Consider the following 57,671-nt stretch of genomic DNA (forward strand, 5'->3'; position numbering starts at 1 on the left):
CTTGAAAAGTATAATGTCTAATTTGAATACCCATTTTAAAATCAGTGTAAGTTTCAGGCATGTCGATAAATGTATTAAACATTGCCGTAACACCTTTACCTTCGAATAAATCAAATTTATCGTCAGTAGCACAAATAGCAATTGATGTTTTATTATGCTTTTCGGTTAAATCTGCAATACGTAATGTCGTAGTTTCCAACAATTGGTCTCGTTCATTTAACCCTTCACCGAAAATAATTAAATCTGCTTGTTGTACCAAATCTTCTAAATGTGTAATTTGATCTACAAGCTCATGACTAGTTAAAATTTCTGCTTGATATAATCCTTTTAATACTGCAGCAATACCGCCACCAGCACCACCACGCTCGATAGGTCCAATCGTCACTTTTAACTCACTTTTAAATAATTCACTAAAATACCATACTAAATTATCTATTTCTGCTGCTTCATTTTGAGTCATCCCTAGCGTAGAATACATTTGCATAATTTCACTTTGCTTACCATATAATCTACTAGAAAAATCTGACATCACTTGAATATTAGCTTCAGCTAATTTCGGATGAATTTCTGAAAAATCTAAGCGTCTAATATATTTAATGACATGGGCACCTTTTGTCACATCAACAATATTTGCTTCATCATCATAGAATTTAGCACCTAAGGCTTGTAACATCCCTGCTCCACCATCGAAACTGCCAATTCCACCTAATGAAATAATAATATGTTTAGCATCGTTGTCTAGTGCTGCGTTTAATATTTCTCCTAAACCATAACTAGTTCTTTGTTGAATTGGTTTTTGACCTTTTAAAAATAAATTACCTTCTATAATTGTCATTCCACTATCAGTTTGACCATATATTGCCTCTACTTCATTCATATCTGCATCGTGAGCGGCAACTCGATATTTACTACCAGACTGCCATAAAAATACAGAATCCATTAATTCATGGCGGCCATTAAATAATGGCACTTGCACAATATCTGCCTTTTCAATTTGACTAGCAACCGCTTCTTCTACATATCTATTTGCTTGATAACTAGAAATAATACCATTAAATTCATCCATGGCTACTAAAACTTTCATCGCCTTAACCACCTTGTTTTATATATAGTGTTACTTATTAAAATCATTTATATGATGTTTTAAATATAATTTATAGATTCATCGTATAATTAATATTTTACACTAACATATTATACATATGAATGCTGCGTATTTCACAATAAAAGCTATTACAAATTATATTAAAACAATTACATTTTGAATATTGATTTATTATATCCTATTCACTAGCAAACCATAAATGATAAACCATATTTCGTTTTAATAACTAAAAAAGCCATTTCACTACTACATCATAGTAATAAAATGACTTTTATCTTTTAAATGAACACAAAATTAGTTAAAATTTACGTTCATCACTCAATTATTTGTTCACTTATCTGAAAAAATTATTCTTCTGCTTGAGCTAATGATGAAACATTGATATCACTATGTGAAGCATTCCATTTCATTTCACCATTGACGAAGTAAAATGCTTGTGGTGATTCATGTTTTACATTTGTTTTTTCAGCAATATAGTCCGATAACTTACGCTCCTGCTGTACTATTAAATAGTAACCATCCATATCGCGTTCATATAAAAATTTATTAAACTGATCATACGCATTTGCAGAAATTGGACAAGTTTCGCTATGTTTTAAAACAAATAAATATTTATTTTCATTTAGCACTTGTTCAAACTGGTCAATTGAACTCAGCTTTATAGCCATTCTATTCACCTCTAAAAGTATTTATCACATTTTCTGAGCATATGCGTGATATTCATATCCCGAAAATAATATCAGTGGGTACAATTATACACATTTTACTTAGCAATGTTAACCATGGTTATTTAATTTATTTAATTCTAATCAAAATTAATTGTTTTTTTGTTTTACCTTTTTTAATTTCGAATTAAATTCCTTATCTTTCTTATCTATATCTTTACCCTCTTTTGGCAACTTATCGACATCTATTTTAGATATTTTTTCACCAACTTCTATAGTATCAATACGAGTATCATAATAATTCTCTAAACTATAGTACATTTCAATCGCGTTCTTACGGGCATTATCGACATTTGTATCAGAAATATTAGTTTGATTTATATCTTTAATTTGTTTCTCAATTAAAGGAAAAATATGATTTTCAATTGCTTTTTTGGCTGTTTTTGCATCACTTGTAGACGTATCTAAATATTTTTTGGCAGTTTGTTTTAAATCTTTATTATTACTTTCTAATTTTGATGTTAATTGATTTGCATCTTCTTTATTAGAAGCATTATTTATTTTCTTTTCAACTTGAGAGCGGTTCTTCTCAAATAATTTAGTATAATCTAAAATATCTTCATTATCTTTGATTGAATCGTTACACAAGTCTACAAAATCTTTCAAATCATATATTGAACTTTTTTTATCTTTAACAGTTTTAAGATACTCAGATTTTAACTCTTTAACCTCTTTTGTTTCAGCAGGCAATTGTTTTGCAGATTTTTCGTATTCTTTGAATGCGGGTATTAATTGTTGATCAATATCATCTTGAAGTTTAATAAACTCTTTTCTGTTTTTATCAGTAGTGTCTGTTTTACTTAAGTGATCTAATTCTTTAAGATTTATTTTTTTCATAACTTTTTTTAATTTATCTTGTTTATGATTCACTTCATCTAATTTGCTTTCAAAATGATTTAAATCTGAATTAGTTTTATTACTACATGCTGTTAACGAGATAATAATGAGGAAAATCACTGGGATAAGTATTATTTTTTTCATATTTGCACCCCTTACCATAGAACATTATACAGAAACGTATTTATTAAGAAAATAAATTATGTTATAGTATCTCAGACTTTATAGCTTACCAATTTATAACAAAGGAGTAAAACCATGTACGGGCATGTTCAACCTCTCATTAAATATCAAACAGATGACCATTACAACCATTTATATCAAGAAACAAGCGCTCTATTGTATAATTTACTAGATTCACCAATTAAATATACACAGCATATTGGTGGAACGAAGCATTTTAATTATGAGACTGAACCCATACTTGATTTGCTTATCGGTGTAGATAATTTACATGATATTACATCATTAGATGAAAAGCGTCTCAATTATGCTGGATTTTATCGATTACATCACGCTTATAAAAAGAAAGTAATGATGGCAAAGTTTAATAATCTTAGAGAATTAAAGCAAGAAATTCGTTTACACATCGTTCAATTAAACACTCAATTATTTGAACAATATCAAACTGTCGATCACATATTAAATAATAATATAGATATCGCAAATGAATTCGCTCAAAAAAAGAAACAATTATTAAACAATGTTGAATCAATAAGAACGTATGAAAACCAAAAGCAATCTATATTTGAAAATATATACAAACAATATGGTCCCTTAAAATAATGAGAAACATATAATCTACAATCATTATATAAATTTATATTTACGATATTAAAAATCTCATTATAAATGTTCAACATATCATAATTATATAGCATATAAATCAAAATAAAATAATAATGTATTATGCACATCTTAGTCGATTTACTTTGCGTATAATATCTTCTTATTTCGCAAATAGCAAATAAAATTGATATAATAATAATATTAGTATTGAATAAAGAAAGGACGTACGGATAGTGAATAAAAACGACATATTAAAAGGTTTGCAAGAAATTATTCCAAACGACATTATTGAAGTAGATGAACCTTTAAAAAAATACACTTACACTGAAACTGGCGGTAAAGCTGATTTTTATCTTTCACCTACTAAAAATGAGGAAGTACAAGCGATTGTTAAATATGCAAACCAAAATAATATTCCAGTCACTTATTTAGGAAATGGTTCGAATATTATTATCCGAGAAGGCGGCATTAGAGGTATTGTATTGAGCCTATTATCATTAAAGCATATTGATGTATCAGATGATGCAATTATCGCAGGTAGCGGTGCAGCCATTATTGATGTTTCACGTGTAGCAAGAGACTACGCACTAACTGGTTTAGAATTTGCATGCGGCATACCAGGATCAATTGGCGGTGCAGTATTTATGAATGCTGGCGCTTATGGTGGCGAAGTGAAAGATTGTATTGACTATGCACTATGTGTTAATGAAAATGGTGATTTACTTAAATTAACAACTCAAGAATTAGAACTAGACTACAGAAATAGTATCGTACAGAAAAAACATCTCGTAGTTTTAGAAGCTGCATTTACATTAGAACCTGGTAACTTAAAAGAAATTCAAGCCAAAATGGACGACTTAACTGAACGCCGTGAAACTAAACAACCACTCGAATATCCATCATGTGGAAGTGTCTTCCAAAGACCACCAGGCCATTTTGCTGGTAAATTAATTCAAGATTCTAATCTACAAGGTCATCGTATTGGTGGTGTTGAAGTTTCAACTAAACATGCTGGTTTTATGGTTAATGTAGATAAAGGTACGGCGACAGATTATGAAGATTTAATCCATCATGTTCAAAAAACAGTTAAAGATAAATTTGATGTTGAATTAAATACAGAGGTACGTATTATAGGAGAACATCCGGACGCAGATTAATTGGTTATAGGAGGTTTGTTTCTTTGCCGAAAGTTTACGGTTCAATTGTTGATAATGAAACAAGATGCATACATTATCAGTCATTTTTGGATATTATAGCAATTAAATTCAAATGCTGTAATAAATATTATCCTTGTTATCAATGTCACAACGACCATGAGACACATCCTATCAAACGCTGGAGTGAAGATGAATTTAACGAGTATGCCATTATGTGTGGTGTCTGTAAAAATGAAATGACAATCAACGAATACATGATGGTTGAATCTTGTCCGAAATGTCAATCTCACTTTAATCATAGATGTAAATTCCATTACCATCTTTATTTCGAAGTTTAATAATTTAAAATGATAAAAGCGCTAATGGCTCTCACAATGAGGCTATTAGCGCTTATTATTTATTATTTTACAACTTCTTCTAATTCATCAATTTGTTTCATAGTAGTAGTTGTTGAACCAGAAGCAAAATACCATAATTTAGGATCAAGTTCATAAATTTTATGATCTTTAACGGCTTTTACGTTTTTCAATACATCATTATTTAATGTTTTCTTAGCAGTCGCATTATTAGAAACAACTTGTCCTCTATCCATTGCTAAAATCACATCTGGATTTTCTTTATTAATATATTCGTTATTAACATTTTGACCATGTGGTCCTTTAGTTACATGTTTATCGACTGGTTTAAATCCAAGTGTATCAAATACTAAACCACCAAAACGAGATCCTGGACCAAATGTAGATAATTCACCTTCATTGACTAATAAATACATTACTTTTTTATCAAATTTAGATGTTTTATCTTTCATTGCATCAACTTTTTTATCTAGTTTCTTAGTTAATGATTTCGCTTTATCTTCTTTATCGTAAATTTTACCTAATTTTTCTGTATTTTCTTTCATAGATTTTAGATAATGTTTATCATCTGTACCCATGTAAACAATTTTAGCTTTAGGTGCTGCTTTTTTAAATTCATCTAAATTTTTCTGATTAGCTGTTCTACCTGAAATAAAAATCACTTCTGGTTTTGCTTCAGCAACTTTATCGAAATTAACTTGTTTTAGGTTACCAGTATTTAAATATTTATCAGATTTAAAATCATCTAAGAAATCTGGTAATGATTTACCGCCTTCACCTTTAGGTAAAGCTTTTACTTTGCTTGAAAGACCCATTTCTTTTAAATCGTTTAAAGCACCGTAATCTAATACGACAGCATTTTTAGGATTTTTAGGTACTTCCACTGTTTCTTTTACCTTTTTAGCATCGCTACCGTCTTTTTCTTTTCCTTGTGCTTCATAATTATTTTCGATTTTAACAGTGTCTTTTGAACCACTTTTTTCAGATTTAGAACCTGAATCATCGTTGTTAGAGTTGTTACCACACGCTGCTAAAACTAATACTAAAGATAATAATAAGACTAAAATAGATTTTTTCATTATGTAATAACTCCTTTTTAATTTTATCGGTTGGCTGAAAGGAACATGTTTGAATAGATTGATTTATCCATATACTATAAGCATCACTCCTTTAAAGGTCTAATAAAACTAGTGTTAATTCAATATCAATTCATCATAATATAGACAAATACGTTGACCATTTACATTTTCAACTTTGACATCCATTTCATATAATTCTCTTAATACATTGCTTTGAATAACAGTTTGATTACTACCAGAACGAACAAGTTCACTATTTTTTAAAGCAATAATATTATCTGAATAACAGGATGCAAAATTAATATCATGTAATACAATAACGATTGTTTTATTTAATGTTTTTGCTAATGTACGCAAAGTTTGCATAATTTGTACTGAATGTTTCATATCTAGATTATTTAGTGGTTCATCTAATAAAATGTATTCAGTATTTTGTGCGATCGTCATCGCTATATAAGCGCGTTGACGTTGTCCTCCTGACAGTGTTTTGATATTTCTATCCTTTATTTCATTTAACTGTAATAAATCTAAGGCATATTGTACTTGTTCTTTATCTTCTTGTTTTAAGTGTCCTTTGCAATAAGGAAATCTTCCAAAATTAACTAATTGTTCAACAGTAATATTCATTTCAGTATGATTAGTTTGTTTTAATATTGAAATTTTTTTAGCTAATTCATCTGTTTTGTAATCATCCATACACTTATCTTCAATTTTGACAGTGCCACTATCAATCTGAATCAACTTTGTGATTGTTGATAATAAAGTACTTTTTCCTGAACCGTTTGGACCAATAAGTGATGTGATTTTTCCTTTTTCAATATCAACATTAATATCTTTTAAAATTTTCTTCTTCTGAATGGATTTATTTAAACTTTGAATTTGGATCAATTGGCATTTCTCCCTCTAACTAATAAGTATATAAAGTAACTTCCACCTATAAGGTCAATAATTATACTTACTTCAGTAGTCGCTTCAAAAAGATGTTCAACAACCCATTGCGCTATAAATAAACTTATCCAACTAAAACATAATGTAGCAGGTAGTATATATTTATGCTCATAAGTCTTGATAAATTCATGTGCTAAATTGACAGTTAATAGTCCTAAAAATGTAATTGGACCTACTAAAGCTGTTGAAACAGATACTAAAATAGCAACAACAATGAGAAATAATCTTGTTACTTTTTCATAATTGACGCCTAAATTAATTGCTTGTTCTCTACCGAGCAATAAGACATCTAAATATGGAAGCGAGATAATAGTAATGACGATTAACACGGCTAATACGATAGCTGAAAATCCAACAAGTTTTGAATTAGAAGCGTCAAAGTTAGCAAACATTGTACTTTGAACAGCTAAAAATGATTCTGGATCCATAACTAATTGGATAAAACCTGTAATACTTCTAAAAAATGTTCCAAGTACGACGCCAACTAAAAGTATGAAATAAACAGAAAAATGGCCTATTTTAAATAAAACTTGGAATAAGAAAAGCGCAAATAATACCATTGCTAATAATGTAATGACAAAATTAATATAAACATTAGTAACTAATGTGGATTGAGTTCCTAATATAAACACAGGTAAAATTTTCACAAATAAGTATACGGAATCAAGACCAATGATTGATGGTGTCAGTAACCGATTTGTCGTAATAGCTTGGAAAATAACAACGGAAGTACCTATAGCACCGCCAACTAAAATAATTAATATGAATTTTCTTAAACGACTTTGGATTTGATAATCAAATATTTCAAAATCAATACCTAACAATAAATATAAAACACCTATAATTAGTGTGATTAAGGTTAGTAACAATACTTTCTTATTGTGTTTAGTTAGCATAATTACCCCTACCTTTCATCAATAAGATAAGGAATATAATAGTTCCAAACACACCTATAGTTAAACCGATGTTAATTTCGTATGGGTACACGATTAGTCGACCTATAATGTCTGAAAACAGCACAAAGACCGCACCTAACATCATTGTATGAGGTAAAGCATGTTTTAAATGGTCTCCTCTATAAATTGAAATGATATTAGGAACAATTAACCCTAGAAATGGTAATGTACCAACAGTGACAACAACAAGCGCAGTAATTGTTGCAGTTATAAATAAAGCGATGTTAATTATTTTTTCATAGTTAACTCCTAAGTTATGGCTGAAGTCTTTGCCCATACCCGCAATCGTAAAATGGTTCGCAAATATATATGTAATTATTAAAAACGGAATACTTAAATATAATACTTCGTAACGACCACTAGTAATAATGGCAAAATTACCATTCAACCAATTACCTATGCTTTGAACTGCATTTGTACGTAACGCAATAAATGTCGTAAAACTAGAAACTATGCCACCAAGCATAATACCTAACAACGGAATAAAGATAACATCTTTTACCTTAATAAGTTGAACTAATTTAACAAAGAAATAAGTTCCAACTACACTGCATATAACAGCAAAAATTAATTTGATAAGTATATGTCCTTTTGGAAAGAAAATTAAAGATAATAAAATACCTAATTTTGCCCATTCCATCGTACCTGCTGTCGTTGGACTTACAAATTTATTTTGCATCATTTGTTGCATAATTAAACCAGCGATACCCAATGTACTACCTGATATGAGAATACTAACTGTTCGAGGAATACGACTCGATAAAATAATATTTAATTGGTCGCTGTTAAGATGGAAAATATCAGTAATCGATATTTGGCTAACACCAACAAATAAAGAAAGAACCGTAAACGCAACGAGAAAGATGAGTAAAACATATCCCTTAAGTAAAAACTTCATAACACTTTCTCCTTGAATAGTAATTCTTATTATTTCTGACGATAATGATAATCGTTATCATTTAAAATGTTACAGAATTTATTGGTAATATTCAATAGGTTTTCGAAAAATATTGCTGTAAATTTGATTAATTTTAATATTTAAGTTAAAAACATAAAAAAAGTCTTAATTTTAATCTCATAGCGATTAAAATTAAGACTTTTTATTATTTATTTCTCGTCATCGAATATAAAATCTTCATCTCTTAAAGCTTCAACATTTAGAGCCAGTGTATAACCGTCACCTTTTACAGAGAAGAAATCATGATTTTTAGTTGTAGTGTCTAAGGCATTTTCAATAATAGGGTTGAATTCACGTTCTTCAAAATAAGGTTCAAAACCAAGATTTGATAATGCTTTATTACCATTATATTTAACGTAATTCAGTACATCTTCTGCTAATCCAATGTCATCATATAACAGATGTGTATATGATACTTCATTATCATATAACTCTTTTAATAATTTATACATTTCTTGATCAGCTCGTTGCTTTTCACTTTCAGATAGTTCATTTCTTAAGCTTTGTGCATCTAATCCAGTAAAGACACCATGAATAGATTCATCCAATAATATTTTACGAATAATTTCTCCAGATGTTGTCATCTTTCCTTGACCAGCTAGATATAGTGGATAGTAAAAACCTGAATAGAATAAAAATGTTTCTAAGAAAACACTTGATACTCTAGCAATGTACTGGTCGAAAATGGAAGCTTCTTTACCCCATAATTTATGATAGTTTTCGATGATTTTATCTGATTTATATTTTAAATGAGATTCTTCAATAACCCACGTATCTAATAAATAGTTTGTTTCACTAGAAGGTAATAATGTAGTGAAAATATGAGAATAACTTTTAGCATGAATTTGTTCCATCATTGCCATAAATGAATATACTGCTTTTTTTCTTAAATCAGTAGTATGAAGCATTATTAATGGCATACCATCGTCTGCTTGGTGTGTGTCTAAACCTGTTAAACCTGCTAACGCTTTTTTAAATGTATTCTTTTCAGCTTCAGATAACGTTTTCCAACTTGCGATATCCTTTGATACTTTAAATTCTGTTTCTACCCACATTTGAGATATATTTTGACGCCAAAACATATTAGTCATATCTTCTTGGGTATTCCAATTGACGGCCTTCATGAATAATAATCCTCCTATCCTTTAATTAAGGTGACAGATAACCACTAACTTTCAATTAAACTACCTAATCCCTTATTAAGGTTATGTATTAACAGAGGTCGGGACAAAAGCGCTTAGGATTTGAGCAGAACCGGACGATGAGCAAAATTGTTTCTCAAATTTTGTCGAATCGTGTGAGTTTGCCCAACTTGCATTACTTGTAGAATTTCTTTGTGAAATTCTCTGTGTTGGGTCCCTTCTGCCGAAAATCCTGCTTTTGGGACGCCGTTAATCAGTTTCCCAGAGCACAAAGACTTTATGTCTCAACCACTTTTCTTTATTCTTTTAGATACTCTAAATCATAAATTCAATTAGATTAAGCTTAATGTTCTATTATGTTTGTTTATGATTTTAGATAGCGCAACTTGTACATTCTTCTACACTTAATAATTTATTACGAGTATAGTATAGAGATTTCAAACCTTTATGATGCGCATATACATATAATCTAGAAAGTTCTCGAGTAGAAATTTCTGAATTAACATATAGTATTGTTGAAATACCTTGGTCAACATGAGTTTGAATAGTTGATACCAAATCAATTAATTTCATTTGATCAGTGTTAAATGCTGATTTGTAATACCACATTGTTTCTGGTGATAAAAATGGCATTGGATAAAACGTTTCTGCATTACCATAAGTACGTCTTTCAATTTGGTCAACAATAGGCATCACTGAACTTGTAGCATTTTGCACATATGAAATACTTTGAGTTGGTGCAATAGCTAATCGATATGCGTGATATAAACCATATTGTTCAACGTCTTTTTGTAGTGCTTTCCAATCTTCAGCAGTTGGGATATCTAATCCTTCGAATAATTCACGTACCTTTTCAAATTGTGGTTCAAATTCTTGAGATGTGTAGAATTCGAAATATTTTCCATTTGCATAGTCAGATTTATCAAAATCAAGATATTTTTCTCCACGTTCTTTAGCAATTTGCATAGAACGTTCAATAGAATAATAATTCATCATCATAAAGAAGATGTTAGCAAAATCTTTAGCTTCTTCTGATTCATAACTTATTTTATTTTTAGCTAAGTAACCGTGTAAATTCATAACTCCTAGACCAACAGAATGTAACTCACTGTTTGCTTTTTTAACACCAGGTGCGTTTTGAATATTAGCTTCATCACTAACCACAGTCAATGCATCCATACCAGTATGAACTGAGTCTCTGAATTTTCCAGATTCCATTACATTAACAATATTTAATGATCCTAGGTTACATGAAATATCTCTTTTAATGTCATCTTCAGTGCCGTAATCATTTATTACAGATGTTTCTTGTAATTGGAAAATTTCAGTACATAAGTTACTCATTTTAATTTGACCAATATTAGAATTAGCATGTACTTTATTCGCATTATCTTTAAACATTAAGTAAGGATAACCTGATTGTAATTGTGTTTGTGCAATCGTATTTAACATTTCACGAGCATCTTTTTTCTTTTTCTCAACGTTTGGATTTGTAACCATGTCGTCATAATATTTATCTAAATCGATGTCATCTAAAGTCACACCATATTCCTGTTTTACAGTATGTGGCGCAAACATATAGAAGTCTTTACCTTCTTTAGCTAAATCAAAGAATTTAGAAGGGACAATTAAACCAGTTGAAATAGTAGATAAGCGTAAATCTTCATCAGCATTTACCTTTTTAGTATCTAAAAATTCTTCAACATCATAATGGAAGATGTTTAAATAAACTGCGCCTGCACCAGGTCTTTGTCCTAATTGGTCAGCATAACTAAATCCACCTTCTAAAGATTTAGCAACAGGTAATACACCTTTAGCTACACCTTTAATACCTTTGATTGCTTCACCACGTGCACGTAATTTTGATAAATTGATAGCAACGCCGCCACCAATTTTACTTAGTTGTTTCGCAGTTGAATCAATAAAGTTAATAGAATTTAAACTATCATCTACTTCTAATAAGAAACATGACACTAATTCTCCACGTCGTGCTCTACCAGCATTTAAAAACGTTGGTGTTGCTGGTTGGTAACGTTGTTCAACCATGGATGAAATAAATTGTTTCGCTTGGTTTTTATCACCATTAGCTAAGTACATTGATACGATAGCAACGTGTTGATTATAATCTTCTAAAAATTGTTGTTTATCATTGGTTTTAAGTGCATAGTCTTTATAAAATTTACTTGCTGACATATAACTTGCGAATTGGAAATTAATTGATTTTGCATATTCTGTAATTTCAATTAAATCTGCCTCATTATATTTTTCAAAGACATTGAAATAAAAGTTATTGTCTACAAGATAATGTAATCTTTCGATTTCGCTATCGAAATAAATTGTTTTATCGTGGATTTCTTCCAAGTATACTTTAAGTGCCTCTTGGTCTTTTTCTAAATTAAAAAAACCATTATCTTTTCTTTTTGTAACTTCGTTATTTAATTCAATATGATTGTACTTCTTCTCGTCCATAGTTTTCATTAAAATTACCCACCTTGTTTTTAAATTCGATAACGTCTTTGTTTGTTCCCTGCACTTCAAACTTCATTAACAACGGAATATCATATTTTTCAGATATAGTACGCCCTGCTTTAGCAAAGTTCTGACCCCAGTTTCTATTTCCACTTGCAGCCACGGCCTTAATATTTGAATGATTAACATCTAAAAAAGCCTGAACCTGTTGAGGAACCTCACCAAACCCTATGGTTCCTGTAACTAAAATGTAGGGTTCATTAATAGTTTCTGTACAGTTGTCAGATGTAATTTCCATCGCATTTTCGATTTCAGCACGTTTAATGAATCGACGTACATTGCCTGAAAATGAAAAATATACTACTTTCATTGGATCGCCTTCTTTCACCAATTTAAAAAAATTAAAAAAGAAGTTCTCCTTTATTGTTAAGGAAAGCTTCCTACAAAACATTGTGTTGTAGAATGAAATGAGTCACTAAACGAAACGTTTATAAAAACTATATGACCTTATATTAATATGTGATTTTATTTTTCAAACCACAAGATATAGTGGTTAGTTTCGAATTTAGATCTATATAGTATAATTAAACATTTTGTGCCTAAACACTGTTAATAAGAGTTTTTTCTTAAATTATCAGTGTCATTTTGCATTTATAATAAAATTATTCATTTTATTAGTACCGTTTCAAAACACAATATATTGTGTCTGTTTATTAATATCGGTACTATATTCTGTGTTTCATTATACATAATAGCTATACTTATTTAAAGTTAAAGTTTTATGTCTAATGTTCGTCTTTTCTTTTGAACATGCACCACTACACCATTAGTCTTACCTCAATAAAAATAAAAAAATTTTTCAGTTAAAATCACTTGCTTTTTTAAAGAAAATATACATAACCATCATTCCAATACATTAACGAAAATCCTATCATTACAACGTATACAACCTATAAAGCAATAGAATTGAATTGCAATCGTTTTCAGTTATATACAATTTTTTAGAGATATTAAAAATATCTAATGCTATCAATCAAAGTAAACTTCATAGAACGTATGTTCGTATTGATATTGTATAATCTTTGTTCCAAAATATCAAGTCTTTTATGCATAACCCTATCATTTATGCTACTATAGTAACGTTAAATTTTTATAAATGAGGCGATAGTATTGAATCCTAAAATTAAAGGTATTATTGCAATCCTAATTTCTGCAGTAGGCTTCAGCTTTATGTCTGTATTTTTCAGATTAGCAGGTGATTTACCTGTTTTTCAAAAGTCTTTAGCTAGAAATTTAGTTGCTATGTTTATACCATTATTCTTCATATATAAATATAAGCAGCCTATGTTCGGAAAGTTAAGTAGTCAACCATTACTTATTTCAAGATCCGCACTTGGATTAATAGGCGTATTGTTCAATATTTACGCAATTGATCATATGGTGCTCAGTGATGCTGATACTTTAATGAAGCTCAATCCTTTTTGGACAATCTTATTCAGTTTGATTTTCTTAAATGAAAAAATTCGTAAATATCAAATTACAGCGATGGTTGTAGCAATATTAGGAATGCTATTAATAGTAAAACCAGAATTTTCTTCTTCAATCATACCATCACTAGTTGGACTATTCTCAGGTATCTTTGCCGCTTCAGCCTACACTTGTGTACGTGCTTTAAGTACTAGAGAAGCACCTTATACTATTGTTTTTTACTTTTCTTTATTTTCTGTAATAGTACTTATACCATTTACAATATTTACTTATGAGCCTATGAGTAATTTACAATTACTATATTTATTTGGAGCTGGATTATCAGCTGCAGTAGGTCAAATTGGTATCACATTAGCTTATAGTTTTGCAGCAGCTAAAGATATTTCTATATTTACTTATGCTTCTATTATATTTACGGCATTGTTCGGATTCATATTATTCGGAGAATCACCTGATGTATTAGCTACACTTGGATATGTCGTAATTATTGGCGCAAGTTATTATATGTTTGAAAAAGCTAGACGAGAATCAAACGCAACTCAACAACAATCTAAATCTTAATTAAAGGAGTGATTCTTTTGGCACAAGGACGTCAAAAAGATGAATTACAAGATATTACATTACTAGGCAATCAAAATAATACTTACGATTTTGATTATAGACCTGATGTTTTAGAAACTTTTGAGAATAAACATCAAGGCAGAGATTACTTTGTTAAATTTAATTGTCCAGAATTCACATCTCTTTGCCCTATTACTGGTCAACCTGACTTTGCTACAATTTATATTTCATATATTCCTAACGTTAAAATGGTAGAATCTAAATCATTAAAATTATATTTATTTAGTTTTAGAAACCACGGAGACTTTCATGAGGATTGTATGAATATTATTATGAATGATTTAATTGATTTGATGGATCCCCATTACATTGAAGTATGGGGTAAATTCACACCTCGTGGCGGTATTTCAATTGATCCATATACAAATTATGGTCGTCCAAATTCAAAATATGAACAAATGGCTGAACATAGAATGATGAACCATGATATGTATCCAGAAAATGTAGACAATCGTTAATACCTTAATTATTTTATTGTTAAAACTTTAGTACTTTGAAATGTCGTCGCAAGATGTTTCATTTAGTGCTAAAGTTTTTTATTTAATTTTCAAAAAACTCTTGCACTTTATTGAGTTAAAGCGTATTTTATATAGTACTAGTACTAAATCTTAAGAAGTTAATGATTAATTACTTTGTATGAATTATACATAAAATAATCACAAGTAAATTGACTGAATTTTCTTTTTTATAATTTTTTGAATATTATTGCAACTTCTTAATTTCAATAGTACAATTTTTAAAAACGACTTAACGTTAGCGTTACGGGAAAAGAAAGGATGGGATAAATATATGAAAGCCAATAATTCCCATGAACAAGCAATACAAGAAATACCACAAACAGGATTCTTCGGGCATCCAAGAGGATTGGGTGTATTATTTTTCGTAGAATTTTGGGAGAGATTTAGTTATTACGGCATGCGTGCAATGCTCTTATTCTATATGTACTATTCAGTTGCTAACAATGGATTAGGCATTGATAGAACGACTGCTATGTCTATTATGTCTGTTTACGGTGCTTTAATTTACATGTCTTGTATTCCAGGTGGTTGGATTTCTGACAGAATTACAGGTACTAGAGGTGCCACACTAATTGGTGCTGTGCTCATTATTATCGGACACATTTGCTTAAGCTTACCATTTTCAATGGTTGGTTTATTCGCATCAATGTTCTTCATCATTATAGGTTCAGGTATGATGAAACCAAATATCTCTAATATTGTTGGTAGATTATATACCAAAGATGACACTCGTATGGATGCTGGGTTTGTAATTTTCTATATGTCAGTTAACTTCGGTGCTTTAATTTCACCAATTATCTTGCAACAATTTTTAGATGTTAAAAACTTCCACGGTGGTTTCTTAATTGCAGCTATCGGTATGGCACTTGGATTAGTATGGTATATATTATTTAATCGCAAAAATTTAGGTCGTGTTGGTATGTCTCCAACAAACCCACTTTCACCTTCAGAAAAGAAAAAATATTCAGCTATTGTTGGTGCTATCGTAGCAATTATCATCATTGTATTAATCGTTACATATATGACTAATACATTATCATTCGATTTAGTAAGTAATACTGTTTTAGTATTAGGTATTGTATTACCAATTTCTTATTTCACAGTTATGATTCGTAGTAAAGATGTCACTGAGGTCGAACGTTCAAGAACTAAAGCATTTATACCATTATTTATTTTAGGTATGGTGTTCTGGGCAATCCAAGAACAAGGATCAAACGTATTAAATATTTATGGTATTGAACATTCAGATATGAAATTGAATCTTTTAGGATGGAAAACAAACTTTGGAGAAACTATTTTCCAATCTATTAATCCATTATTCATCTTATTATTTGCACCAGTCATTTCAATGATTTGGCAAAAATTAGGTAAACGTCAACCAAGTCTACCTATTAAATTTGTCATTGGTGCTGGATTAGCTGGTTTTTCATATATCTTAATGGGATTAATCGGTAACTTATATGGAAGTGCGCATTTCTCAGTAAACTGGGTTATTCTGTCTTACATCATTTGTGTAATCGGTGAATTATGTTTATCACCAACTGGTAACAGTGCGGCAGTTAAGTTAGCACCAAAAGCATTCAATGCTCAAATGATGAGTTTATGGTTATTAACTAATGCTTCTGCTCAAGCATTTAATGGTACTTTGGTAAAACTCATTGATCCATTAGGTCAAACGAACTACTTCATTTTCCTAGGTACTTCAGCTATAGTCATTACTTTAATTATTTTAGCCTTCTCACCAAAAATTGTTAAAGCAATGAGAGGTATTAGATAATTTAAACAATATTTGCTATAAGTCGAAATAATTCGGCTTATAGCTTTTTTAGTTTATAATGAAAAATGCTATAAATTTACCATTATTGCCCATCAATTTAGGGTATTGAAATATATTAATAAGAACTTAAGGAAAGTAGGTATGTATAATGACAAATAAATATAATCATGGTGTGTTATTTTATCATGAACATAGCGGCTTAAAAGATATCTACCAAGGTTTAGGTGAAGTAACAAAGTCTTTAAGTTCTATGTGTAAACATTTTTCAATTCAATTAAGCGAAAATGAAGGTGACATTAAACGTTACTGCCAATCAATTAAAGATGGTCATTATGGAAACCAAATAGATGTACTGTTTATTTTAGGTGGCGATGGTACTGTAAATGAATTAATCAATGGTGTTATGGAAAATGATTTAGATTTACCTATTGGTATCATCCCTGGAGGAACATTCAATGATTTCACTAAAACACTAAATCTTAACCCAAATCATACGCTAGCTAGTCAACAGTTGTTATCTTCACATATTCAAACTTACGATGTTATTAAAGTAAATGATATGTATGCTCTAAATTTTGTTGGTTTAGGCTTAATTGTTCAAAATGCTGTAAATGTTCAAGATGGTTCTAAAGATATCTTCGGAAAACTAAGTTATATTGGTTCAACAGTAAAAACTTTAATGGATCCTAGCAAATTTGATTTTAATTTAAATATAGATGGCAAAGAAAAAACTGGAAATACATCAATGATTTTAGTAGCAAATGGTCCAAATATTGGTGGTAGTAGAATTCCTTTAACTGACCTATCTCCTCAAGATGGCAAACTCAATACATTTATCTTTGATGATCAAAGTTTTAGCATACTTAATGATATTTTCAAAAAACGTGACAGTATGAACTGGAATGAAATTACACAAGGGATCGATCATATTTCAGGTCAGAAAATCAAACTATCAACTGAACCTACTATGAAAATTGATATCGATGGTGAAATTGCCTTAGAAACACCTATTGAACTTGAAGTATTACCTGATGCAATCAAATTACTCACATTCCCTAACCAAAATAATAATCAATAATATGCTTTCTAATATAAAATAAAACAGGAAATGGCTCCCATTCATTAAAAAATTGAATATATGCCACTTCCTGTTTTTTATTTTTCATTTAAGAATAAATCTTCTACTTCTTTCCAACCATTTACACGACGATAATCATCATTATTAACATTGTGAACTGCAGTATACATAATTGATTCACCTTCGAATATAGCAAGTTGTCTAGGATTGTCATCGATTAAATAATCTGCATTTATAATATTTTTACGTCCACAAAATACAAAATGTTGAGGGTCTAAGAATGGAAAATGTTCTAATAACCATTCATATTTATCATGAAATGATGTCGGTACATCCATAGCTGCAGTTGCTATATAAACATCATATTGTTGGTTTAATTTTTCAACTACTTCTTGTGCATTTGGCATCACTTTTAAATGTCGGAAGAATCCTGGTTCTCTAAGTATTTCAGTCACTAAACCATCATGCTCTGGAATAACATGTTTTAATTTTTGACCATTTAAAGATTCTACAGTAATACCTAGGTTAGCTCTTTCATTAACTGCATCAATAATCGCACCTAACGTATCAGCCAACACTTCATCCATATCTATTGCAATTTTCTTACGAGACATTAAATCTACTCCTCAAATGTAATGTATTTCTAAAGTATAGCAAATGCATGTTCCAGACAAAAGGTTTTACTGTTATGACATTTCATCTTTTTAGTAATCAAATTGCTGTAAAACTTCAATCATTTTATCATTTTGTTCTGGGAATCCTATCGTAATTCTAACACCGTTAGGAAACAGTCTGGTGATACAACCAACATTTAATAAAGCTTCATATAGTTCTTTACTTTTAGATGTTTTAACAAACACAAAGTTAGTTTGACTCGGTAAAAAATGTTCACTTTGAGGTATTTGATAGAACTTTTGACGTTCAAAGGCATTTTTTTGAGTTATATCTTTTAAATAAGCTTGATCATTTAAAGCCGCTACAGCTGCATATTCAGATAAACGTGTCACATTAAATGGTGGTCTAATTATATTCCATTTTTCAATAGCTTCATTAGTGGCTACTACGTAACCTACGCGTAATCCTGCTAAACCATATGCTTTTGAAAATGTTCTTAATAAAAATGCATTATCAAACTTTTCCTGTAATTTTAACGTATCAGGAAAATCATCCGCAGTGACAAATTCAAAATAAGCTTCATCAATAAGTACTGGTACATGGCTAGGTATTCTTGCTAAAAAGTTATAAAGTTCATCGTGAGTGAAATATGTACCTGTGGGGTTATTAGGATTACATAGCCATACAAGTGATGTATCATCGTCTACTTCATCTAAAATCCCTTCTAAATCAAAGGAGCCATTTTTTAAAGGTACTTGTACTACTGATGCAGCTTCTACAATTGCATTATGATAGTATTGACCAAATGTTGCTTCACTAGTAACAATTTTATCTCCTGGTGTTAGGATTGCTCTTGAAATCATTAATATCACTTCGTCTAAACCAGCACCAAATAATACTCGTGATTCATCTACACCAAGATGCTTACTAATTGCTTCTCTAAGTATTGGTGAACCAGTTTCAGGATAATAATGCAATTCATCTAAATGTTTGGTTATAGCATCTTTAACACTCGGAGAAGGACCATATAAACTTTCATTTGAGGCTAATTTAAATAGATCTCCTTTAATTCCATAGGTTTCTTTAAGTGCCCTAGGAGATAAACCTGGTTGGTATGCAGATAGTTGATCAAGTTGTTTTTTCATAATCTCGTTGCCTCCTTGAATTGACTGAAATTTCAAAATCTTAATGTTAATTATATACAAATCGAATGTCATAAATCAAACTATGTACGATTGTTTGCCCTTTTCAATTCAAAAAACGTATCTTGATCATTAATTAAAAAACCTTAACGTCAACATGTATTACATGTTAGCGTTAAGGTTATACTTAAGTTATGCTTATTTTTTCAAAAGCCCTTCTTTTTCTAAATAATCTTTAGCTACTTGATAAGGATCTTTTTTCTTCACTGTTACTTTATAGTTCATTTCTTGCATATCTTCATCAGAAATTTTTCCAGCTAGTTTGTTAAGTGGTTTTTTCACTTCTGGATGATCTTTTAAGAATTTTTCTTTAAACATTGGTGCACCTTGGTATGGTGGGAATACATGTTTATCATCTTTTAACACGACCATATCATATTGTTTTAATTCGGCATCTGTAGAATATGCATCAATTAAATTGATGTCTCCTTTATTCACTGCTGTATAACGTAGTTTAGGTTCCATTGTTTTCACATTAGATATGTTTAGTCCATAAGATTTTTTAACAGCTTTAAAACCATCTGGTCTATCATTAAATTCTAAAGTAAATCCTGGCTTCAATTGATCTTCTACTTTAGATAAGTCACCAATTGTTTTAATGTTATGTTTCTTAGCAAAATCACGTTTGACTGCTAAGGCATAAGTATTATTATATTTCATTGGTTTCAGCATAGTCATATCAAATTTTTTCTCAAGACTTTGTTTAGCTTGTTGATATACTTGTGGTTCTTTTTTAGATTTTAAATCCTCTTTAGTCAATTCACCTAAAACAGTACCTGTAAATTCTAAATAACCATCGATATCATCTGATTTCAAAGCATTAAATAAGAAGGCTGTCTTGCCCATGCCGTCTTTTACTTCAACTGTATCATCCGTATCTTGTTCAATTAAAATTTTATACATGTTTGTAATAACAGAAGGTTCTGAACCTAATTTTCCTGCAAGGGTAATTTTATCGCCTTTTTGAGCAAATAGCGGTACTATAATTGCAATCATAATAATAACAACCATTGTACCTAAAACAATCATTAGCTTTTTGTACGATAACTTTTCCATAAATCTTAATACAACATCAAATAAAATGGCTAATAATGCTGCCGGAATCGCACCTATTAAAATTAATGACGCATCATTACGGTCTATCCCTAGTAAAATTAAGTCACCTAGGCCACCAGCACCTATTAATGCTGCTAACGTTGCTGTACCGATAATTAATACCATAGCTGTTCTAATCCCTGCCATAATCACTGGCATTGCAATGGGAAGTTCCACCTTCGTTAAGCGTCTTATAGGTTTCATACCAATACCTTTAGCCGCTTCAACTAATGATGGGTCTACTTCATTTATACCAGTATATGTATTACGTAAAATTGGTAGAAGCGCATATACAACAAGTGCGATAATAGCTGGTACTCTTCCTATTCCGAATAATGGAATCATTAAACCTAATAATGCGAGTGAAGGAATAGTTTGCAATACAGCAGCAATATTCATTACTATCTCTGATGTCTTTTTAGTTTTAGTTAATAAAATACCTAATGGTACTGCTATAATAGTAGCAATTAATAATGCAATAAACGAAATTTGAATATGTTCAATAATCGTTGAGAGTAACTGTCCTTTACGTTCACCTAAAGTTTGCCAAAATTCATGCATTATCGTTACCCTCCTTTGTTACAGACAAATACTCAAACACGTCTTCTCTCTTTAACAAGTTTTTTTGTTGTGAATGTTCATCAACAACTATAACAGCTTCATTAGCTATCAATGTTTGATAAATATCCTCTAAATATTGTTGATTACTTATTTCAGGATAATTATTCATTACTGAAACTTCATCTAGTGGACGATCAATAATCAATTCTTTTAATTGCACTTTGGATTTATGTCTATTTAAATGGTTACCCATAAATTGTTTTACAAATTCACTTTGTGGTTGTTGCTGAAAACCTAAAGGTGTATCAATTTGTTCAACATGACCATCATTTAGTAAGCAAATACGATCTCCCAATTTCATTGCTTCTTGAATGTCATGTGTTACAAATACAATCGTCTTTTTGATTTTTGTTTGTAACTCAATTAAGTCATCTTGGAGCTTTTCTCTACTAATTGGATCTAACGCACTAAATGGTTCATCCATAATAATAACCGGTGGATCTGCTGCTAACGCACGTACTACACCAACACGTTGTCGTTGTCCACCTGACAGTTCATCTGGCATTCTATTTTTATAAGTTTCCGGTTCTAATCCAACCATTTTTAATAATTCATCAACTCTTGCATCGATATCTTTATCTTTCCATTTCTTCATTTGAGGTACTTGAGCTATATTCTCTTTAATAGTCATATGTGGAAATAATGCAATTTGTTGTAACACATACCCAATATCCCATCTCATTTCATATACAGGATAATCACTGATGGGTTTATTATTAAAATAAATATATCCTTCACTTAACGGTATTAATCGGTTAATCATTTTTAAAGTCGTCGTTTTCCCACATCCTGAAGGTCCAATTAATATGAAAAATTCTCCTTCTTTTATATTAAAACTCACATCATCTATAGCTACATGATTGCCGTATCGTTTCGTTACGTTCTTAAATTCAATCACAACTTCACCTTCTTTAATCTAACTAAATAGACATTTTCGTTTACTATACCCTTTTTCTATACTTAAACACAATTAAAAATAATTAACTTTTTTGTATTTTGTAAATCAAATAAATCTATAACATAAATTCTTATTTCGTTAGTTTTTTAAATAAATATAAAAACTCGATAAATTTTATGTATATTCCTTAAAATTTATCGAGTGGATTGATTATATTCAATTTTATTCAGTATAGATTCTGTTAAATACTTGTTTTATAAGACTGTATTCTTTCCAAAAATTGAGGACAATAATGTTTTAGTTTATAACTTCCTACTCCATCAATATTAATCATATCTTGTTTTGATTCTGGCTTTCGTTTAGCAAATTCTTCTAATGTATAGTCTGAGAAAATACTTACCGGCGCTATACCTAGTTTATCACTTAATTGCTTTCTAACTTTAACTAATTCACTAAATAATGCTCTATCTACACCCTCTACTGTATTGATATAAACTTTTTCTTTAGATTTTTGTTTAAACGGTGTAGTAAAGACTTTTGTATCATTATTTAATAACTTTTTAACTGATTTATCGCAAATAAGTATTTCATCATTTTCATTTAAAAATCCTTTAAATCTTAATTCATCAATTAAATGACTTAATTCAGATGTTGTGTACGATTTCATGATACCGTGAGTTGTTAATTGATTATAATCATTATATTTAATGTAATCTGTTATTTCCCCACGTAGGACTTGGATAATAACACTATAACTTTCTTGTTGTCGCATACGTGCCACACAACTAATAATCATCTTTGCTTCTCTTGTCATATCATATGTTTTATTTTCTTGAATACAATTACTACATTGTTTGCATTCTTCTAACTTTTCATTACGTTCAAAATAATGCACAATTGTTGCTTCTAAACATTTTTTCGTTTTGGTATATTGGATCATTTTAGTTAATTTTTCGCCCATTTTTTCTTTATAATCATCATCTGCTTGAGATACTGTTATAAAGTATTCATGTAGCCCTCTATCGCGTTCACTGAATAATAAAATACATTCACTTTTCAATCCGTCACGTCCAGCACGACCTGCTTCTTGATAATATGATTCCAAATCTCCTGGCATATTATAGTGAATGACGAACCTAACGTTAGATTTATCAATACCCATACCAAATGCATTTGTAGCAATAACAACATTTACACGATCGTATAGAAAGTCATTTTGTGCCGCTTCTCTCTCCTTATTCGTTAAACCAGCATGATAAATAGTACATTTTACTTTATGACTATCAAGCACCTCTTGTAATTCTTCTACTTGTTTTCGTGTTGAACAATAAATAATACCCGCTTCTTCATCGTGATCTGTTACATAATCTACGACAAATTTTTGGCGTTGATAAGTTGGATTAACTTTGAAAATTAAATTACGACGTTTCGTACTTGTTTTGACTTCATCTTGACTGTTAATGTTTAACTTTTCCATGATGTCTTGTTGTACTTCTGCTGTTGCTGTAGCTGTTAATGCAACAATTGCAAAATCTTGAGGGAGAGTGAACACTTTCTGAATAACGCTTTGGTAACTAGGTCTAAAATCATGTCCCCACTTAGAGATACAGTGTGCTTCATCAAAAGCTACTAAATGAATATTTACTTTTCGTAATTGACTCAAGAAATATTGATTTTCAAAACGTTCTGGTGCTACATATAAAAATTGAATTTGCCCATTGATTAACTTTTGTTCAATTTCTTTTTGCTGCTTTTGAGTCAAACTACTGTTAATAAATGCTGCATTAATCCCCATTGCTTTTAATTGGTCTACTTGGTCTTTCATTAAAGATATTAATGGACTAATAACAATTGTAGTCCCACCTAACATCAATCCAGGCACTTGATAACATATAGATTTACCACCACCTGTTGGTAATACACCTAATACATTTCTATGATCCATAATTTTCGATATAATTTCTTCTTGTCCGGGTCGAAATGTATCGTAGCCAAAATAATGCGATAAAGTTTCTTGCATGATTAAATTCCCCTTATTGTTCTTTTAATTCTTCGAGTTCACTCCATCTATTGATGTCAGCATCATACGTTGTTTCTAATTGTTCTTTTTCTTCGTTTAATTCTTTAATTTTTGCATAATCAGCACTAGCTTCTACCATTTCTTCATCAATTTCAACTAACCTAGTTTCAGTTTGATCAATTCGTTTCAACAGTGCTTCATATTCACGTTGTTCTTTATATGATAGACCTGATTTTTTACGTGTTTGTGGCTTAGTCTTTGATTGATTTGTAGCTTGTTTCTCGATTGCTACTTGTTTATCTTGAGATTTTTTATAGGCTTCGTAATCTTCAAATGAGCCAATAATTTTTTCCATTATTCCATCATGGATATACCAATATTCCTGCGCGACTTTATTAAGGAAATATCTATCATGGCTAACAGTTATAACTGATCCACCAAATTCATCTATATAATCTTCTAATATTGTTAATGTCTCAGTATCTAAATCATTAGTAGGTTCATCTAATAATAAAACATTAGGCTTATGTACTAGTAATCGTAATAGATAAAGACGCTTTTGTTCTCCACCTGATAATTTATATACTTTTTTACCATGTGTTGAACTAGGGAAAAGAAATCGTTCGAGTAATTGTGTTACCGAAACGGAAGTGCCATCTTTTTCCATTGCAACTTCACTTTCTTCTCGAAGATAATCAATCATTCTAATATCTCTGTCTAAAGTTTCTTCAGTTTGTTTAAAATAGGCAACTTTAACTGTTTGCCCTACCTTTAAAGTACCTTCGAACGATTGTTCTTCAGAAGCTAGAATATTTAATAGTGTCGTTTTACCTGCACCATTAGGTCCTACAATTCCAATTTTCTGCCCATTTTGTATTATTTCAGTAATATCTTTGAATAGCATCTTGCCATTGATAGATTTAGACACATGCTCTAATTCATAAACCTGTTTACCAAGTCTAGAGTAAGCCAAATTTAACTGTGCTTTATCTTGTTTAGTTTGTTGTTTTACTTCAGATTCTAAATCGCTAAATCGATTAATACGAGCTTGTTGTTTCGTTGTTCTTGCTTTAGCCCCTGCTCTCATCCATGCTAACTCTTGTTTATATAGTGCCTTTTGCTTTGCTTGTTGTTTTTGTTCAATTTCTTCATTTTCAGCTCGCATTGCGATGTAATCTTCATAATTACCTGGATAAGTTTTTAATTTACCTCTGTCTAATTCAATAATTCTAGATGATACTTCATTTAAAAAGTATCTATCATGAGTTACGAATAATACTGTATAGGGATATTGTTTCACGTAATTGATAAGCCAATTAATTGATTCAAAATCCAAATGGTTTGTAGGTTCATCTAACAATAATAAATCAGGTTGTTCAATTAAAGTCTTAGCTAATACAACACGTTTTTGTTGACCACCTGATAATTCTTTAACGAGTTTATTCGTCTCATTGATTCCTAGTTTAGATAGGATGGTTTTAATTTCTGCATTATAATCCCATGCATCTTTGCGATCCATCATTTCTTGTGCATTCATCATGACTTGAAATTGTTTGTCAGTTTGATCTTTTGAATATTGATTTACAGCTTGTTCATACTCTTTAATAATTTTTAAAGTTGGTGTATCAGAACTTAGTACTGCTTCAAAAACAGTCATTTCACCATCTAAATCTTGTTTTTGAGATGAATAGCGAATTCGATAATTATTAGGATGAGTGATATCGGCTGTAAAATCTTCGTCTAGATTACCTATAACTTTTAGCAAAGTACTTTTACCTGTACCATTAATCCCAACGAGACCAATCTTTTCATGCTCAGATATTGATAAATTTAAATCATCGAATATCACTTTATCTGCATAGGATTTATTTAAATGTTCAATTTTATATGCTTCCATGCTTATCTTCCTTTTACTATCGAATTTTCAATATAAATTTGTTAAGATTAAATCAGTTCTATATATTATACACCTTTTTAAGCTTAAATGATATAAGGAGACCTAGTTATGGCAGAATTCTTCGAAAATTTGCCTCCTCATTTTCAAGCTTTAATTGCAGGAATCATTACATGGTTATTAACAGCACTTGGTGCAGCTTCTGTTTTTATTTTTAAATCTGTAAATGACAAAGTGTTGAACTCTATGCAAGGGTTCGCCGCAGGTATTATGATTGCTGCGAGTTTTTGGTCTCTATTACAACCCTCAATTGAATTTAGTAAAGATTCAGCCGTACCTTGGCTACCAGCCGCAATTGGTTTCTTATTCGGTGGTTTCTTTATTCGTGGTTTAGATTTTGTCATACCACATATTCACAGAAATGCTAAAGATAAAAATCAACAACAAGAAGGTATTCAAACATCATTGAGTAAAAATGCGCTTCTCGTTTTAGCCATTACATTACACAATATTCCTGAAGGTTTATCAATCGGGGTAGCATTTGGTGGTGTCGTATCAGGTAATGGTACTGCTACATTTTTAGGAGCAATTGGCTTAGCTATTGGAATTGGTATCCAAAACATTCCTGAAGGTGCAGCGCTATCAATGCCAATTAAAGCAGCGGGTTCTTCAAGTTGGCGAGCGTTCAACTACGGACAAGCTTCAGCAATTGTAGAACCAATATTTGCTATGATTGGTGCAGGTGCGGTACTAATTATCACACCAATGCTTCCTTATGCGCTTGCTTTTGCTGCAGGTGCAATGATATTTGTTGTCGTTGAAGAGCTTATTCCTGACTCTCAATCAGGTAATAACACAGATTTAGCTACATTAAGTTTAATGCTTGGATTTGCCATTATGATGATATTAGACGTTGCATTAGGCTAATCATCATTTGTTCTTTTCTAATCATTAAATATGCAATTTCCATATAAAAATTCCTATAAATAGAGTTTTAAAACGAAGGCAAATAGAACAAAAAATCCGAATTGAGCAAATACGCTCAATTCGGATTTTAATTTATATCAATTACTTTTTCTCATTACCTTTAGGTCCTGTTTTATATTCATACTTCGATGGATTTACTTTTTTGAAATCTGGATTTTTATAGAATCTGAATAAATCTCCATTAAGTAAACTATCATTCATTTCTAAGTCTTTTTCAACTTGTTTTTTATTCTTCTCGAAGTCTTTTGGTTTTTTAGTTAATAATTCATTATCCTTATTAGAATATAACTTACCATTTACATATTTGTAGTCTTTAGTAATGAAATCACCATTTCTGAATGGTACTACATCGTTATGTTGTTTAGAGAATAAATCAGTACCAAACATAATATAGTTCTTAGTATCGATACCAGCAAGATGTAAAATTGTTGGCATTACATCTGTTTGACCTGCATATTCTTTATTAATGCCGCCAGATTTACCTGGAATTTTCAACCAGAAACCAGTACGGTTTAAATCAGTAAATTTAGCTGGTGTAATCTTCTCACCTAATAATTTTTCCATAGCATTATTATGATTTTCAGAAATACCATAGTGGTCACCATAAATCATAATTACTGAATCATCATATAGACCTTTTTTCTTCAGATCAGTTACATATTCTTCTAATGCTTGGTCTAAATAGTGTGCTGTTTGAATATAACCATCTACAGTTGAATCACCTGTATTAGGTTTATCAATTGAAGCGTCTTTCTCATCTAATGTGAATGGATAATGGTTAGTCAATGTAATTAGATGTGAATAGAATGGTTTTTTCATTTTAGCTTGATAATTCGCTGAATCATGGAAGAATACTTTATCTTTTAAACCTAAGTTAACAACATTGTCATCTGACATATCATAATATGTTGCATCATAGAACTTATCTATACCAAAATGTTTATAAATTTGATCACGGTTCCAGAATGTTTTGTAGTCACCATGCATAACATTTGAAGTATAACCTTGCTTTTGATCTAAAATAGCAGGTAATGATTGATAAGTATTGTCACCTTTTAATGAATATGCTGAACCTTGTGGTAACCCATATATACTATTATCCATTGTCAACTCTGCGTCAGATGTTTTACCTTGACCAGTTTGATGGAAGAAGTTAGGGAAGTATGTGAAATCTTGTTTACCACTTGATAACTTATTCAAGAATGGTGTTACTTCTTTACCATTTACTTTCTTATTAATTAAGAAAGTTTGGAAACTTTCCAAATGAATTTTGATGATATTTTTCTTTTTAGCTGCACCATAATATTCTTGGTTTGGCTCTGTTCGTTTTTGTTTCGTGTAATTCAACACTTTAGTTAAGTCATCTTCTGATGCTAATGCCTTTTGCTGATTGTTTTCAATCGTTTTGACACCATCGTATACAGTGAAGTTAAATGGTCCTAAATACTTAACTAAGTATTTATGGTCGAATGTACGAGTTAATAGTTCTGGACGATCTGTTTCCGCAAAAGCTAAGTTTAAAAAGAATAGTGCGACTGATACAGCCATAACAACTGGCACAAACTTTTTGCTAAACGCTTTTGTACTTAACCATTGACGTTTAAAAATCAGAATAAATAGGTAAATAATTGTATCAATGAAGTATACAAAGTCATACCATTTAAATGAAGCACCTAATGCACCGCCCATTGATTCAACGTTACCTGCTTGATTCAATGTACTAAATGTTAAAAAGTCAGAGAAAAATCTGAAATATACAACATTAGCATATAGTAAAAACGTTAATAAGAATCCTCCAACAAAAATGAACCAGAAAGCCTTTTTACCTTTGAAGAATAGGAACACACTTAGTACTAGTGCGACTAAACTGTATGGATTCATCAGTAATATTAAGTTTTGTACTAACCCTTTAACACCTAAAGAAAAATCAACATAATAGGAAAAATACGTCTTCAAGGTGATAGTAAATACCATCATCAGGAAAAACGCAAAAAGACTTATCTTCTTTTTGTGAGAACTCATGTTTGTTTCCTCCGTTAATTGTTAATAAATCATCAATATCAGAAACTCTAAACAATGCCATTTCCAACTTATTTACAAGTTATCTTCAATGATTTAAAACAATCTATAATTTTAAAAATTCACTAAACATTTTATTTTGACGTTAAAAATAGCTAGTAGATTAATTTATTAACTAGCTACTATATAATTGATGTTAATTTTTTATTAAGATTAATATGACGAATGTAATCATATTGTAACAAAATACATAGCTCAATATATTAATATAAAGGAAGTCAACCCAAATATCAAGTAAAAACACACTTTTAGAAATGTTTACTCTCATTATCATACTCATCAATTCGTTTATTCATATATTTTAATTATTGATTATATTTATAGACATCAGTCTTAAGCATGAACTTTTTTACTATATAATTTATTTTAGCATTTCCAATTGCATTCGATATTCTATACCATGGAACAGTTGATTTAACCAATTACTGTATTTTATTAAATTTTTCTCTGCTGTTTCAATATCAATAAATTGAAATTTCAGTTTAGAACCTGTTGGTTTCTGTGCTAGTTTTGTTAAATGGTAGCTCGCAATTGTCCCAATTTGAGGATAGCTACCTAATGTATAGTGATCATTTAATAAAATGATTGGTGTTCCATCCCTTTTAACTTGGATTGTTCCTCGTTTAACAGATTGATGCGCTGGCATATCTTCATAATAAGCTTTCACTTTTTGTCCTTCTAATATCATTCCCATTCTATTAGCTTTGCTTGATACTTTGTAATTATTCAAAGTAAAGCGTTGCAATACATTCTCTTTAAAATCTTCTGAACCTTTGTTTCTAATAACATGAAATACATCTGACATATAATTAAAAGATAGCGCGTAACCGTCAACGCCCCAATCTGTTTGTCGTTTGTCTGAGAGATTCTCAAATAGTTTTTGATGACGATCGCTATATTGTCGTTTCATTTCGATTTGATCACCATCTTTTAATTGTCTACCTTCATATCCTCCCATTTTCACATTAAAATCTGTAGAAGTTGAACCTAACCATTCTTCTAAATCAAAACCTCCACCAACAGCTAAATATACACGTGATGTTCGACTCGTTTCTTCAAATCTCAAAACATCATCTTTTTTCATTAAATAAAGCTTATATGGGTAAATTTTCATATTTTTCGTTTCAGCTTTAAAATTTCCACCTGCCAAAGCAATTAAAGTAGGTTCAGTAAATCTTATCTTCGGCATTTTTTGAGTCATTTCTAATGTTGCTTCATTTTTATCATTAGCAACTAAGCGATTAGCGATTTCATGCGATAAACTATCTAGCGCACCACCAGGAATTACTCCATTATGTTCATAGCCGTGTCTCCCAAAATCATGAAAACTACTAAAAAGACCACTATTTTCTATTATGATTGACATGTCTTCAAGTCTCCTATATTCAAATCGTTTTTCTCTTTTGCAATAAATTGAACATTGTCGCCTAATTTTAAAATGGCAAAATTCGTTTTATTAGGGAAGAAAAGTTGTAATGGTGTGTAGCCTATAACTAACCAATCATTGTAGGTATCAGTTGTAACGATGCCACATTTCTTTCCTTCTATAACAACAGAACCTGCTGGGATAAATTTCTTTTTAGTACTAGTATGATTTACATATAATTTTTTATTCATACCTGTTAAATATGGAAATCCTGGTGAGTAGCCCATCATTGATACAAAATATTCGCTTCCTGAATGAAGTTGTATAAATTGAGATTTATCGATTTTAAAATGTTTTAACAAAGCGTCTAAATCTGGTCCGTACTCATCTCCGTATACTATAGGGATTTGAATAGGCTCTTTATTTTGAACATTATGTGATATTTCTAATTGAATCGATTCTATTAGTGCTTTCATATATAAGAAAGGTGATTGTATATGGTGATGTTTAATCATATCTCGTGCATCATATATAATCATCATATCCGATTCTGTTGGAACTATTTCTGTGATGAACGGATAGTTTCTTTCATTTAAATATGTTCTCAAGGCTAATAAATCTTCTGTAAGATCCTTAGACACCTTTTTCTCTATAGATACTACGATGGCTTGATCGCCTTGACTATAAATTTTCATACCTTCACCTCAAAAAGTCTTTATTGATGATAAAATACGTTCATACGTTCAATAACAATAGGCATAAGTGATTTAATCAAAAAATAAACTAATATAATGGCACATATTGTAGTAATCGTTGCAACAATACGTGCTAATATATATGAATTTTTGTGTATTAATCGATCAATAATCACTTTATTAACAACCGTTACAACTACTAATATTACTATCCATACTAATGCCATTATTTTCTCCGTTTATTATGATTTACTATTCTTAAAATTAATTTTAAAGATAAATTGTTACATCGGCAACCTCTCGAAGGCTATTCAACAAAAATACTTCTATTTCGTTACCTTTTACTTTCTTTATAAAATCATCAATATAATAATTTTTCTCTTTCAATTTACCATGGTCAATTAAATACTGACGCATACATCCTAATAAAAAATCTTCATTATATTGCGGTGTATAATAGTTACCATTTTCCTTAATCATTATATTGCCGATATCAAATTCTAAAATCTTTCCATTTTTATTATATATAAGAGCTAAGTCTGTATCTAAACGATACGTTACATGATTACGATTAGATGTCTTATTGATTTTAGTTAAATGAGAACTACCATTATGTTCAGGTACTATTGTTGCAGTAAATTGAGACTTAGAAGATAAAGGGGCTACTACATATTCTAATTCTCCATTTTCTTCTAACATTACTTTTAAGCGATAAATACCTTGATTATATTGATGTTGAATAGTTTGAATCAAGTCATCCCATTTAGATTGATCAAATGGGATATTAAGCATTTTACTAGATCGTTGTATTCTGTCTTCATGATATATTAAACGTGAGATTTGGCCTTTTTCCAATTTCATCGTTTCAAACAAATACATTATAATCTCTCCAATATTTTAGTTTTATCTTGGAATTCTTGAACTTCTGAATCAGGATTGGAGTTAATTGTAATTCCAGCACCAACACCATAAATAGCTTGTTGATGTCGGTATTCAATTGTACGAATTGGTATATTAAAAATCATTTTGTCATTTGGCATTAACAATCCTATTGTTCCACAGTATATATACCTTGGTCTTTGTTCTAATTCTTTAATAAATCGCATTGTATTAATTTTGGGTGCACCAGTAATAGAGCCACAAGGGAAAATAGCTCCTAATATTGATTTAAGTGTCACATTAGTAGATAACTTTCCAGCTACCATACTCGTCATTTGATATACAGTTTGATAAGTTTCTATAAAAAATAATTTATAAACTATAATAGAACCTGTTTCTGCAATTCGAGATATATCATTCCTTAGTAAATCGACAATCATCACATTTTCCGCTTTATCCTTATCTGATTGTTGTAATTGAAGATAGTTATTATAATCCTCTTTATCATTATCTCCTCTTGGTATAGTCCCTTTCATGGGCTTACTAACAATGATATTATCTTCATTTTTAAAATGACCTTTTTGAAAGAATAATTCCGGAGAAATGGATGCGACACTGACTTCATCCGTATCTAGTAGCACCGTATAATTACCATTTCCTGTTGCTGTTAATTGTTCGTATAACTTTTCAATAGGATAATAAATATTGTCAGTTAAACGTGACGTATAATTAACTTGATATGTATCGCCTTCAACAATAGCTTGTTGGATATGTCGAATTTTCTCTTTCATTTGATGTTTAGATTCTACAAATTGAAAATCATGTTGATTATCGTATGGTGTACTATTGGGTGATTTATATTGTAATTCTTTTGCTGAATTGAAACTATAGGCAACCGCTAATATATCTTTATCTTCTATTTCACATACAGCCATTTGAGGATTAAAATAACGTGCCGTTTCATATGTTAAATATAAAGCCACAAAATAACCTTGTTGCTGTTGTGTTTCAGCAAATTGTACAACTTTGCCAACTTCACTTAACTGAGTAGCAATACATTTCTTGTGATAATCATTTAATTGAATGTGATAGGTTTCATATTTGTCTTCATCTATATAATAGCGATAATTAAATTCTATATTCACTGTTCTCACCTACGATTTCAAGGAAATTTTGAATTTGATTATAACCATGCTCACTTAAAATTGATTCAGGATGATACTGTACTGCAAAGATTGAATACTGTTGATGTTGCAAGCCCATAATAACACCATCTTCGCCTATTGCTGTGACTTTTAATTCATTTGGTAACGTTTCTTTATCTGCCATAAGAGAATGGTACAGCATAACATTGAACGAATGAGGTATACCCTTGAAAATACCTAATTGTTGATGACTGAGTTTTGTAGTATGACCATGTATCGGATTATTGCGATGTACAATCTTACCACCAAAATATTCATAAACAACTTGAAAACCTAGACACACTCCTAATATAGGAACTTGTTGATAAAATGTTTCAATCACCTTAAACAATTTGGGGTAATCACTTGGTCTTCCAGGGCCTGGTGAAATAACAATGGCATTGGGGTTAAATGCAACTAACTCTTCTAATATTAAATCATCTATGTCAATGACTTTAATTGGTTCCTTAGTAGCTATTTTAAAATAGTTTATTAAATTATATGTAAATGAATCTTTATTATCTATCACTACTATCATAATTTCGCTCCATTTAATTAATATTATTCAATCATTTCATTAAATCACAGTTAGGTGCATGACTTATTGTAAAAACATGTCATGCTTGCTATTAAACTACTTATTGTAACTGACTTATATATATCTTTAACACTATTATCACAAAAATTCTCTTGATTTTACATATGAATTAGTTTATTCTATGGTGCGTACAAAATATATTTATCAGAGGTTCCTAGCCGAAACCCTCTATAAAAAACTAGACACTGAATTTAATTTCAAATTATAAATAGACATATCTTTTTAACTTTTTATATTAAAATTATATGTGTATTCATAATCTTTCGTCTATCTTTTTTATAGAGATAGGCTTTTTTTATGCTTAAAATTTCGGATCTAATAACCAAAGATAAACTGGGGGAAATATGAATGGTTCAAGATAAATTAGATAATAACAAAGCTATCGTCGTTTTCAGTGGTGGTCAAGACAGTACGACGTGTTTATTCTACGCAAAAAAACATTTCAAGGAAGTTGTACTTGTTACATTCAATTATGGTCAAAGACATGATACTGAAATTGAAGTGGCTAAAAAAATTGCACAAGAGCAAAATGTAGAACATCACATTTTAGATATGTCACTTTTATCTCAGCTAACACCTAATGCCTTAACACAACATGATTTAAAAATCGAAGAGACAGAAGATGGTATTCCAAACACCTTTGTACCAGCACGTAATTTACTATTCTTATCATTTGCTGGCGCATTAGCTTATCAAATTAAAGCTAAGCATATTATTACCGGAGTTTGTGAAACTGACTTCTCTGGTTATCCTGATTGTCGTGATAGTTTTATTAAATCAATGAATGTGACTTTAAGTTTATCAATGGATCGTGATTTCGTTATTCACACGCCTTTAATGTGGTTAGATAAAGCACAAACATGGGAACTTGCTGATAACCTTGGTGTGTTAGATTACATTCGTGAAAATACATTAACATGTTATAACGGTATTATTGGAGATGGCTGTGGCGAATGTCCTGCCTGTCAACTTAGATCACGAGGGCTTGAACAATATCTTGAACAAAAAGGAGTAAAATAAGTATGCTACAACAAATTTATCCTAGTGTTAGTCACCCATATCAATTCGAACTTAATAAAGATTTTAACTTTTCAGCAGCTCATTATATTCCAAGCGAAGATGCTGGAAAATGTATGCGTACCCATGGTCATACGTATTTTGTAAATATTACTATCGTTGGAGATGAATTAGATCACAATGGCTTTTTAGTGAATTTCAGCGATTTAAAACAATTGATTCATGGACAGTTCGACCATTATTTACTTAATGATTTAGTAGAGTTCAAAGGCAAAAGTCCTTCTACTGAAATTGTCGCTCAAACAATTTATCAAATGGTTCAATCATACCTTAATGAACAAGATAATAATCCTAAGTGCGTTCAAGTATACTTGCGCGAGACGCCTACAAGTTATGTCGTATTTCGTCCTAAGGATGAGCAATAATGGCTAAAATACCTGTATTAGAAGTCTTTGGTCCAACCATTCAAGGAGAGGGTCGTGTTATAGGTAGAAAAACAATGTTTGTACGCACTGCAGGTTGTGATTATCGTTGTAGTTGGTGTGATTCAGCCTTTACTTGGGATGGAAGCGCAAAAGAAGATATTCAATTAATGACTGCTGAAGAAATATATGCCAAATTACGTGAAGTTGGTGGAGATAACTTTAACCATGTAACGATTTCTGGTGGTAATCCCGCTCTTATAAAAGGAATTCAAGAATTGGTTGATCTATTCGAAACACATCATATTCAAACTGCTCTAGAAACTCAAGGTAGTAAATTCCAACCTTGGATGACTCAAATCAATGATTTAACTATCAGCCCTAAACCACCAAGTTCAAAAATGAAACCTAATTTAGATATTTTAGATAGCGTTATTGAGCAATGCGTACCTGAATCATTAAATTTAAAAGTGGTCATCTTTGAGGAAGATGATTTTGATTTTGCTAAAATGATTCATCATCGTTACCCTACTATTCCTTTCTATTTACAAGTAGGCAACCCATATTTAGATGATAATGTTGATAACCATACTGCCAAATTACTACAACGCTATGAAAGTTTAGTAGACCGTGTAATGACAAGTAGTGATATGAACAATGTTTACGTATTACCTCAATTGCATACTTTATTATGGAGTAATATGAAGGGAGTTTAAAATTTAGTTAATATAACTTTAACATTTTCGAGTGTTATATAATGATTAACTTTATATTAATTGATATAATAATTGAATGAAATATTGCGGATAGGAGCACATCATGATTTTATATTTATTAATTAATATTGCCGTAGTATTGCTCATAGTCGGACTTGATTTATATTTTCACCAATTTAAACAACTTAGATTTAGCTCCATATTAATAGCTATTTCTCTTAATGCCATTATTGATTTGTTTATCGTGTCAAAATATAATTTCATATCAATCTATACGATGATTTTGTTAATTGCATGGGCATTATTACAACTCTATTTAAACAAAAAAATTCATCCTTTTATCATAAAAGATCAAAAATTTATCGCAATGATATTTGCAATTGTAGTGAGTTTATCTCAGTTTATTACAAATATATCAAGTGAACAGTCACTCTACATGTCATTACCATATTTAGCACCTGCAATTTTTCTTATTGGTGCCATTTTATTATTTGTAGGTACGTTCGAATCATCAGAACTTGAATATTTACCATTTTTAAAATCTATTAAATACCCACTTACAATTGGTACAATTATAATTATGATTGCGTTTATTGCTATGATGATACTTACACCATTTTGGTATGTATTTACTATTATATATGTACTATTCATGTTGTTTATCATCTGGCAACATATATTTAAGTAACATTTATCAACTTATAAATGTTACTTTTTTTATTTATTCAATTATAAAATCATTAAAGTCTCAACCACAATATTAAAAACTCACAAGTATAAGTGATATCCCTATACTTGTGAGTTTATTTAATGTACATGCTCTTTATATTTTTCGTTATTTTGTGAAGATTGGTATGACGTTTGTTGTCTATTTAAATCTAATCTTTTAATTTGATTATAGTGATGTGTTTGTTCTTTTTTAGCTTCAGTAGTTTTTAAATTATCATTTGTGTTATGTGCTTCTGATTCTTGATCAGGTTCTATATTCGTAGCTTGAACTATATATTTAGGTCGGCGTTTCACTTCATAGTAGATACGTCCTATATATTCACCAATGACACCAATCGACATCAACTGAATACCACCTAATAGTAAAATCGCTGCAATAGTAGTGAAGTAACCAGGTATATTAACACCAGAAATTATTATATTGATTAGTAAATATACGATATAAAGAACACTTAAAGAAAATGTGAACATTCCAAGATAAATCATCATTCTCAATGGTTTATTATTAAATGAAATTAAACCATCAATTCCGTAGTTAAGTAATTTAGCAAATGACCATTTTGATTCACCTGCTTCACGTTCTACATTTTGATATGTGAACACTTTCGTATTATAACCAATCCATTCAAATAACCCTTTTGAAAAACGATTATATTCATCCATAGATGTAAGTGACTGTACTGCACGTTTACTTAATAGCCTAAAGTCTCCTACACCGTCTTCAAATTGGATATCTTCTACAAAGGCGTTAATTAACTTATAGTACATGCGAGTCATTGATTTTCTCGCAAAATTTTCACCTTTACGATCACGCTTAGCAATTACTTGATCATAACCTTCGTTATATCCTTCAATCATTTGTGGAATAAATTGAGGTGGATGTTGAAGGTCTGCATCTATCATTATAACTGCGTCACAACTATGACTGTGTTGATAACCAGCAATCATAGCAGCTTCCTTACCAAAATTTCTACTAAACGAAATATATTTTACTTGATGATCTTCAAGTGCCAGACTTTGTAGATGATCAATAGTTGAATCTTTACTGCCATCATCTATGAATAGCAAATCGTATTCGTATTGCTTATCCACGCTGTCTTGTTTCATTATTTCAGTCAATTTTTCATATGTCTTTAATACGACTTCTCCTTCGTTAAAACAAGGAATGATGACCCTTATCTTCATTCAACGACATCCTTTTCTACAAAATGGTTTAGTATAAGTTTATCAAGTAGTAAATAAGATAATCTAGTTAAAGCCCTTGTATTTACAAAATCTTAATATCGCCTTAATGTTACTCATACTCTCTTTCTATCATTAAATTTTTACTTAAAACTCAATACATTTATTTTAAATCTCCTATAGCTACTTCATCTGGATCTTTATCTTGTCTAGCATTTTGGTTTAAGCTATCGATTTGAGCTACATCTGTAAGTTCAAGATTAAAATCTAAGATATCATAGTTTTCTTTAATACGACTTGGCGTCTTAGACTTAGGAATAATCATTCGATTATGTGCTAAATGCCAACGTAGCACAATTTGTGCAGGTGTTTTCTTATATCTTTTAGCCATATCTAAAATTACTGGATCATCTAATAAACCTCTATTTCTCATTAATGGCATCCACGCAGTGACTTTAATATCGTGATCATCACAATATTGTTGTAATTCATGTTGGTTAAAATACGGATGTAATTCGATTTGATTAATTTGAGGTGTAATATCAGTTTCCTGCATTAATTTTTCTAAATGATGTTGTTTAAAATTACAAACACCAATTGCTTTGACTTTTCCTTCATGGTATAACGTTTCTAATGCTTTATAAGATTCAATGAACAAGCCATTGTCTTCGCAAGGCCAATGAATTAAAAACAAATCTAAATAATCTAATCCTAAATTTTCTAACGATTTGTTAAAATATTGAATCGTACTGTCATAACCTTGGTAATCATTCCATAATTTAGAGGTAATAAATAAATCTTCTCTGTCAACATCAGTTTGTCTAAGTGCACGGCCGAGCGCTTGCTCGTTACCGTAGAAATATGCCGTATCAAAAGCACGATAGCCCGCTTCAATTGCTGAATTGACCACTTCATTCATTTCGTCATCAGTTATTTTATACACACCTAATCCAATTGAAGGCATAGGATAACCATTATTTAAGTATTGCGTATCATTAATTGTCATTAATATCCCACTCTTTCTCTTAATCTAGTTGTTCACGTTAGTAAGAATTTGTATACCATAATATATTACACGTAAGTAAAGACGCTTAAACATTGAAGTTTAAGCGTCTTTTGATTATTTATATTATTATTCAGATTGTTCATCTTCTGAATTGATATCGTAAGTTGGACGTTCTTGGTTATATTCATACTTTAAAGTTACCCAAATAATTTGGTGATTTTCAATTTCAGAAATAATCCAACGATCATACTCTGTATCAACAAAGTCATCTTTTTGTAAGTTTGTATTTTCAGATTGTAACCATCCGCCTATAGTATCAATATCTTCAGAGTCTTCGAATTCTATACCAAATTTTTCATTTAGGTCATCTAGTAGTACACGACCATTAATTTGATATTTATTATCCTCTAATTTAACAATATCATTTACTTCATCATCGTCAAATTCATCTCTGATTTCACCGACGATTTCTTCTAAAATATCTTCCATAGTTAAAATACCTGCCGTACCACCATATTCATCAATAATTAAACTAATATGAACATGTTCACGTTGCATTCTTACTAGTGCATCACTGATGCGCGTCGTCTCTGAGATCATAGGTAATTCATGGATATAGTTAGCAATCTTAATCGTTTTACCTGAAGCATATTCAGTTAAAAATTCTTTAACGTTTATAAACCCTTTGACATGGTCTTTATCGCCATCTTCAGTGATAGGGTAACGTGTAAATTGATATTCTTTAATCGTTTCTAAAAGCTCATCTACATTAAATGGTTCGTTCAATGTAATCATTTGAGTTCGGGGTACCATAATATCTTTAGCTTGTCTTTCATCAAAAGAAAAGATATTTTGCATATATGCAAGCTCTGTTTGGTTGATTTCTCCACCATTATAACTGTTATTAATTATAATCTTAATTTCTTCTTCTGACATTGCATCAGTTTGAGCATCAGGATCTACGCCAAACATTCTAATGATAACTCTCGCTGAACCATTCATTAACCAAATTAATGGTTTCATAACATTACCGAAATAATATAATGGTCTAGCATAAAGTAAAGCCATTTTCTCAGTATGCTGAATGGCAAATGACTTAGGCGCAAGTTCACCCAGTACAACGTGTAAATATGTTACTACTATAAACGCAATAACAAATGAAACTGTTGTTGTTAAAGCACTAGGTAAGTGCATTAATTCAAATAATGGATGTAATAATTTATCAAATGTTGGTTCACCTAACCAACCTAATCCTAATGAAGTTACTGTTATACCTAATTGACAAGCAGATAAATAATAATCTAAGTTGCTAATCATCTTTTTAACGACTTTAGCACCACTATTACCTTCCTCTGCCAATTGTTCAATACGCGTCGATCTTACTTTAACTAATGCAAATTCAGATCCGACAAATACTGTAGTTAATGCAATTAAAAGAAAAAATACTATTAAACTAATTATGGTCGTAGTTTCCAATTATTTCCCTATTTCTAGGGATTCACCTCCGTATTATATGTGTCACACATGGTTAACACGTAATTAAAATTTTCGAATTGACTTGAATTATATTTACATGCTAAGGCCTTCCCATTGCGACACCCCCTAAAAAAATGTAATTGATTTAATTCTATCATAGAATTTTTATATATTGTTGATTTATGTTTATAGATTTACAACATAACATTTAAAACTAATATCCCCTTTTAGTCAAGTTATTCATTATGACTAAAAGGTATGTGGTTGTCCATTTTTAATTGTTGTCTTTACATTGATATTATCGTCAACGATAACTATATCTGCATCTTTTCCTTCTTTAATACTACCTTTTGTTCGATCTATTCCTAATGCCTTTGCTTGGTTCCAACTTGTTACTCGCCATAAATCTTTGATTGAAGCGCCAGTGTATGACATTATGTTACGTAAACCATCATTCATTTTTAAAATACTACCTGCAAGTGCACCTGTATCTAGTCGTGCTTCACTATTACGTACAATGACGTTTTGACCACCTAAATCGTATTCACCTTCTGGCATACCTTTTGCTCTCATAGCATCTGTAATGAGATATAAATGTTCATTACCTTTATTTTTATATGCCAATGCTACTGCAGCAGGATGAGAATGAATACCATCTACAATAATTTCAGTATTTAAATTTTGATTTAACCAAGCTGCACCAAAAACACCTGGATCTCTATGACCAAAACCAGTTGCAGCATTATATAAATGTGTAATGTGTTTAGCACCATAATCTACAGCATTGTTTGCTTCTTCAAAGGTCGCCACAGTATGTCCCATTGAAAATATAATGTCATTATTGAGCGATTTTAAAGTGTCTATTGCACCTTCAACTTCTGGTGCAAAGGTTATAATTTTAATTAATTGATTTGCAGTTTGTTGAAACTGGTTTATTTTATCAGCCGTTGGTCTTTGAACATATTTGGGATGCTGAGCGCCAACTTTATGTTCAGATATAAATGGTCCTTCAAGATGTATGCCTACGATTTCAGCGGCTTGTTGTACGTCTTGAATTTGATGATAATTAGATATATTTTGTAGTGCTTGTTTAATACTTTCATCTGATTGTGTCATCGTTGTCGCTAAAAATGACGTCGTTCCTTCTGATAATAACTGTTCGGCTAGATGTTTCAAGCCCTCTTGTGACGCATCCATAGCATCTTCACCATATCCACCATGAATGTGTATATCGATAAATCCTGGAATAACATGATGTCCTTTAGCGTCTATTGTTAGGTATTTTCCTTTAAGTTCATTTAATCTCTCTATATTAAAATTCGAACCAATTTCTAATATTTTTCCATCTTTAATATGTATATAACCTTGTTCAATTTTTTGGCTTTCAGTATATATTTGCCCATTCACAATGATATATTCTTCCACTACTAATACCTTCTTTTCTAATTCATTTAATACGATTGTTATTTTACTATAACCTTTAAATTTATTCATATCATACAGTTCAATAAAGTTATTAAAAATAAAATACCCTTGTCGAATTAACGACAAGGGCTTGAATCTATTATTCATCCATAGCTTTTGAAGCTTCAATTTCATTTTCAGTTAATTTTGGTTTTAAGAAACCGTAGATTAGAGCAGAAATGATTGTACCAATCACAATAGCTAATAATGTTTGTAAAATATGACTGAAATCAGTTGTTGCAATAACAAAGATACCACCATGTGGGGCATTAATTCTTGAACCTAAAGCTAATGCTATAGCACCACTTATGCCTGAACCAATCATCATAGATGGAATAACTCGAATTGGGTCAGCTGCTGCAAATGGTATAGCGCCTTCAGTAATGAATGATGCGCCCATTACATAGTTAGGAACAATTGAACCTCTTTGTTCTTTAGTAAATTTCTTTCTAAATAATAGCATAGCAGTTGCAATTGCTAATGGTGGAATCATACCACCTATCATAGCTGCTGTAATCGGTGCTGCATTTCCTTCAGTAAGTGCAGCAGTTGCGAATACATATGCTGCTTTATTGAAAGGTCCACCCATATCGATGGCCATCATTGCACCAATAACTAAACCAAGTAACATAATGTTTGAACCTGAAAGACCATTTAATCCGTTTAATAATAAATTGTTCAACCATGAAGCTGGTGGATTAAATACATAAATCATTAGCAATCCAGTTACAAGTACAGATAGTAACGGATAAATTAACGTTGGTTTTAAACCTTCTAATGCTTGAGGTAAATTACGTGTAATATATTTAATACCTTGTGTTAAGTAACCTGCTAAGAAACCTGCAATAATACCGCCAATAAAGCCTGAATCACCTGAAATAGCTAACATACCACCGACTAAACCAGCTGCAAATCCTGGCTTATCTGCAATACTACGAGCAATGAAACCTGCTAATACTGGAATAATTAAGGCAAAAGCACTGTTTTTACCAATATTCCATAGTTGTTCTGCAAAAGCATTGTGTTCAGCGCTCTTTGGATCAAATGAGTTAGGTCCAATAATAAACACGATAGCCATGATGATACCACCAGCAATAACTAATGGTAGCATGTTAGAAACACCATTCATTAAGTGTTTATAAAACGCTTTTCCTGGACTTAATTTTTCTTCATTATCATCTTTGTTACTTGATGATCTATCTCCGCGGGCAACAAATGGTTTACGACTAGTATCTAATGCTGTGTTAATTAATTCTTCTGGACGTTTAATACCATCTGCTACTGGTACTTCTACTACATTTTTACCATCGAAACGGTCAGTTTCAACATGTACATCTGCTGCTACAATAATACCAGAAGCTTTTTCAATATCTTTTTCAGTTAAATGGTTTTTAATACCACTAGAACCATTCGTTTCAACTTTAATTTTTATGCCCATTTTCTCAGCTTGTTTTTTCAATGCGTCACGAGCCATATAAGTGTGAGCGATACCTGTTGGACAAGCTGTTACTGCAAGTACATATGGTTCATTATCTTCTGTTGAACCATCAGCTGCTGCAGCCGCTTCAGCTTCATTTTGTTGTGCTTCTGCTTCTTCTTCTTTTGTAGCTTCATCATCAGCATTATCGATAATTTGTAATACTTCTTCTGGTGAAGAGGCATTGATTAATTTTTCACGTACGTTTTCATCCATTAAAATACCAGATAATTTAGCTAAAGCATCTAAATGCGTTTGTGCCCCACCTTCAGGAGCGGCAATCATAAAGAATAGGTGTGCAGGTTGCATATCTAAGCTTTGATAATCCACGCCTTCCTTAGATTTACCAAATGCGATTGCTGGCGATTTAACCGCTGCAACTTTCGCATGTGGAATGGCAATCCCTTCACCAATTCCTGTTGTACTTTGAGATTCACGATTATGAATGGCTTCTTTAAATGATGGTACATCACTTAATTTGCCAGCTTTATCTAGTTGATTCACTAACTCATCAATAACACCATTTTTATCTGATGAAGATAAATCCATTGCTATCGTTTCTTTTGTCAATAATTCTGTTATTCTCATATTATTCACTCCCCATCAAGTACAGAAATCGTAACTTGTGATTTTATATTTTCTATTGCATCTTTTGTAGCTAAATCTGCGTCAAATGCTGTAGCTGTCCCTGAAGCAACGGCTTGTTTAAATGCATCTTCTATTGATAATCCCGTAGCCAAACCTGCTACCATCCCAGCAACAGTACTATCACCTGAACCAACAGTATTAACTACTTTCCCTTGAGGGTTAACTGCTTTAATACTACGTTCGCTATCTACATAAATTGCACCGTCCCCGCCTAGTGAAACAATCACTGACTGTGCACCTTTATCTAAAATTTGTTTACCGTATTTAATGACGTCCTCGTCATTTTTAATTGAAGTATTAAACATAACTTCAAGTTCGTCTTTATTCGGTTTTATAAATAATGGATTATATTCTAAAACCGTTTCAACTAATTCTTTTTCTGCATCTACTACTAATTGAGCACCAGTTTGTTGAGTGATTTTCGCAATTTGTGCGTAGGCGTCACTTGGAATACTTTTCGGTACACTTCCTGCTACGATAACAATATCTTCTTTGTTTGTTTTCTTAATTTGATCTAATAGTGATTGAAATTGAGCATCTGTTACGTTAGGTCCTTGTGCATTTATTTCTGTTTCTTTGCCAGTTTTTAACTTAACGTTAATGCGTGTATCTTCATCTACTTGAACGAAATCAGTTTGGATATCACTATCTTTTAGTGTCTGAGCAATAAAGTCACCTGGAAATCCACCTGCAAAACCTAATGCAGTAGAATCAACATCTAAAGTCTTTAATACTCTAGATACATTAATACCTTTGCCACCTGCAAATTTATTTGCATCTTTAGCTCTATTTAATCCATCTATTTGGAAGTCATCTACAAACATGACATAGTCTATCGATGGATTGAATGTAACTGTATATATCATAAAATTCCTCCTAAAAATCGATATTGCTCTCTAAAATCATCATTGACATGGTTTTCAATGCCACGTTTAGACGTAATGATTTGAGTATTGTCACGTGCTGGAACCCTAGCAAAATAAACTTGATTGAACTTAGTTTCATCTACAACGACAAAGCTTTCATTAGAAATTCGCATCGCAGTTTCTTTTATTAATGCTTCTTGTTCATCAGGTGTCGTTAATCCATATTTCTCATCTATACCATTCATTCCGATGAAAGACTTATCAAAGCAATAACGTCTCAAAGTTTCTAAAGCGCTAGATCCAACAGTAGCAAAAGTATTCGCCTTAACTTGACCACCCAACATTAACGTTTTAAAGCCTTTTTTAAGTAATTGTTCAACGTGTGTTAAACCATTTGTTACAACGATGATTTCTTTTGCATCTATGTAAGGTATCATTTCTAACGTTGTTGAACCCGCATCTAAAAATATACAGTCATTATCACTAATTTGTTGCGCAGCTTGTCTAGCAATTTCTTTTTTCTCTTGTGAGTTTTGCGTTAATTTTTCTGTTAATCTTGGTTCTACTATTCGATTATGACCAATCGTCGCACCACCGTGGATACGTTGTAATTTTCCTTCTTGTTGTAACTTTGATAAATCTCTTCTAATAGTAGAAGAACTACAACCTGTTCTATCCATTAATTCTTGGAGTGTAAGAAAATCTTTATTCTTTAATTCTTGTAAAATTAAGTTGTGTCGTTTCTCAGATATCAAAGTAACCACCCCATTTCACTTATCATTATAATGAGTACGCTTACAAATTTCAATCATAAATTGTCAAAATCAATCAAAAACAATCATTTTGTGACAAAAATAACACAGAAATATATGTAATCGTCAAAATTCAACTTATTACAACATATTTCTGTGTCATTATTATCATTTTATATTTGTTTTTATTAATTTTGGATGATTGGCTCTACTTTTGCATTTGTCATAGAAATTAAGTCTTCCACCCCTATAATCATTTGCATACCTCTTTGTCCACCACTTACGTATACTTTATCGAGTTGTCGTATAGATTGATCTATAACAGTAGGAAATAAATGTTTCATTCCTATAGGTGAACAACCACCTCGAATATATCCAGTAACTTGCTTCAATTGATCTAAAGGCATTAAATTTAACTTTTTCTCGTTTACAACGTGGGCAGCTTGTTTCATGTCTAACGTTTCATTTACTGGTATGACAAATACAAAATGATTATGGTTGGCATTTTCTAATACAAGTGTTTTATATACTTCTTCTACTTTAGCATTAACAAGTTTGGCTATTTGTTCACCTGTTTGGTGTTCTGCAGTCACTTCAAATATATTAGTTTTATAGTTAACTTTCGCTCTATCTAACATTCGCATTGCATTCGTTTTTTTCGTTTTACTCATTATGTCACCTCTAATATTACTTTACTAATCGCATTTCATTTTACCACTAATACGTTATATATTGTAAACGCAAAAAATAACACATACTCTTTTAAAAAAAGTACGTGCTATTGTATTTCTGAATGATTTGCCCCTACTTGCCCATTACCATTCACTGAGATATTTGTTTGTTGATTTTTCTGTTGATTCACATATAAATACTTTGAATCTTGTTGTTGTTGATTAACTTGTTTTAAATCGTATTGTTCATCTAAATGTTTATTTGCATAATTAATTGCAATAACTTTGCGTTCTCTTGGCGTAAAGTCAGTTTCTGATAATCTATGATTGTCTTTTTTTACATATGTAGTCTTTTGATGTTTTACATCGTTATTATTATTATTGTCATTTTTTTCAGAAGCTTTGGCTGTTTTAAAGTCAGTTATTTGAGTTGTTTTCTCTATAACAGAAAGTTTATTTGCTTTTGAAAATGTACAAATGGTTTGATGTACTTTAGCTAATGCGTTTTGATTCGTTGCTAAAAATATTAAACCAATTAAACAAATAGTCAAAATAACTGCAAATATACTCAATAATAAGTTTTTCAAATTCATCCCCTTACCCACATTTCTTAATTGATTTTTGTCTATCTTAACATAGTCATATTCAATTTCAGTTATGTAGGTCACAATTTAAATAGATTGTAATATTTGTAACAGTATTATTACTAAAGTTGTTATTTTTGTTACATAAAATCATTAAAAAACGAAATAACTCGATTTGATTCTTTATTTTAATCTATTTTTTACATCAAAATTTATTTCTTTAGTTTCTAATTGTTCGAATACTATATCAAAAATTTAAAAAGTTTTACTATTTTAAAAAGGTGCTATGTTTTCAAAAATACCAATTTATCAAAAAAGCTGTTCACGTACATCAAAAAGTACAATGAACAGCTATCATTTTAAAATTTACTTTTGAGTGATATTTTTTCTAACTACTTTTTCAATAAATATAATGACAATACCACTTAATGATACAGCTATTGCCATATATAAAGGAAATTCTATGTTCACATCAAATAAGGCACCAGCTACTAATGGTCCCATAAAATTCCCCATACTAGTAAATGTTGAATTGAGTCCGCCTGCAAATCCTTGACGATTACCTGCTATATTTGAAAAATAATTTGTAATAGCCGGTCTAATCATGTCAAATCCTATAAAAACAATGAAACTAATTAGCATTATAGTCCAATAACCTTGTGCAACAATAAGCATCACTAGAACGATTGCTGAATATAATAATGACCAAGCTATAAAGTTTAACTCACTAGTATACTTCATGAATTTATCAAAGAAGAAAACTTGGAATAGTGCGCCAAAGATACCGCCACCTGTGATTGCAATTGAAATATCTTTTGGTGTGTAACCTATTTTGTCTGATGTATAAAGTGAAAATAGTGTTTCAAATGCTGATAATCCGAATGCAAGCACTAACGTTAGAATTACTGGTGTTAAGAAAACTTTCCAATTAATTTTAGTTAATAATTCTGGATCATATTGTGGGAAACCAGCAGTTGTGACTTTTTTCGGATTGTGAATAACAATCAATGACATAATAAATGCGATAATACCTAGACCACCTGCAAAGTAGAAAGGTAATCTATGTGAAATCTCTGCTAAAAATCCCCCAAATCCAGGTCCTAAGATAAAACCAGAATTAATAATCGCAGACATATAACCAAAGTTTTTTGCTTTATCTTGCGATGGTGAAATATCGGCAATAAGACCGGTAACACCCGGCATAACCATACCTGCACTTAGTCCACCTAAAACACGTGAAATAATTAGGATTGAAAATGAATGACCCATCGCAAACATAAATTCAGAAATTGAAAATAAGACTAGACCTATACATATAATTAATTTTTTTCCTAATTTGTCTGCTAATCCACCACCAAAAGGTGAAATAATCATTTGCGCTAAAGCAAACACAGCAACTAGTATACCTAAATCGCTACCTTTTAACCCTAAATCTTTAAGATAAACAGGTAGTACTGGAATAACCAGTCCAATTCCTAAGAATATTAGAAATATATTAAAGTAGAGTGTAAATAATTGTTTTCTCATAATGGTGTCCCCCTCTCTAACAATGCATAAATTACTTAATATGACATGATTCGTTTAAATAAATTCTTATTATACATGAAAGATTTGTTTTAAAAGTCCGTTCATTGTAATACATTTTCAAAAAAATTAACAGTAAGGCGTTTTAATAATGTAATCATTTAATTCCAATCTTATTTTACTATAATAAATATTTAACTTTCATACTCTTTTAGTTGATTACTGTTACTCATAGCGATATTATTAAAACTCAAATATTTTTTACGCTTTAAAAGAAAAAAATATTAAATCAAATTTCAAAAACGATGTTATGAAAGTAGTGTTTATCATGCAACCTCGATATATAGCAAGAATCTATTTTATCATTCTATTTACTATATCCTTGTTCGAAACAAAAATATTCAACTTTATGACTTTAAATTTATTTTTAGCATATATTCCATTTGAATTGTGTTTATTATTAAAGCTATTTAAACCTATGAAGAAATTTGAATGGCCATTATTTGTCATATTTGGAATGATCTTTTTATTACTTGTTCCAAATACCTTTTACATGATTACTGATTTAATTCATTTAAACCAATTTCAATTCAACTTCTTAATTGGATTAAACTTAAAAGAATGGATTTTCTTTACTTATTTAATGCTAGGTGTCTTTTTAGCAATGTATGTTATGATATTGATTTTCATGGAAATCTTACATTTTACAACACATATTTGGTTGAACCGAGCATTAGTTATTATTCTTATGTTTTTAAACGGTTTAGGTATTTACATGGGTCGTTTTTTAAGAATTCATACTGTTTATTTAATCAATGAACCCCTTAAAATCTTTTACGAAGTTATAAGTGTGTTTAATCTTAAAACATTTATATTTGTATTATTAATGGTCATCATGCAATCAGCAATCATTTTATTTGTAAAAGGAGTTCGACTACAAAAATGATTTTTAACTTACTTATCTTATTGGCAATTATTGTAATTATGCAGCTCATTATCGGACATTTTATTCACGATATTGGGTTTAGCTATGCTAAAAGTATTATTTTAATGTTTTTACCTCTCGGAATAGGATTGTTTATTTTACAAGTTTTTTATTATGAACGACGTTTTCCTAATTGGAATGTTCCATTAGGCGTTAAATTACGGTTAAAATATATGTATATTTTAACGTTTTTCGAATATGTAGCAGTGTACGTTTGCTTATTTTGGCTTAAATAAAATCTCATGGTTGTTAATAGTAATGACATTTTGAATATTGCACTTCAAAATACTACTATTAACAACTTTTTTTATGACAATGACTTGAATAATGACATTACTCGCTCGCGGCTATCGTTATGATTCACCATTTGTTTAGGGTAATCTTGACCTAATTCAATCCCTTGCTGCTTCAATTTCTTTTGATTTTTCTTGGTATCATGCAATAACTTTGCATCGACATCATTAAAAACGGGTAACCATCTTTTTATATATAATGCTTTAGAATCAAAACGTTCACTCTGTCTCATCGGATTAAACATTCTGAAATATGGCACGGCATCTGTACCAGTTGATGCAGACCATTGCCATCCATGAACATTAGACGCACTATCATAATCAATCAGTTTATCTTTAAAATATGCTTCTCCCCATGTCCAATCTATTAATAAATCTTTAGTTAAAAATTGAGAGGTTACCATTCTCATTCTATTATGCATATAACCAGTTTGATTGAGTTCTTCCATTGCAGCATCAATAATTGGAAAACCTGTTTCTCCATTTTTCCATTTTGTAAACTGATGTTCATTATTTACCCAATCAATGTGTTGGTATTTTTCTTTAAATGCTACATTTGCAGTTTCTGGATATTGCGTCATTAATACATAATAAAACTCTCTAAAAATTAACTCTCTTATAAAAGCTTCATAATTTGATTCATCTATGTCATAACCTTGTAGTAAATCATTAAATACTTGAATAATATCAATAAGACCATATGCCAAAGCAATGCTAAGTTGACTGGTCAATACTTCAGGAAGATATTCTCTATTTGAGTCATAATTTTGAATATCATGTTCTAAAAAACTTTGCCATTGTTGCTGAACGTCTTTTTCTGATAATCCTCTATCTTCAACATCCAATTTCAATTTCTTTTCAGACGTTGATGTTTTATTGGCTATATCTTTTAATTTGTATTGATCTATTTTTCTTTGCATGACGTATGGGCGCCATTTTTTATAAAAACTTGTAAACACTTTATATGGTTCGCCTTGATTATTAAATGTTTTCTTCGGATTAAAATAATGTTGTACTCTTATGGGTTGGACTTCAATTGAAGCTTTATTGAAATGTTGTTTTTGATGAGGATAGTCATATTCTTCTTTATGATAACTCATAATATCACTAGCCATAACAACCTTATCCAACTCTTGTGACTCACAAAATTCAATTAATTGATCGTAATCAATCATATTTACTGAAATATGATTGTTATGTAATTCATTTACAAATTTCTTTAACGTACCTTTATAAAATGTCTCTTTTAATTGTGAATGATCTCCAAATTGCTCTACAGGAATGATAAACACACATGATTCAATATCATCTAAGCGCTGATAAACATACGCTAATAATGGATTATGATTTATTCTAAAAACTCGATTTAATACAACACCTATTTTCATTCTATTGTTACCACCTATTATTTTTTATAGTTTGTTTAATACCCTACTATGAGTTTAATTAATACATTTAAAAATAATAAATATATGCTGCAATCAATAATAATGAAGTAAATAAAAATCCAAATATTAAAATAAGCTTGAGAACAATAGTTGCTCTCAAGCTCTTATAAATCATAGCTCTGATATTTTCCAAGAAATAAAACAAAACCTATAGCTATATTTTTATACTAAACCTAACCATTTCCAGTAAGTTAAACTGAAAATAATAACAAGAATGTATCCAACAATAGTTAATGGAATACCTGATTTCAAGAAATCTTTAACAGTAAATGTGTCAGTTCCGTATGCAAGCATGTTTTGAGGTGCACTTACTGGTAATAAGAATCCAAAACTAATAACAAATTGTTGTATTAATACAAATCCAATAGATTGATCTCCTAAATGTAACGTAGATGTTAGTGAAATAAAGACAGGAATCAATGCAGAAGATAAACTAGTAGCACTCGCAAATCCTAAGTGTATTAAAATATTAAATAATGTAATGAGTGCTATTGTCGCAATAATTGGTAATCCTTTAAGTCCCATCAACCCGAATGTTTGGTCACTTAACCATTGTGCGGCACCTGTTTTTAACAATACATTACCTAATGAAATACCAACACCAAATACAATAATTGTGCCCCAAGGTATTTTCTTTTCTACGCCTTTCCAAGTAATTACACCAACTTTAGGCATCAACATAATACCTAATGCTATTAATGTAATTGAAGCAGAATCAATAGGATGTAATACCTTTTCAGTTGACCAAAATAGTAATAATAAAACTGAAATAATAATTAAACGCCATTCACGAGGTTTAACAGGACCTAATTGATTTAATTCTTCTTTAATTAGCGCTTTCCCACCCTCAATAGATTCTCGTTCTGGCGGCATGACTTTTATCATAATAAAATAAAGGGCAATAGACATTAGTATTGACCATGGTGCAGCATATAAGAACCATTCGCCCCATGAAACGTCATGGCCTAAATTTTGGTTAATAAAATTAATTGCAACAATATTTTGTGCTGCAGCTGTTTTAATACCTATATTCCAAATCGAAACAGCTTGAACAGATGTAATAATTAAAAGTGAAGCAAGTTTACTTTCTTTTGATACTTTAAATGCTGCGATCATACCTAATAATATAGGTACTACAGCTCCTGCTCTTGCAGTTGCAGAAGGAACAAAAAATGCTAGTACTATGGAAACAAGAATAGCACCAATAACAATGTTCTTTGTTTTATTTCCAACAATAGATAATACTAATAATGCTAAACGTTTGTGTAAGTTCGTTTCTTGCATAGCAGCTGCTAAAAATAATGCTGCTGCAACTAAGGCTACTGCAGATGTAGAGAAACCACTAAACGCTTGTGTTAAAGCATTATTAGTCCCTAACATCTCACTACCTTTTATAATAGCATCACCATTTTTGGGATTACCTAATTGTTCTGATAAGTTTTGAACTGGACTAAACCCAAGTAACAGTATGATTAAACCTAAAATTAACGTCGCTGAAACAGGGTAAGACACCGCTTCTGTCACCCACATAATTACTGCAAATGCTAAAATAGCTAAAGCCATTTTAGCCATAATAGGCAACCCAGCTGGTGTAGGTAAAAGTATAATGGCAATTAATATAACAAAGCTTACAATTATCCATATAGGCTTATAGCCTTTTTTCTCTTTCTTACCTGGTTGGTTATGAACATTCTGGGAGGATTGTTTTGCTTTAGACATGTGCACCTACTCCTTATTATCATTATCTTGTTACTATAAATTATATCAAGAAAACGCTTTATCCAATATAACCAATTACAAAAGACACACAATACTCAATTTTCAAAATAAATATTATACAACTAACTAAACTACACTCAATTAAATGTTTTAATCTATGTTAAATTTAATTGGAAATGAATTATTTTAGTTTGTATTTAAGCGTTTCTTTAACCTTTTCCACTGATAATGCTGATTTATCCAATTGTTCACGTTCAGAATCACTTAAATTCAACTCAACGATATTTTCCACACCATTTCTTCCTAATTTCACAGGTAATCCTAAACAAATATCGTCATATCCATATTTACCTTGAGCATACGTAATTGCTGCTAATATACGATGCTTATCTTTCAATATTGTTTCAACCATTTCATAAACCGCTGCAGCAGGAGCATAATAAGCTGAACCATTTCCTAACAATTGAACTATTTCAGCACCGCCTTTGCGTGTTCTATCAACAATCTGTTCTATTATATTTTGTTCTAATAATTCAGCTATTGGAATGCCATTGACTTGAGTAGAATTGATTAATGGCACCATTGTATCGCCATGTCAACCTAATACTAAGCCTTGTACGTCTTCAACAGAAACATCAAGTTCTTTGGCAATGAATGTTTGATAACGCGCACTATCTAATACACCGGATTGTCCTAATACTTTATTTTTAGAAAATCCAGAAGCAACTAATGCAGAGTATGTCATAGCATCTACAGGATTAGTTAATACTATGATAATGGCATTCGGTGAATATTTAGCTATTTGTTGTGCACTAAGGTGAACAATATCTTCATTAGTTTGTATTAAATCATCTCTACTCATTCCTGGTTTTCTAGCAATTCCTGCAGTTATGACTACAACATCTGAATCTTGTATTTCAGAATAATCAGCAGTTCCTTTAATATCTACATTAAAATTAAATATTGGAGCACTTTCTAGTATATCTAACGCTTTACCTTTAACCACATTTTCAGACTGTGGTCTATCAACAACAACTATGTCAGCGCTTTCATTTTGAGCCAAAATAAAAGCCAATGTAGAGCCAGTTTGCCCTGCACCAATAATCGAAACCTTATTTCGTTTATTCATCCTGCACACTCCCCAATCATTAAATATTAAAAAATAAAACTCTGATATTTCAATATTATTATAACATTGAAATATCAGAGTTTTTTAGTTGTATGTGTAATTTATTTTTTAATTTGACCAAAAATTTCATGATTTATACCAAAAACATATAACAGCGTAAAGAATGCTGCTCCGCTTAATATAGTTAACACAAGCGTTAATATGAGTGTACGTTTAAAGTGACATATAAATGCAATAAAAAGTAGTCCTAAATTATACGCAAATAACAATCCGAATAAGGTCATTGTCACTAATATCTCGGGATAAAAAATATTGCATAATAGTACAATGACTGCAAATATTAAATAAGGAATCATAATTAAATTACGTTCAAATTTAAGTTGTTTCTGTCGTTTATCTTCATTATTCATTCTTTATAAATCCTTCCTAACATTTAATTATAAAATATCTCGACCTAATGCCGCAGTGTATATATCAAACCACTCTTGATCAGTTAATTCAACATTTAATCCAGCAGTAGCTGCATCAATTTTTTCAATAGATCGTGTTCCTAATATTGGCATCACCTCATTAGGATGTCTAATTAACCAAGCTATCATAATAGCAGAAACGTTCACTTGATATTTATTTGCTAAAGGTTCAATGACTGACATGAGGCGTCTACTTTTATCGTCAGAAGTATCAAACAGCTTACCTCCCGCAAAAGGACTCCAAGCCATCACTTTAACTTGATTTTGATACATTTTATCCATTACACCATTATGTAGTATATCTGTTTGATATGGTGACAATTCAAGTTGATTGATACTAATGTGCAACTTATCATGATTAAGACTTTGTTTTAATAAATCATATTGCGTTTCATTAAAGTTAGATACTCCAAATGATTTAATTTTACCTTCATTAACCAATTCTTTTAGAGCATCTGTAATTTCATCGGGATTCATTAATGGTGACGGTCTATGAATCAATAAACTATCTAAATAATCTACATTTAATCGTTCTAATGAATGATTTACTGACTTAATAATGTGTTGGTGGCTATGATCATATCGGTGTCCATCTGTAAATGTTTGAGTTTCAGATGGTAAAACAATACCGCATTTTGAAACAATTTGTATTTGTTCACGCAATTGTGGTGATAATTTTAATGCTTTACCAAAAAGCGTTTCATTTTGATAATCGCCATAAATATCTGCATGATCCATAGTTGTAATACCACGTTCTACAAGTTGATTAATAAAACGATTTAATGCTTGATCTGATAGTTGCCATTCATTAGCCCGCCAAAATCCTTGCACAATTTTTGAAAAATGAACATATTGGTTAATTTGTGTTCTTTCCATTATAATCACGACCCTTATTTTTTATAATGTATTCACTTCAGTTAGGAACAGTTGAAATTTAAATTAAGTAAATTGTAACATATCCAATTTATTTCTGAGTCGATTTACATCTATATGTTCTCCTATAATCACTATCGTTAATGGCATTTCTTTAGCTATAGCCCCAAAGTCTGGCAAACCATATGAATATTGAAACTCAATTGTTTCATTAGGATTGTCTCTAAATTTTAAATAACCTTTTAATCTCAATACATTTTTCGGTAATTGCATAATAAATTGGTAAAATAATTGTCGGTCAATAGGACTAGTAAACGTATATTTCATACTAATAATACCGTGATGATGGTGATGTTGATGAAGTTTTGTTGTTTTATCTGTTTGGTTTCGAAGTTGACTGATGTCAAACTTTCCATAAGTAGTCAAAATATGCGGTGCACTCGGATTAATTTTATTTATTTCGTTCTCTATTTTATTTATTTCTTCAGAATCAACGCAATCCATTTTGTTAATGACTAATAAATCACTCATTTCAAGTTGCTCTTCCATTAACGTTTGTGTGGAACTAGTGTAATCATTCCTATTTAAAAATCTTTCAACATCCACTACACTTATAATTTGTGGCATGTCTATATTATCAACTATGGTTGGATCTTGACATGCAGCAAAGATTTCGATAGGATTAGCGACTCCTGTTGCTTCTATAATAATATGATTACAATCATCTTTTTGAATTAAAGATTGAATTTGATTAATTAAATCAGTTTTTAAGTCACAACACACACAACCATTAATAATTGATCGTACTTCTATATTTGAATCTAAATTTTGACTATCTACATCAAATGAGCCAAATTCATTCATAATCACTTTTATTTTCTCATCAATTTTTAATAATTCACTAATATAATGTGTCAGTAACGTAGTTTTACCACTACCTAAAAAACCGCTTATGATAGAAATTGATATTTTTCTAGATTTATTATTTTTCATTGTAAAATTCCTTTTCTATTACAAGTATTTTTAAAAATGATAACATAAATATTTAATTATCTTTTTGCTTGATTTAACGATAGATATCTTCTAAACTTTAAACATACTTTAATTTTAGCATGACATTGAATCACAGTGTGTTGTGAATTATATTCCGCACAACATAGACGGATTCCAATCCGAATAGAGAGAAAAACGGATAGAATGTCTGGAGGAGAACTTTAATGTCTGATCAACATAATTTAAAAGAGCAACTATGCTTTAGTTTGTACAATGCACAAAGACAAGTAAATCGCTACTATTCAAACAAAGTCTTTAAAAAGTACAATTTAACTTACCCACAATTCCTTGTATTAACAATTTTATGGGATGAATCTCCCGTAAATGTTAAAAAGGTTGTGACTGAACTAGCACTTGATACTGGTACAGTATCCCCACTATTAAAACGAATGGAACAAGTTGATTTAATCAAACGTGAACGTTCCGAAGTCGATCAACGTGAAGTATTTATTCACTTGACTGATAAAAGCGAAAAAATTAGACCCGAACTTAGCAATGCTTCTGAAAAAGTTGCAACTGCTTCATCATTATCACTTGATGAAGTGGATGAACTTAACCGTCTTTTAGGTAAAGTCATTGATGCATTTAATGAAGCTAAAGATAATTAATTAAGCTTTTGTCATGGTAATTTAAAGTTAAAGGTTAGAATCAAACACTTTCAAAGTATAAAAATGCTCTAAAGTACATCTCAGTGCTTTAGAGCATTTTTATTTTTCTAGAAACTATCAATCACATTTTTACTCATTGGTTCAATTGAGTTATTTTATATAAATATCCTTTATTTTGGATAAGTGAATGATAACTACCTGCTTCTTTGATTTCACCGTCTATCATAATTAAAATTTTATCAAAATATGGTAATAAACGTAAATCATGCGTAGCAACAATTAATGTTTTAGCTTGTTTATCAATTAATGTCATCAATTGATCCGTACGATGAGTATCTAGACCAGTAGTTGGCTCATCTAAAATCCATATATTAGCTTGATTTTTTAATAATAAACGTGCCATGCTTAATCGTTGAATTTCTC

At 30.6% G+C, this 57,671-nt stretch carries 54 protein-coding genes and 1 pseudogene (2 of these 55 only partly in view); 15 read left to right on the forward strand and 40 right to left on the reverse strand.

The window, feature by feature from the left end; all coding sequences use genetic code 11:
• From HMPREF3125_RS05905 to HMPREF3125_RS05915, 3 genes are all read right to left on the reverse strand, one after another.
• On the reverse strand, positions 1-1,084 hold the 5' portion of the coding sequence (locus tag HMPREF3125_RS05905) for a glycerate kinase (protein ID WP_070452476.1). 41 nt of this gene lie to the left of the window's left edge; only the first 1,084 of its 1,125 coding nucleotides appear in the window; it begins with the start codon at positions 1,082-1,084; its stop codon lies beyond the left edge, outside the window.
• 368 nt (positions 1,085-1,452) lie between these two features.
• A complete protein-coding gene (ytxJ, locus tag HMPREF3125_RS05910; RefSeq protein WP_017636805.1) occupies positions 1,453-1,773 on the reverse strand; it encodes a bacillithiol system redox-active protein YtxJ in 321 nt (106 codons plus the stop codon).
• Positions 1,774-1,920: 147 nt separating this feature from the next.
• A complete protein-coding gene (locus tag HMPREF3125_RS05915; protein WP_070452478.1) occupies positions 1,921-2,811 on the reverse strand; it encodes an EMYY motif lipoprotein in 891 nt (296 codons plus the stop codon).
• 114 nt (positions 2,812-2,925) lie between these two features.
• Here HMPREF3125_RS05915 and HMPREF3125_RS05920 point away from each other — a divergent pair, with 114 nt between their 5' ends.
• The 3 genes from HMPREF3125_RS05920 (at position 2,926) to HMPREF3125_RS05930 (ending at position 4,951) form a co-directional block, all read left to right on the forward strand.
• Complete coding sequence (locus HMPREF3125_RS05920; protein ID WP_029056477.1) at positions 2,926-3,453, forward strand: GrpB family protein; 528 nt, start codon at positions 2,926-2,928, stop codon at positions 3,451-3,453.
• A 233-nt stretch (positions 3,454-3,686) separates the two neighbouring features.
• Entirely contained in the window at positions 3,687-4,613 is a 927-nt protein-coding gene (murB, locus tag HMPREF3125_RS05925; RefSeq protein ID WP_026083472.1) for a UDP-N-acetylmuramate dehydrogenase, read from the forward strand.
• 23 nt (positions 4,614-4,636) lie between these two features.
• Positions 4,637-4,951 carry a CHY zinc finger protein gene (locus HMPREF3125_RS05930; RefSeq protein WP_017637108.1) on the forward strand — a complete coding sequence of 105 codons (315 nt, stop codon included), beginning with the start codon at positions 4,637-4,639 and terminating at the stop codon, positions 4,949-4,951.
• A 62-nt stretch (positions 4,952-5,013) separates the two neighbouring features.
• Here the strand turns inward: HMPREF3125_RS05930 and HMPREF3125_RS05935 are convergent, their stop codons facing one another.
• The 7 genes from HMPREF3125_RS05935 to nrdI all read right to left on the reverse strand — a co-directional run bounded on the left by HMPREF3125_RS05935 (position 5,014) and on the right by nrdI (position 12,891).
• The gene (locus tag HMPREF3125_RS05935) at positions 5,014-6,048 is read right to left on the reverse strand and encodes a ferrated catecholamine ABC transporter substrate-binding lipoprotein SstD (protein WP_017637109.1); all 1,035 of its coding nucleotides are present in this window, start codon (positions 6,046-6,048) and stop codon (positions 5,014-5,016) included.
• Between the two features lie 114 nt (positions 6,049-6,162).
• On the reverse strand, positions 6,163-6,936 hold the full coding sequence (locus HMPREF3125_RS05940) for an iron ABC transporter ATP-binding protein (protein WP_070452481.1): 774 nt from the start codon (positions 6,934-6,936) through the stop codon (positions 6,163-6,165).
• A complete protein-coding gene (locus HMPREF3125_RS05945; RefSeq protein ID WP_017637111.1) occupies positions 6,933-7,892 on the reverse strand; it encodes an iron chelate uptake ABC transporter family permease subunit in 960 nt (319 codons plus the stop codon). The genes HMPREF3125_RS05940 and HMPREF3125_RS05945 overlap by 4 nt, the downstream gene beginning before the upstream one ends.
• Complete coding sequence (locus HMPREF3125_RS05950; RefSeq protein ID WP_017637112.1) at positions 7,882-8,850, reverse strand: ABC transporter permease; 969 nt, start codon at positions 8,848-8,850, stop codon at positions 7,882-7,884. Before HMPREF3125_RS05950 ends, HMPREF3125_RS05945 begins: the two co-directional genes overlap by 11 nt.
• Before the next feature lie 209 nt (positions 8,851-9,059).
• Positions 9,060-10,034 (reverse strand): class 1b ribonucleoside-diphosphate reductase subunit beta, encoded by a 975-nt coding sequence (nrdF, locus tag HMPREF3125_RS05955; RefSeq protein WP_070452484.1) that lies wholly within the window; start codon positions 10,032-10,034, stop codon positions 9,060-9,062.
• A gap of 390 nt (positions 10,035-10,424) precedes the next feature.
• Complete coding sequence (gene nrdE, locus HMPREF3125_RS05960; RefSeq protein WP_070452487.1) at positions 10,425-12,530, reverse strand: class 1b ribonucleoside-diphosphate reductase subunit alpha; 2,106 nt, start codon at positions 12,528-12,530, stop codon at positions 10,425-10,427.
• Positions 12,493-12,891 (reverse strand): class Ib ribonucleoside-diphosphate reductase assembly flavoprotein NrdI, encoded by a 399-nt coding sequence (nrdI, locus tag HMPREF3125_RS05965; protein WP_026083473.1) that lies wholly within the window; start codon positions 12,889-12,891, stop codon positions 12,493-12,495. Before nrdI ends, nrdE begins: the two co-directional genes overlap by 38 nt.
• 800 nt (positions 12,892-13,691) lie before the next feature.
• Here nrdI and HMPREF3125_RS05970 point away from each other — a divergent pair.
• The 4 genes from HMPREF3125_RS05970 to HMPREF3125_RS05985 all read left to right on the forward strand — a co-directional run bounded on the left by HMPREF3125_RS05970 (position 13,692) and on the right by HMPREF3125_RS05985 (position 18,003).
• Entirely contained in the window at positions 13,692-14,570 is an 879-nt protein-coding gene (locus tag HMPREF3125_RS05970) for a DMT family transporter (RefSeq protein WP_070452490.1), read from the forward strand.
• 17 nt (positions 14,571-14,587) lie between these two features.
• Positions 14,588-15,088, forward strand: a complete 501-nt coding sequence (gene queF / locus HMPREF3125_RS05975; protein ID WP_029056472.1) for a preQ(1) synthase — start codon at positions 14,588-14,590, stop codon at positions 15,086-15,088.
• Between the two features lie 331 nt (positions 15,089-15,419).
• The gene (locus HMPREF3125_RS05980; protein WP_070452493.1) at positions 15,420-16,925 is read left to right on the forward strand and encodes a peptide MFS transporter; all 1,506 of its coding nucleotides are present in this window, start codon (positions 15,420-15,422) and stop codon (positions 16,923-16,925) included.
• A 148-nt stretch (positions 16,926-17,073) separates the two neighbouring features.
• A complete protein-coding gene (locus tag HMPREF3125_RS05985) occupies positions 17,074-18,003 on the forward strand; it encodes a diacylglycerol/lipid kinase family protein (protein WP_070452496.1) in 930 nt (309 codons plus the stop codon).
• A 77-nt stretch (positions 18,004-18,080) separates the two neighbouring features.
• Here HMPREF3125_RS05985 and HMPREF3125_RS05990 read toward each other — a convergent pair whose 3' ends face one another.
• The 6 genes from HMPREF3125_RS05990 to HMPREF3125_RS06015 form a co-directional block, all read right to left on the reverse strand.
• On the reverse strand, positions 18,081-18,617 hold the full coding sequence (locus HMPREF3125_RS05990) for a 5' nucleotidase, NT5C type (RefSeq protein ID WP_029056470.1): 537 nt from the start codon (positions 18,615-18,617) through the stop codon (positions 18,081-18,083).
• A 90-nt stretch (positions 18,618-18,707) separates the two neighbouring features.
• Positions 18,708-19,763: a histidinol-phosphate transaminase gene (gene hisC / locus HMPREF3125_RS05995; RefSeq protein ID WP_070452499.1), complete on the reverse strand. Its 1,056-nt coding sequence runs from the start codon at positions 19,761-19,763 to the stop codon at positions 18,708-18,710.
• Between the two features lie 195 nt (positions 19,764-19,958).
• Positions 19,959-21,476 carry an ABC transporter permease/substrate-binding protein gene (locus HMPREF3125_RS06000; protein ID WP_070452502.1) on the reverse strand — a complete coding sequence of 506 codons (1,518 nt, stop codon included), beginning with the start codon at positions 21,474-21,476 and terminating at the stop codon, positions 19,959-19,961.
• Positions 21,469-22,434 carry an ABC transporter ATP-binding protein gene (locus HMPREF3125_RS06005; RefSeq protein ID WP_070452505.1) on the reverse strand — a complete coding sequence of 322 codons (966 nt, stop codon included), beginning with the start codon at positions 22,432-22,434 and terminating at the stop codon, positions 21,469-21,471. Before HMPREF3125_RS06005 ends, HMPREF3125_RS06000 begins: the two co-directional genes overlap by 8 nt.
• 241 nt (positions 22,435-22,675) lie before the next feature.
• A complete protein-coding gene (gene recQ / locus HMPREF3125_RS06010; RefSeq protein WP_124760792.1) occupies positions 22,676-24,457 on the reverse strand; it encodes a DNA helicase RecQ in 1,782 nt (593 codons plus the stop codon).
• Between the two features lie 10 nt (positions 24,458-24,467).
• Positions 24,468-26,357 carry an ABC-F family ATP-binding cassette domain-containing protein gene (locus HMPREF3125_RS06015; protein ID WP_176745286.1) on the reverse strand — a complete coding sequence of 630 codons (1,890 nt, stop codon included), beginning with the start codon at positions 26,355-26,357 and terminating at the stop codon, positions 24,468-24,470.
• Positions 26,358-26,459: 102 nt separating this feature from the next.
• On the opposite strand from HMPREF3125_RS06015, the gene HMPREF3125_RS06020 reads away from it, so the two are divergent.
• A complete protein-coding gene (locus tag HMPREF3125_RS06020; protein WP_017637518.1) occupies positions 26,460-27,275 on the forward strand; it encodes a ZIP family metal transporter in 816 nt (271 codons plus the stop codon).
• A 141-nt stretch (positions 27,276-27,416) separates the two neighbouring features.
• On the opposite strand, the gene ltaS is transcribed toward HMPREF3125_RS06020, so the two are convergent.
• From ltaS to HMPREF3125_RS06055, 7 genes are all read right to left on the reverse strand, one after another.
• Positions 27,417-29,357 carry a polyglycerol-phosphate lipoteichoic acid synthase LtaS gene (ltaS, locus tag HMPREF3125_RS06025; RefSeq protein WP_070452510.1) on the reverse strand — a complete coding sequence of 647 codons (1,941 nt, stop codon included), beginning with the start codon at positions 29,355-29,357 and terminating at the stop codon, positions 27,417-27,419.
• A gap of 418 nt (positions 29,358-29,775) precedes the next feature.
• A complete protein-coding gene (locus tag HMPREF3125_RS06030; protein ID WP_029056463.1) occupies positions 29,776-30,780 on the reverse strand; it encodes a 5-oxoprolinase subunit C family protein in 1,005 nt (334 codons plus the stop codon).
• The gene (locus tag HMPREF3125_RS06035; RefSeq protein ID WP_070452513.1) at positions 30,768-31,475 is read right to left on the reverse strand and encodes a 5-oxoprolinase subunit B family protein; all 708 of its coding nucleotides are present in this window, start codon (positions 31,473-31,475) and stop codon (positions 30,768-30,770) included. The genes HMPREF3125_RS06030 and HMPREF3125_RS06035 overlap by 13 nt, the downstream gene beginning before the upstream one ends.
• Positions 31,476-31,495: 20 nt before the next feature.
• Complete coding sequence (locus tag HMPREF3125_RS06040) at positions 31,496-31,702, reverse strand: hypothetical protein (protein ID WP_070452516.1); 207 nt, start codon at positions 31,700-31,702, stop codon at positions 31,496-31,498.
• Between the two features lie 43 nt (positions 31,703-31,745).
• A complete protein-coding gene (locus tag HMPREF3125_RS06045) occupies positions 31,746-32,354 on the reverse strand; it encodes an aminotransferase class IV (RefSeq protein ID WP_017637523.1) in 609 nt (202 codons plus the stop codon).
• Positions 32,354-33,499: a chorismate-binding protein gene (locus HMPREF3125_RS06050; protein ID WP_070452519.1), complete on the reverse strand. Its 1,146-nt coding sequence runs from the start codon at positions 33,497-33,499 to the stop codon at positions 32,354-32,356. Before HMPREF3125_RS06050 ends, HMPREF3125_RS06045 begins: the two co-directional genes overlap by 1 nt.
• Positions 33,483-34,076, reverse strand: a complete 594-nt coding sequence (locus HMPREF3125_RS06055; protein ID WP_017637525.1) for an anthranilate synthase component II — start codon at positions 34,074-34,076, stop codon at positions 33,483-33,485. The genes HMPREF3125_RS06050 and HMPREF3125_RS06055 overlap by 17 nt, the downstream gene beginning before the upstream one ends.
• 408 nt (positions 34,077-34,484) lie before the next feature.
• On the opposite strand from HMPREF3125_RS06055, the gene queC reads away from it, so the two are divergent.
• From queC to HMPREF3125_RS06075, 4 genes are all read left to right on the forward strand, one after another.
• On the forward strand, positions 34,485-35,156 hold the full coding sequence (gene queC / locus HMPREF3125_RS06060) for a 7-cyano-7-deazaguanine synthase QueC (RefSeq protein ID WP_017637526.1): 672 nt from the start codon (positions 34,485-34,487) through the stop codon (positions 35,154-35,156).
• 2 nt (positions 35,157-35,158) lie between these two features.
• Positions 35,159-35,578: a 6-carboxytetrahydropterin synthase QueD gene (gene queD / locus HMPREF3125_RS06065; RefSeq protein ID WP_029056459.1), complete on the forward strand. Its 420-nt coding sequence runs from the start codon at positions 35,159-35,161 to the stop codon at positions 35,576-35,578.
• A complete protein-coding gene (gene queE / locus HMPREF3125_RS06070; RefSeq protein WP_017637528.1) occupies positions 35,578-36,291 on the forward strand; it encodes a 7-carboxy-7-deazaguanine synthase QueE in 714 nt (237 codons plus the stop codon). The genes queD and queE overlap by 1 nt, the downstream gene beginning before the upstream one ends.
• A gap of 103 nt (positions 36,292-36,394) precedes the next feature.
• A complete protein-coding gene (locus tag HMPREF3125_RS06075; protein WP_029056457.1) occupies positions 36,395-36,979 on the forward strand; it encodes a hypothetical protein in 585 nt (194 codons plus the stop codon).
• Positions 36,980-37,098: 119 nt separating this feature from the next.
• On the opposite strand, the gene HMPREF3125_RS06080 is transcribed toward HMPREF3125_RS06075, so the two are convergent.
• From HMPREF3125_RS06080 to norA, 10 genes are all read right to left on the reverse strand, one after another.
• Positions 37,099-38,205, reverse strand: a complete 1,107-nt coding sequence (locus HMPREF3125_RS06080) for a glycosyltransferase family 2 protein (protein ID WP_046466442.1) — start codon at positions 38,203-38,205, stop codon at positions 37,099-37,101.
• Between the two features lie 160 nt (positions 38,206-38,365).
• On the reverse strand, positions 38,366-39,208 hold the full coding sequence (locus tag HMPREF3125_RS06085) for an aldo/keto reductase (protein WP_070452522.1): 843 nt from the start codon (positions 39,206-39,208) through the stop codon (positions 38,366-38,368).
• 126 nt (positions 39,209-39,334) lie between these two features.
• On the reverse strand, positions 39,335-40,684 hold the full coding sequence (locus tag HMPREF3125_RS06090; RefSeq protein ID WP_017637338.1) for a hemolysin family protein: 1,350 nt from the start codon (positions 40,682-40,684) through the stop codon (positions 39,335-39,337).
• Between the two features lie 249 nt (positions 40,685-40,933).
• The gene (nagA, locus tag HMPREF3125_RS06095; RefSeq protein ID WP_029056454.1) at positions 40,934-42,109 is read right to left on the reverse strand and encodes an N-acetylglucosamine-6-phosphate deacetylase; all 1,176 of its coding nucleotides are present in this window, start codon (positions 42,107-42,109) and stop codon (positions 40,934-40,936) included.
• A 139-nt stretch (positions 42,110-42,248) separates the two neighbouring features.
• Positions 42,249-44,213, reverse strand: a complete 1,965-nt coding sequence (locus HMPREF3125_RS06100) for a PTS fructose transporter subunit IIABC (RefSeq protein WP_029056453.1) — start codon at positions 44,211-44,213, stop codon at positions 42,249-42,251.
• Positions 44,214-44,218: 5 nt separating this feature from the next.
• Entirely contained in the window at positions 44,219-45,139 is a 921-nt protein-coding gene (gene pfkB / locus HMPREF3125_RS06105) for a 1-phosphofructokinase (RefSeq protein ID WP_070452525.1), read from the reverse strand.
• Complete coding sequence (locus HMPREF3125_RS06110; protein WP_070452528.1) at positions 45,136-45,894, reverse strand: DeoR/GlpR family DNA-binding transcription regulator; 759 nt, start codon at positions 45,892-45,894, stop codon at positions 45,136-45,138. Before HMPREF3125_RS06110 ends, pfkB begins: the two co-directional genes overlap by 4 nt.
• Positions 45,895-46,079: 185 nt before the next feature.
• A complete protein-coding gene (gene ybaK, locus HMPREF3125_RS06115) occupies positions 46,080-46,562 on the reverse strand; it encodes a Cys-tRNA(Pro) deacylase (RefSeq protein ID WP_017637343.1) in 483 nt (160 codons plus the stop codon).
• A 107-nt stretch (positions 46,563-46,669) separates the two neighbouring features.
• On the reverse strand, positions 46,670-47,155 hold the full coding sequence (locus HMPREF3125_RS06120; RefSeq protein WP_070452531.1) for a hypothetical protein: 486 nt from the start codon (positions 47,153-47,155) through the stop codon (positions 46,670-46,672).
• Between the two features lie 357 nt (positions 47,156-47,512).
• The gene (gene norA / locus HMPREF3125_RS06125; RefSeq protein WP_017637345.1) at positions 47,513-48,673 is read right to left on the reverse strand and encodes a multidrug efflux MFS transporter NorA; all 1,161 of its coding nucleotides are present in this window, start codon (positions 48,671-48,673) and stop codon (positions 47,513-47,515) included.
• A gap of 325 nt (positions 48,674-48,998) precedes the next feature.
• On the opposite strand from norA, the gene HMPREF3125_RS06130 reads away from it, so the two are divergent.
• Positions 48,999-49,616, forward strand: coding sequence for a DUF1361 domain-containing protein (locus HMPREF3125_RS06130; protein ID WP_029056448.1), 618 nt, complete (start codon positions 48,999-49,001; stop codon positions 49,614-49,616).
• Positions 49,613-49,891, forward strand: coding sequence for a hypothetical protein (locus tag HMPREF3125_RS06135; RefSeq protein ID WP_070452534.1), 279 nt, complete (start codon positions 49,613-49,615; stop codon positions 49,889-49,891). The genes HMPREF3125_RS06130 and HMPREF3125_RS06135 overlap by 4 nt, the downstream gene beginning before the upstream one ends.
• A gap of 71 nt (positions 49,892-49,962) precedes the next feature.
• Here the strand turns inward: HMPREF3125_RS06135 and HMPREF3125_RS06140 are convergent, their stop codons facing one another.
• The 6 genes and pseudogenes from HMPREF3125_RS06140 to HMPREF3125_RS06165 all read right to left on the reverse strand — a co-directional run bounded on the left by HMPREF3125_RS06140 (position 49,963) and on the right by HMPREF3125_RS06165 (position 56,580).
• On the reverse strand, positions 49,963-51,336 hold the full coding sequence (locus HMPREF3125_RS06140) for a cryptochrome/photolyase family protein (protein WP_070452537.1): 1,374 nt from the start codon (positions 51,334-51,336) through the stop codon (positions 49,963-49,965).
• A 222-nt stretch (positions 51,337-51,558) separates the two neighbouring features.
• Positions 51,559-53,115, reverse strand: a complete 1,557-nt coding sequence (locus tag HMPREF3125_RS06145) for an SLC13 family permease (RefSeq protein ID WP_017638395.1) — start codon at positions 53,113-53,115, stop codon at positions 51,559-51,561.
• A gap of 181 nt (positions 53,116-53,296) precedes the next feature.
• Positions 53,297-54,244: pseudogene (gene mdh, locus HMPREF3125_RS06150) on the reverse strand (malate dehydrogenase).
• A gap of 101 nt (positions 54,245-54,345) precedes the next feature.
• Entirely contained in the window at positions 54,346-54,654 is a 309-nt protein-coding gene (locus HMPREF3125_RS06155; protein ID WP_070452540.1) for a hypothetical protein, read from the reverse strand.
• A 27-nt stretch (positions 54,655-54,681) separates the two neighbouring features.
• Complete coding sequence (locus HMPREF3125_RS06160; RefSeq protein WP_017638398.1) at positions 54,682-55,590, reverse strand: aldo/keto reductase; 909 nt, start codon at positions 55,588-55,590, stop codon at positions 54,682-54,684.
• Between the two features lie 63 nt (positions 55,591-55,653).
• A complete protein-coding gene (locus HMPREF3125_RS06165) occupies positions 55,654-56,580 on the reverse strand; it encodes a CobW family GTP-binding protein (RefSeq protein WP_017638399.1) in 927 nt (308 codons plus the stop codon).
• Between the two features lie 224 nt (positions 56,581-56,804).
• Between HMPREF3125_RS06165 and HMPREF3125_RS06170 the strand changes: the two genes are divergently transcribed.
• A complete protein-coding gene (locus tag HMPREF3125_RS06170) occupies positions 56,805-57,248 on the forward strand; it encodes a global transcriptional regulator MgrA (protein ID WP_029056442.1) in 444 nt (147 codons plus the stop codon).
• Between the two features lie 133 nt (positions 57,249-57,381).
• On the opposite strand, the gene cydC is transcribed toward HMPREF3125_RS06170, so the two are convergent.
• A protein-coding gene (gene cydC, locus HMPREF3125_RS06175) for a thiol reductant ABC exporter subunit CydC (RefSeq protein WP_070452543.1) crosses the window boundary here: on the reverse strand, positions 57,382-57,671 show its 3' portion. Its footprint extends 1,390 nt past the window's final position; the window shows 290 of its 1,680 coding nt (coding positions 1,391-1,680); the start codon falls outside the window, past its right edge; its stop codon occupies positions 57,382-57,384.

The organism is Staphylococcus sp. HMSC13A10 (assembly GCF_001808005.1).
GTDB lineage: Bacteria > Bacillota > Bacilli > Staphylococcales > Staphylococcaceae > Staphylococcus > Staphylococcus pasteuri.

Excerpts from the sequence above, each read along its gene's own strand:
- queC (WP_017637526.1), top strand. The coding sequence starts at position 34,485 with ATGGTTCAAGATAAATTAGATAATAACAAAGCTATCGTCGTTTTCAGT.
- nrdE (WP_070452487.1), bottom strand. The coding sequence starts at position 12,530 with ATGAAAACTATGGACGAGAAGAAGTACAATCATATTGAATTAAATAAC.
- hisC (WP_070452499.1), bottom strand. The coding sequence starts at position 19,763 with ATGAAAAAACAACTTGATCAACTATCTGCATACCAACCAGGTTTATCT.
- HMPREF3125_RS05985 (WP_070452496.1), top strand. The coding sequence starts at position 17,074 with ATGACAAATAAATATAATCATGGTGTGTTATTTTATCATGAACATAGC.
- HMPREF3125_RS06075 (WP_029056457.1), top strand. The coding sequence starts at position 36,395 with ATGATTTTATATTTATTAATTAATATTGCCGTAGTATTGCTCATAGTC.
- HMPREF3125_RS06000 (WP_070452502.1), bottom strand. The coding sequence starts at position 21,476 with ATGCATGAATTTTGGCAAACTTTAGGTGAACGTAAAGGACAGTTACTC.
- HMPREF3125_RS06035 (WP_070452513.1), bottom strand. The coding sequence starts at position 31,475 with ATGAAAATTTATAGTCAAGGCGATCAAGCCATCGTAGTATCTATAGAG.
- ybaK (WP_017637343.1), bottom strand. The coding sequence starts at position 46,562 with ATGAGTAAAACGAAAAAAACGAATGCAATGCGAATGTTAGATAGAGCG.
- HMPREF3125_RS06130 (WP_029056448.1), top strand. The coding sequence starts at position 48,999 with ATGCAACCTCGATATATAGCAAGAATCTATTTTATCATTCTATTTACT.
- HMPREF3125_RS06030 (WP_029056463.1), bottom strand. The coding sequence starts at position 30,780 with ATGTCAATCATAATAGAAAATAGTGGTCTTTTTAGTAGTTTTCATGAT.
- HMPREF3125_RS05980 (WP_070452493.1), top strand. The coding sequence starts at position 15,420 with ATGAAAGCCAATAATTCCCATGAACAAGCAATACAAGAAATACCACAA.
- HMPREF3125_RS05935 (WP_017637109.1), bottom strand. The coding sequence starts at position 6,048 with ATGAAAAAATCTATTTTAGTCTTATTATTATCTTTAGTATTAGTTTTA.
- HMPREF3125_RS06160 (WP_017638398.1), bottom strand. The coding sequence starts at position 55,590 with ATGGAAAGAACACAAATTAACCAATATGTTCATTTTTCAAAAATTGTG.
- HMPREF3125_RS05945 (WP_017637111.1), bottom strand. The coding sequence starts at position 7,892 with ATGCTAACTAAACACAATAAGAAAGTATTGTTACTAACCTTAATCACA.
- HMPREF3125_RS05990 (WP_029056470.1), bottom strand. The coding sequence starts at position 18,617 with ATGTCTCGTAAGAAAATTGCAATAGATATGGATGAAGTGTTGGCTGAT.
- HMPREF3125_RS06085 (WP_070452522.1), bottom strand. The coding sequence starts at position 39,208 with ATGACAATTAATGATACGCAATACTTAAATAATGGTTATCCTATGCCT.
- HMPREF3125_RS06120 (WP_070452531.1), bottom strand. The coding sequence starts at position 47,155 with ATGAATTTGAAAAACTTATTATTGAGTATATTTGCAGTTATTTTGACT.
- HMPREF3125_RS06045 (WP_017637523.1), bottom strand. The coding sequence starts at position 32,354 with ATGTATTTGTTTGAAACGATGAAATTGGAAAAAGGCCAAATCTCACGT.
- HMPREF3125_RS06155 (WP_070452540.1), bottom strand. The coding sequence starts at position 54,654 with ATGAATAATGAAGATAAACGACAGAAACAACTTAAATTTGAACGTAAT.
- HMPREF3125_RS06040 (WP_070452516.1), bottom strand. The coding sequence starts at position 31,702 with ATGGCATTAGTATGGATAGTAATATTAGTAGTTGTAACGGTTGTTAAT.
- pfkB (WP_070452525.1), bottom strand. The coding sequence starts at position 45,139 with ATGATATATACAGTTACATTCAATCCATCGATAGACTATGTCATGTTT.
- ltaS (WP_070452510.1), bottom strand. The coding sequence starts at position 29,357 with ATGAGTTCTCACAAAAAGAAGATAAGTCTTTTTGCGTTTTTCCTGATG.
- HMPREF3125_RS06145 (WP_017638395.1), bottom strand. The coding sequence starts at position 53,115 with ATGTCTAAAGCAAAACAATCCTCCCAGAATGTTCATAACCAACCAGGT.
- norA (WP_017637345.1), bottom strand. The coding sequence starts at position 48,673 with ATGAGAAAACAATTATTTACACTCTACTTTAATATATTTCTAATATTC.
- HMPREF3125_RS05915 (WP_070452478.1), bottom strand. The coding sequence starts at position 2,811 with ATGAAAAAAATAATACTTATCCCAGTGATTTTCCTCATTATTATCTCG.
- HMPREF3125_RS06140 (WP_070452537.1), bottom strand. The coding sequence starts at position 51,336 with ATGAAAATAGGTGTTGTATTAAATCGAGTTTTTAGAATAAATCATAAT.
- HMPREF3125_RS05950 (WP_017637112.1), bottom strand. The coding sequence starts at position 8,850 with ATGAAGTTTTTACTTAAGGGATATGTTTTACTCATCTTTCTCGTTGCG.
- nrdI (WP_026083473.1), bottom strand. The coding sequence starts at position 12,891 with ATGAAAGTAGTATATTTTTCATTTTCAGGCAATGTACGTCGATTCATT.
- HMPREF3125_RS06165 (WP_017638399.1), bottom strand. The coding sequence starts at position 56,580 with ATGAAAAATAATAAATCTAGAAAAATATCAATTTCTATCATAAGCGGT.
- HMPREF3125_RS06020 (WP_017637518.1), top strand. The coding sequence starts at position 26,460 with ATGGCAGAATTCTTCGAAAATTTGCCTCCTCATTTTCAAGCTTTAATT.
- HMPREF3125_RS06135 (WP_070452534.1), top strand. The coding sequence starts at position 49,613 with ATGATTTTTAACTTACTTATCTTATTGGCAATTATTGTAATTATGCAG.
- HMPREF3125_RS06080 (WP_046466442.1), bottom strand. The coding sequence starts at position 38,205 with ATGAAGATAAGGGTCATCATTCCTTGTTTTAACGAAGGAGAAGTCGTA.
- queE (WP_017637528.1), top strand. The coding sequence starts at position 35,578 with ATGGCTAAAATACCTGTATTAGAAGTCTTTGGTCCAACCATTCAAGGA.
- HMPREF3125_RS06055 (WP_017637525.1), bottom strand. The coding sequence starts at position 34,076 with ATGATAGTAGTGATAGATAATAAAGATTCATTTACATATAATTTAATA.
- queD (WP_029056459.1), top strand. The coding sequence starts at position 35,159 with ATGCTACAACAAATTTATCCTAGTGTTAGTCACCCATATCAATTCGAA.
- HMPREF3125_RS06170 (WP_029056442.1), top strand. The coding sequence starts at position 56,805 with ATGTCTGATCAACATAATTTAAAAGAGCAACTATGCTTTAGTTTGTAC.
- nrdF (WP_070452484.1), bottom strand. The coding sequence starts at position 10,034 with ATGAAGGCCGTCAATTGGAATACCCAAGAAGATATGACTAATATGTTT.
- ytxJ (WP_017636805.1), bottom strand. The coding sequence starts at position 1,773 with ATGGCTATAAAGCTGAGTTCAATTGACCAGTTTGAACAAGTGCTAAAT.
- HMPREF3125_RS05920 (WP_029056477.1), top strand. The coding sequence starts at position 2,926 with ATGTACGGGCATGTTCAACCTCTCATTAAATATCAAACAGATGACCAT.
- HMPREF3125_RS06100 (WP_029056453.1), bottom strand. The coding sequence starts at position 44,213 with ATGAGAATAACAGAATTATTGACAAAAGAAACGATAGCAATGGATTTA.